This is a genomic window from Actinopolyspora lacussalsi, from assembly GCA_030803735.1.
Taxonomy (GTDB): Bacteria; Actinomycetota; Actinomycetes; order Mycobacteriales; family Pseudonocardiaceae; genus Actinopolyspora; species Actinopolyspora lacussalsi.
The window spans coordinates 2,646,556-2,704,226 of record JAURUC010000001.1 but is presented as its reverse complement, the minus strand read 5'-3'; the positions used below and the strand labels follow the sequence as shown (position 1 = coordinate 2,704,226).

Annotated in this window: 49 protein-coding genes, 1 pseudogene and 1 riboswitch (2 of these 51 only partly in view); of the genes and pseudogenes, 30 read left to right on the top strand and 20 right to left on the bottom strand. The window is 68.1% G+C overall.

The features are described from left to right. A protein-coding gene (locus tag J2S53_RS12000) for a helix-turn-helix domain-containing protein (protein ID WP_456241040.1) crosses the window boundary here: on the top strand, positions 1–698 show its 3' portion. 106 nt of this gene lie to the left of the window's left edge; only the last 698 of its 804 coding nucleotides appear in the window; its start codon lies beyond the left edge, outside the window; its stop codon occupies positions 696–698. Positions 699–756: 58 nt separating this feature from the next. On the opposite strand, the gene J2S53_RS11995 is transcribed toward J2S53_RS12000, so the two are convergent. Continuing rightward, positions 757–2,358, bottom strand: coding sequence for a Na+/H+ antiporter NhaC family protein (locus J2S53_RS11995; protein WP_456241039.1), 1,602 nt, complete (start codon positions 2,356–2,358; stop codon positions 757–759). A gap of 443 nt (positions 2,359–2,801) precedes the next feature. Between J2S53_RS11995 and J2S53_RS11990 the strand changes: the two genes are divergently transcribed. The 5 genes from J2S53_RS11990 to J2S53_RS11970 all read left to right on the top strand — a co-directional run bounded on the left by J2S53_RS11990 (position 2,802) and on the right by J2S53_RS11970 (position 8,103). Further along, a complete protein-coding gene (locus J2S53_RS11990; protein WP_456241038.1) occupies positions 2,802–3,452 on the top strand; it encodes a TetR/AcrR family transcriptional regulator in 651 nt (216 codons plus the stop codon). 155 nt (positions 3,453–3,607) lie between these two features. Further along, positions 3,608–5,455 carry a flavin-containing monooxygenase gene (locus J2S53_RS11985; RefSeq protein WP_456241037.1) on the top strand — a complete coding sequence of 616 codons (1,848 nt, stop codon included), beginning with the start codon at positions 3,608–3,610 and terminating at the stop codon, positions 5,453–5,455. Next, positions 5,436–7,049, top strand: a complete 1,614-nt coding sequence (locus J2S53_RS11980; protein ID WP_456241036.1) for a hypothetical protein — start codon at positions 5,436–5,438, stop codon at positions 7,047–7,049. The genes J2S53_RS11985 and J2S53_RS11980 overlap by 20 nt, the downstream gene beginning before the upstream one ends. A gap of 130 nt (positions 7,050–7,179) precedes the next feature. Continuing rightward, a complete protein-coding gene (locus J2S53_RS11975) occupies positions 7,180–7,716 on the top strand; it encodes a DUF488 domain-containing protein (RefSeq protein ID WP_456241035.1) in 537 nt (178 codons plus the stop codon). 132 nt (positions 7,717–7,848) lie between these two features. After that, positions 7,849–8,103: a hypothetical protein gene (locus tag J2S53_RS11970; protein ID WP_456241034.1), complete on the top strand. Its 255-nt coding sequence runs from the start codon at positions 7,849–7,851 to the stop codon at positions 8,101–8,103. 571 nt (positions 8,104–8,674) lie between these two features. Here J2S53_RS11970 and J2S53_RS11965 read toward each other — a convergent pair. Then, positions 8,675–9,214: a MarR family winged helix-turn-helix transcriptional regulator gene (locus J2S53_RS11965; RefSeq protein WP_456241033.1), complete on the bottom strand. Its 540-nt coding sequence runs from the start codon at positions 9,212–9,214 to the stop codon at positions 8,675–8,677. 122 nt (positions 9,215–9,336) lie between these two features. On the opposite strand from J2S53_RS11965, the gene J2S53_RS11960 reads away from it, so the two are divergent. Further along, positions 9,337–11,481, top strand: coding sequence for an MMPL family transporter (locus J2S53_RS11960; RefSeq protein ID WP_456241032.1), 2,145 nt, complete (start codon positions 9,337–9,339; stop codon positions 11,479–11,481). Positions 11,482–11,653: 172 nt separating this feature from the next. Here the strand turns inward: J2S53_RS11960 and J2S53_RS11955 are convergent, their stop codons facing one another. Then, complete coding sequence (locus J2S53_RS11955) at positions 11,654–13,303, bottom strand: adenosine deaminase family protein (protein ID WP_456241031.1); 1,650 nt, start codon at positions 13,301–13,303, stop codon at positions 11,654–11,656. Positions 13,304–13,536: 233 nt separating this feature from the next. Here J2S53_RS11955 and J2S53_RS11950 point away from each other — a divergent pair, with 233 nt between their 5' ends. Together J2S53_RS11950 and J2S53_RS11945 are read left to right on the top strand one after the other, a co-directional pair. After that, a complete protein-coding gene (locus J2S53_RS11950) occupies positions 13,537–14,343 on the top strand; it encodes an exodeoxyribonuclease III (protein ID WP_456241030.1) in 807 nt (268 codons plus the stop codon). A 462-nt stretch (positions 14,344–14,805) separates the two neighbouring features. Beyond that, positions 14,806–15,585, top strand: coding sequence for a helix-turn-helix domain-containing protein (locus J2S53_RS11945; RefSeq protein WP_456241029.1), 780 nt, complete (start codon positions 14,806–14,808; stop codon positions 15,583–15,585). Between the two features lie 4 nt (positions 15,586–15,589). On the opposite strand, the gene J2S53_RS11940 is transcribed toward J2S53_RS11945, so the two are convergent. Then, the gene (locus tag J2S53_RS11940) at positions 15,590–16,384 is read right to left on the bottom strand and encodes an alpha/beta fold hydrolase (protein ID WP_456241028.1); all 795 of its coding nucleotides are present in this window, start codon (positions 16,382–16,384) and stop codon (positions 15,590–15,592) included. Positions 16,385–16,593: 209 nt separating this feature from the next. Here J2S53_RS11940 and J2S53_RS11935 point away from each other — a divergent pair, with 209 nt between their 5' ends. Next, on the top strand, positions 16,594–17,511 hold the full coding sequence (locus tag J2S53_RS11935; protein WP_456242777.1) for a 1,4-dihydroxy-2-naphthoyl-CoA synthase: 918 nt from the start codon (positions 16,594–16,596) through the stop codon (positions 17,509–17,511). A 593-nt stretch (positions 17,512–18,104) separates the two neighbouring features. Here the strand turns inward: J2S53_RS11935 and J2S53_RS11930 are convergent. Continuing rightward, positions 18,105–19,574: a S8 family peptidase gene (locus tag J2S53_RS11930; protein ID WP_456241027.1), complete on the bottom strand. Its 1,470-nt coding sequence runs from the start codon at positions 19,572–19,574 to the stop codon at positions 18,105–18,107. Positions 19,575–19,775: 201 nt separating this feature from the next. Between J2S53_RS11930 and J2S53_RS11925 the strand changes: the two genes are divergently transcribed. Beyond that, positions 19,776–22,361: a bifunctional FO biosynthesis protein CofGH gene (locus J2S53_RS11925; RefSeq protein WP_456241026.1), complete on the top strand. Its 2,586-nt coding sequence runs from the start codon at positions 19,776–19,778 to the stop codon at positions 22,359–22,361. A gap of 75 nt (positions 22,362–22,436) precedes the next feature. Here the strand turns inward: J2S53_RS11925 and J2S53_RS11920 are convergent, their stop codons facing one another. Next, on the bottom strand, positions 22,437–24,416 hold the full coding sequence (locus J2S53_RS11920) for an ArnT family glycosyltransferase (RefSeq protein WP_456241025.1): 1,980 nt from the start codon (positions 24,414–24,416) through the stop codon (positions 22,437–22,439). Positions 24,417–24,597: 181 nt separating this feature from the next. Here J2S53_RS11920 and J2S53_RS11915 point away from each other — a divergent pair, with 181 nt between their 5' ends. The 5 genes from J2S53_RS11915 (at position 24,598) to yhjD (ending at position 28,979) form a co-directional block, all read left to right on the top strand. Next, complete coding sequence (locus tag J2S53_RS11915) at positions 24,598–25,323, top strand: hypothetical protein (RefSeq protein WP_456241024.1); 726 nt, start codon at positions 24,598–24,600, stop codon at positions 25,321–25,323. Between the two features lie 150 nt (positions 25,324–25,473). Continuing rightward, complete coding sequence (locus J2S53_RS11910) at positions 25,474–25,986, top strand: hypothetical protein (protein ID WP_456241023.1); 513 nt, start codon at positions 25,474–25,476, stop codon at positions 25,984–25,986. Between the two features lie 415 nt (positions 25,987–26,401). Beyond that, positions 26,402–26,641: a hypothetical protein gene (locus J2S53_RS11905; protein ID WP_456241022.1), complete on the top strand. Its 240-nt coding sequence runs from the start codon at positions 26,402–26,404 to the stop codon at positions 26,639–26,641. 214 nt (positions 26,642–26,855) lie between these two features. Then, entirely contained in the window at positions 26,856–27,881 is a 1,026-nt protein-coding gene (trpS, locus tag J2S53_RS11900) for a tryptophan--tRNA ligase (protein ID WP_456242776.1), read from the top strand. A 60-nt stretch (positions 27,882–27,941) separates the two neighbouring features. Further along, the gene (gene yhjD / locus J2S53_RS11895) at positions 27,942–28,979 is read left to right on the top strand and encodes an inner membrane protein YhjD (RefSeq protein WP_456241021.1); all 1,038 of its coding nucleotides are present in this window, start codon (positions 27,942–27,944) and stop codon (positions 28,977–28,979) included. Positions 28,980–29,013: 34 nt separating this feature from the next. Here the strand turns inward: yhjD and J2S53_RS11890 are convergent, their stop codons facing one another. Next, a complete protein-coding gene (locus tag J2S53_RS11890) occupies positions 29,014–30,282 on the bottom strand; it encodes a D-alanyl-D-alanine carboxypeptidase family protein (protein WP_456241020.1) in 1,269 nt (422 codons plus the stop codon). A gap of 127 nt (positions 30,283–30,409) precedes the next feature. Between J2S53_RS11890 and J2S53_RS11885 the strand changes: the two genes are divergently transcribed. After that, positions 30,410–30,640 carry an SCO4848 family membrane protein gene (locus tag J2S53_RS11885; RefSeq protein ID WP_456241019.1) on the top strand — a complete coding sequence of 77 codons (231 nt, stop codon included), beginning with the start codon at positions 30,410–30,412 and terminating at the stop codon, positions 30,638–30,640. Positions 30,641–31,084: 444 nt separating this feature from the next. Here J2S53_RS11885 and J2S53_RS11880 read toward each other — a convergent pair whose 3' ends face one another. Genes J2S53_RS11880 through sdhC form a run of 4 tightly spaced genes read right to left on the bottom strand, consistent with a single transcriptional unit; the run spans position 31,085 to position 34,571 of the window. Beyond that, positions 31,085–31,882 (bottom strand): succinate dehydrogenase iron-sulfur subunit, encoded by a 798-nt coding sequence (locus J2S53_RS11880; protein ID WP_092922773.1) that lies wholly within the window; start codon positions 31,880–31,882, stop codon positions 31,085–31,087. After that, positions 31,882–33,672: a succinate dehydrogenase flavoprotein subunit gene (gene sdhA / locus J2S53_RS11875; RefSeq protein ID WP_456241018.1), complete on the bottom strand. Its 1,791-nt coding sequence runs from the start codon at positions 33,670–33,672 to the stop codon at positions 31,882–31,884. The genes J2S53_RS11880 and sdhA overlap by 1 nt, the downstream gene beginning before the upstream one ends. A gap of 37 nt (positions 33,673–33,709) precedes the next feature. Beyond that, complete coding sequence (locus tag J2S53_RS11870) at positions 33,710–34,129, bottom strand: succinate dehydrogenase hydrophobic membrane anchor subunit (RefSeq protein ID WP_092979531.1); 420 nt, start codon at positions 34,127–34,129, stop codon at positions 33,710–33,712. Between the two features lie 7 nt (positions 34,130–34,136). Further along, complete coding sequence (gene sdhC, locus J2S53_RS11865) at positions 34,137–34,571, bottom strand: succinate dehydrogenase, cytochrome b556 subunit (RefSeq protein ID WP_092979532.1); 435 nt, start codon at positions 34,569–34,571, stop codon at positions 34,137–34,139. 451 nt (positions 34,572–35,022) lie between these two features. Between sdhC and J2S53_RS11860 the strand changes: the two genes are divergently transcribed. Both J2S53_RS11860 and J2S53_RS11855 read left to right on the top strand, forming a co-directional pair. Beyond that, positions 35,023–35,415, top strand: coding sequence for a cytidine deaminase (locus tag J2S53_RS11860; protein WP_092979533.1), 393 nt, complete (start codon positions 35,023–35,025; stop codon positions 35,413–35,415). A 74-nt stretch (positions 35,416–35,489) separates the two neighbouring features. After that, positions 35,490–36,785: a thymidine phosphorylase gene (locus J2S53_RS11855; RefSeq protein ID WP_456241017.1), complete on the top strand. Its 1,296-nt coding sequence runs from the start codon at positions 35,490–35,492 to the stop codon at positions 36,783–36,785. A 154-nt stretch (positions 36,786–36,939) separates the two neighbouring features. Here the strand turns inward: J2S53_RS11855 and J2S53_RS11850 are convergent, their stop codons facing one another. Together J2S53_RS11850 and J2S53_RS11845 are read right to left on the bottom strand one after the other, a co-directional pair. After that, positions 36,940–38,130, bottom strand: coding sequence for a hypothetical protein (locus tag J2S53_RS11850; RefSeq protein ID WP_456241016.1), 1,191 nt, complete (start codon positions 38,128–38,130; stop codon positions 36,940–36,942). A gap of 566 nt (positions 38,131–38,696) precedes the next feature. After that, positions 38,697–39,956 carry a primosomal protein gene (locus J2S53_RS11845; protein ID WP_456241015.1) on the bottom strand — a complete coding sequence of 420 codons (1,260 nt, stop codon included), beginning with the start codon at positions 39,954–39,956 and terminating at the stop codon, positions 38,697–38,699. Between the two features lie 452 nt (positions 39,957–40,408). Between J2S53_RS11845 and J2S53_RS11840 the strand changes: the two genes are divergently transcribed. Next, entirely contained in the window at positions 40,409–40,990 is a 582-nt protein-coding gene (locus J2S53_RS11840; RefSeq protein WP_092979536.1) for an SMI1/KNR4 family protein, read from the top strand. 79 nt (positions 40,991–41,069) lie between these two features. On the opposite strand, the gene J2S53_RS11835 is transcribed toward J2S53_RS11840, so the two are convergent. From J2S53_RS11835 to J2S53_RS11820, 4 genes are read right to left on the bottom strand one after another with little or no spacing between them, the layout of a single operon-like run. After that, positions 41,070–41,813 carry an ABC transporter permease gene (locus J2S53_RS11835; RefSeq protein WP_456241014.1) on the bottom strand — a complete coding sequence of 248 codons (744 nt, stop codon included), beginning with the start codon at positions 41,811–41,813 and terminating at the stop codon, positions 41,070–41,072. Next, positions 41,810–42,715, bottom strand: a complete 906-nt coding sequence (locus tag J2S53_RS11830; protein WP_456241013.1) for an ABC transporter ATP-binding protein — start codon at positions 42,713–42,715, stop codon at positions 41,810–41,812. Before J2S53_RS11830 ends, J2S53_RS11835 begins: the two co-directional genes overlap by 4 nt. Then, positions 42,712–43,032, bottom strand: a complete 321-nt coding sequence (locus tag J2S53_RS11825; protein WP_092922745.1) for a transcriptional regulator — start codon at positions 43,030–43,032, stop codon at positions 42,712–42,714. The genes J2S53_RS11830 and J2S53_RS11825 overlap by 4 nt, the downstream gene beginning before the upstream one ends. Beyond that, complete coding sequence (locus J2S53_RS11820) at positions 43,029–43,706, bottom strand: hypothetical protein (protein WP_456241012.1); 678 nt, start codon at positions 43,704–43,706, stop codon at positions 43,029–43,031. Before J2S53_RS11820 ends, J2S53_RS11825 begins: the two co-directional genes overlap by 4 nt. A 131-nt stretch (positions 43,707–43,837) precedes the next feature. On the opposite strand from J2S53_RS11820, the gene J2S53_RS11815 reads away from it, so the two are divergent. Together J2S53_RS11815 and J2S53_RS11810 are read left to right on the top strand one after the other, a co-directional pair. Beyond that, on the top strand, positions 43,838–44,191 hold the full coding sequence (locus tag J2S53_RS11815) for a PadR family transcriptional regulator (RefSeq protein ID WP_092625368.1): 354 nt from the start codon (positions 43,838–43,840) through the stop codon (positions 44,189–44,191). Further along, complete coding sequence (locus tag J2S53_RS11810; RefSeq protein WP_456241011.1) at positions 44,188–44,829, top strand: hypothetical protein; 642 nt, start codon at positions 44,188–44,190, stop codon at positions 44,827–44,829. The genes J2S53_RS11815 and J2S53_RS11810 overlap by 4 nt, the downstream gene beginning before the upstream one ends. Positions 44,830–44,913: 84 nt before the next feature. Here the strand turns inward: J2S53_RS11810 and J2S53_RS11805 are convergent, their stop codons facing one another. The 3 genes from J2S53_RS11805 to deoC are packed head-to-tail and all read right to left on the bottom strand — an operon-like array spanning position 44,914 to position 48,225. Beyond that, positions 44,914–45,807: an aldehyde dehydrogenase family protein gene (locus J2S53_RS11805; protein ID WP_456241010.1), complete on the bottom strand. Its 894-nt coding sequence runs from the start codon at positions 45,805–45,807 to the stop codon at positions 44,914–44,916. Next, positions 45,800–47,248, bottom strand: coding sequence for an aldehyde dehydrogenase family protein (locus tag J2S53_RS11800; RefSeq protein WP_456241009.1), 1,449 nt, complete (start codon positions 47,246–47,248; stop codon positions 45,800–45,802). Before J2S53_RS11800 ends, J2S53_RS11805 begins: the two co-directional genes overlap by 8 nt. Continuing rightward, the gene (deoC, locus tag J2S53_RS11795; RefSeq protein WP_456241008.1) at positions 47,245–48,225 is read right to left on the bottom strand and encodes a deoxyribose-phosphate aldolase; all 981 of its coding nucleotides are present in this window, start codon (positions 48,223–48,225) and stop codon (positions 47,245–47,247) included. The genes J2S53_RS11800 and deoC overlap by 4 nt, the downstream gene beginning before the upstream one ends. A 260-nt stretch (positions 48,226–48,485) precedes the next feature. On the opposite strand from deoC, the gene metG reads away from it, so the two are divergent. From metG to J2S53_RS11755, 8 genes and pseudogenes are all read left to right on the top strand, one after another. Then, positions 48,486–50,279, top strand: coding sequence for a methionine--tRNA ligase (gene metG, locus J2S53_RS11790; RefSeq protein WP_456241007.1), 1,794 nt, complete (start codon positions 48,486–48,488; stop codon positions 50,277–50,279). Between the two features lie 117 nt (positions 50,280–50,396). After that, positions 50,397–51,242, top strand: coding sequence for a TatD family hydrolase (locus J2S53_RS11785; protein ID WP_456241006.1), 846 nt, complete (start codon positions 50,397–50,399; stop codon positions 51,240–51,242). Positions 51,243–51,602: 360 nt separating this feature from the next. Further along, a pseudogene (locus J2S53_RS11780) lies at positions 51,603–51,854 on the top strand (transglycosylase family protein); the annotation flags it as partial. Positions 51,855–52,422: 568 nt separating this feature from the next. Further along, on the top strand, positions 52,423–53,925 hold the full coding sequence (locus J2S53_RS11775; protein WP_456241005.1) for a ubiquitin-like domain-containing protein: 1,503 nt from the start codon (positions 52,423–52,425) through the stop codon (positions 53,923–53,925). Between the two features lie 375 nt (positions 53,926–54,300). Beyond that, positions 54,301–55,179: a 16S rRNA (adenine(1518)-N(6)/adenine(1519)-N(6))-dimethyltransferase RsmA gene (gene rsmA, locus J2S53_RS11770; RefSeq protein ID WP_456241004.1), complete on the top strand. Its 879-nt coding sequence runs from the start codon at positions 54,301–54,303 to the stop codon at positions 55,177–55,179. Positions 55,180–55,381: 202 nt separating this feature from the next. Continuing rightward, positions 55,382–55,471: riboswitch (SAM riboswitch) on the top strand. 217 nt (positions 55,472–55,688) lie between these two features. Continuing rightward, complete coding sequence (locus J2S53_RS11765) at positions 55,689–56,708, top strand: methionine ABC transporter ATP-binding protein (RefSeq protein WP_456241003.1); 1,020 nt, start codon at positions 55,689–55,691, stop codon at positions 56,706–56,708. Then, entirely contained in the window at positions 56,705–57,391 is a 687-nt protein-coding gene (locus J2S53_RS11760) for a methionine ABC transporter permease (RefSeq protein WP_456241002.1), read from the top strand. The genes J2S53_RS11765 and J2S53_RS11760 overlap by 4 nt, the downstream gene beginning before the upstream one ends. 238 nt (positions 57,392–57,629) lie before the next feature. After that, a protein-coding gene (locus J2S53_RS11755) for a MetQ/NlpA family ABC transporter substrate-binding protein (protein ID WP_456241001.1) crosses the window boundary here: on the top strand, positions 57,630–57,671 show its 5' portion. The gene runs 768 nt beyond the window's last position; only the first 42 of its 810 coding nucleotides appear in the window; the start codon lies at positions 57,630–57,632; the stop codon falls past the right edge of the window.

Here is a 57,671-nt window from a genome sequence, read left to right as displayed (position 1 = left end):
ACTCGTGGACGCTGCTGCTGGTGGACGACGGAACGGTGCGGTACGACCTGCACCGCCACGAGCACGGCGCGCTGCGGAACCTGGTCACGCTGCTGCCGCCGCACGTTCCGCACAACGGCACGCCCGTCACCCCGCGGGGCCTGAAGAAGCGGGTGCTCTATCTGGATCCGGGACAGTTCGGTGAGGATCTCGTGGGGCTCGCGGTGGACGCGCCCACCATCGACGATCCGCTGTTGCGGCGGCGCGTGCACCAGTTACACGAATCGTTGTTGCTGCCCGGCGAGCCGCTGGAAGCCGAGAGCAGGTTGACCCTGCTCACCGAGCGGCTGCGCCGACATCTGACCGAGCGCGCCCGGACGGCCAAACCGATCGACCGCACGAGACCCGCCGTGCGACTGCGCGAGCTGCTGGACGAACACCTCGTCGAAGGAATCACGCTCCGGCGGGCGGCGAATCTGCTGCACACCCACCCAGCACATCTCGTCCGCGCATTCAGCGGGGAGTTCGGCACCCCGCCGCACCAGTACCTGACCGGGCGCAGGGTCGATCTCGCCCGCCGGTTGCTGCTCGACGGGATGGCACCCCGGTTCGCGGCCACGGCGGCGGGATTCTACGACCAGTCCCACCTCGGCAGGCACTTCAAGCGGGTGATCGGCACGAGCCCGGCGCGGTTCGCTCGCCACCGCGGAGATGGGTGATCATCGCGCCGCTCGGCGGCGATACCCAGCGGAATCGACCCCAGCGTAATCGACCGCCTCAGGCGCCCGCTTCCTCGGTTTCCGAGTGCCGCGCATCGTCCGGCACGCGCCTGCCCAGCAGCCGCAGTCCGAGCAGCAGCACCGCGATCGAGACCAGGAAGGAGGCCCACCACGGGAAGCCGAACCCGATCGGCAGCAGTCCGATGACCACCGCGACCGCGCCCGCGTAGAGGGCGTAGGGGATCTGGGTGCGCACGTGGTCGACCACATCGCACTGCGAGGCCAGTGAGGAGATCACCGTGGTGTCCGAGATCGGCGAGCAGTGATCGCCCCACACCGCTCCGGCCAGCACGGTGGCCACGCTGGCGTAGATGATCGGGTGCCCACCCGCGGTCTCGGCCCCTTGTGCCTGCAGCAGCGACCAGGCCAGCGGTACCGCGAGCGGAGTCAGGATCCCCATGGTTCCCCAGCTCGTTCCGGTGGCGAACGCGACGGCTGCCGCGAGCACGAACAGGATCACCGGCAGCAGCGGCGCGGGCAGTGCCTCGCTGAGGGCGCCCGCCAGGAACTCGGCGGTCTTGAGCTTCTCGGTCAGCGAGGACAGTGCCCAGGCGGCCGAGAGGATGATGACCACGTACAACACCGACTTGATCCCGGCGAACCACGCGTCCACGAACTGCCCCAGCGAGAGCAGCCGTTGGCCGAAGCTCAGCACCGCCGCGACGAGCAGTGCCACGAACGAACCCCACACCAGCGCGGCGAACGGATCCCCGGCCCCCATGATCTCGAGGACGGTGCTGCCGCTGCCGGTGGCCAGCAGCCCGACGAAGGTCGTCACCACCAGGGCGAGGATCGGCACCAGCGCGTTCAGGAAGCGGCGTGGGGTCCGTTCCTCGGGCCGCAGCTCGGCTTCGGTGTCCGTGCCGCCCCCCAGGTTGGACCCCGGGCGCAGCACCGTGCCCGACTGCCGGGCGCGCTGTTCCGCCCGCGCCATCGGGCCGAAGTCGCGCCGAGTACCGGCGATCGCGAAGACCAGCACCACGGCCAGCACCGGGTAGAAGGCGTAGCGCAGCGAGCTGACGAACACGGCGAAGCCGCTCTGCTCGAGCCCGATCTTGCCGACCGCGTCGTCGACCAGTCCGACCTGGTAACCGATCCAGGTGGTGAAGAGACCGCACGCGGCCACCGGTGCTGCGGTGGAGTCCACGAGGTAGGCGAGCTTCTCCCGCGAGATCCGCAGTCGGTCGGTGATGGGGCGCATCGTGTTGCCCACCACGAGGCTGTTCGCGTAGTCGTCGAAGAAGATCGCCAGCCCCAGGCCGCCGGTCGCGAGTTGACCCCGCCGGGGTGTGGCGGCCCAGCGAGTCACCAGTTTCACGATGCCGTCGGTGCCGCCGTTGCGCCGGATCACCCCCACCAGTCCGCCGATCATCATGGTGGCCACGACGATCATCACGTGGTCCCGGTCCGCGAGCGCGTCGACGATGTACACCCCCACCGTGTCCAGCAGCGAAGTGCCCAGACCCGTGAACGTGGCCCCCTCCAGCAGCCAGGCCCCGAGCCAGATCCCCGCCAGCAGCGCGGGGATGACCTGCCGGGTCAACAGCGCCAGGGCGATCGCGAGCAGCGGAGGCAGGATCGACAGCCACGTCGCGGTCATCTGGTTCCTTTCGGGAGGTGGCCGGGACTTTCCGTGTTGGAAGGCCGGTAGTGGAGATTGTCGGAGCCGCTGGATACTCCCAACACACGCTGGGTACTCCCAACACACGCTGGGCATCCCCGATACACGGTGCATGAATCCGATCACCGCGAGTGGGTGTGACATACGGTAGCTTTACTCGATCGAGCGACAAATAGTCGTTCGTTGCTTCGTCCCTACGGAGAACCGTACTTCGTTGCGCACAGTGTGCTGATAATTGTGCGCCGGTCATCGGCGGATGTGGGTACGACAAAACCACCCGGTCGGATTGTGTTTTGGAACACACTATCAATCAGTCGTTTGACTGATTTTAATCAACTGATTAAATTGGCTGATTGAAAAGAGCGGTGCCAGGGCTCACGAGGGTTCGGAGGAGCCGGGGCGCGGTGGCTGCGAGGGTGAGCATGACGAGACGGACGGCTCGGGTCGGACACGGCGTGGCGACACGGGAGTCGATCCTGCGCACCGCGGAGTGGCTGTTCGCGGAACACGGGATATACGCGGTGTCCAACCGCCGGATCAGCGAGGTCGCGGAGCTGGGCAACAGTGCCGCGGTCGGGTATCACTTCGGCACGAAGAACGAGCTGGTGCGCGCGATAGCGCACCACCACGGGGAACGCATCGAGTACATCCGGGTCAACATGTTCACCGAGCCCGCGGGTTCCACCGAACTGCGGGACTGGGTGTCCTGTCTGGTGCGGCCGATGACGCTGTACCTGGAGTCGTTGGGTACCCCGTCGTGGTACGCGCGGTTCGCCGCGCAGGTGATGGCCGATCCGGTGCTCCACGAGATCATCGCCGGGGAGTCGCTGCGCTCCGACTCGTTGCGGTTGTCCCTGGAAGGGATGAACCGGTGCCTGCCCGAGCTGCCCGAGAACGTGCGGACCGAACGCTGGAACATGGCGCTGTACCTGACCAGGCAGATGTGCGTCGAACGGGAACGCGCTCTCGCCGAGGGCATGCCCACTACGCACGCGAGCTGGGACGAGTTCGCCACCGGTCTCGTCGACGCGCTCACCGGCCTCTGGTCGGCACCGGTGACGCGTCAGCCGTGATCTCCCCGCGCCCGGTGACTCCGAGCGGTTCCCGCGGCCGCGTGAACACGATATTCCTCGGAATCGATTCCGCACCTCCGACGGCGCGGCCGATTCACCCGAAGCGTCCCTGGTCGGCACAGAAATGAGAATTCCGAGCTGCAAGGACCGAATGCATGACCAACGACGAGCGGTCACTCGAAGCGGAGCTGTTGGATCCGGACAGGCTCGGTTTCGATCCGGCGGAACTGCGCGCCCGGTACCGGACCGAGCGGGACCGACGTCTCCGCCCGGACGGCGCGAGTCAGTACATCGCACCGACCGGTGATTTCGGCTACTACGTGACGGACCCCTACGCCGAGGCCGAGCCGAACCGTGAACCGCTCACCGACCACGTGGAAGTACTGATCATCGGTGCCGGATTCGGCGGGTTGCTGGCCGGGGCACGACTCCGCCAGGCGGGGTTCGACTCGATCCGCTTGCTGGAGAAGGGCGGCGACGTCGGCGGGACCTGGTACTGGAACCGCTACCCGGGCGTGCGCTGCGACATCGAGTCCTACATCTACCTGCCGCTGCTGGAGGAGCTCGGTTACGTCCCCACCGAGAAGTACGCGCGCGGCGAGGAGATCCGGCAGCACACCGTCAACATCGCCAGGAAGTTCGACCTCTACCGTGACGCGTGCTTTCAGACCGAGCTGACCAGCGCGACCTGGGACGAGTCCCTACGTCGCTGGAACGTGACCACCGACCGGGGCGACGAGATGACCGCCCGGTACGTGATCTTCTCCAGCGGCCCGTTCAGCAGGCCGAAGCTGCCGGGCATCCCCGGGATCGACGACTTCGCCGGGCACACCTTCCACACCAGCCGGTGGGACTACTCCTACACCGGGGGCGACCAGACCGGCGGGATGCACGAGCTCGCGGACAAGCGCGTCGCGGTCATCGGTACCGGCGCCACGGGGATCCAGTGCGTGCCCGACCTGGCCCGGGACGCGGGTCACCTCTACGTCTTCCAGCGCACACCATCCGTTGTGGACGAACGCGGTAACCGTCCGACCGACCCGGAATGGGCGGCTGAGCTGCCCGAGGGCTGGCACGACCGCAGGCGCGACGACTTCCTCGCCGTACTCGGCGGTGATCGGACCGCCGACGACATGGTGGGCGATCGGTGGAGCGACCTCGCCCACCACTACAACGCGGTGGCGGACGAGACCGGCAAGGACGAGCTCACCACGGAGGAGCACGAACTCGTGCGGGAGGTCGCCGACTTCCACAAGATGAACCAGGTGCGGGAGCGGGTCATGTCCATCGTCGAGGACGAGGAAACCGCCCGTGCCCTGCAACCCTGGTACCGCTACGAGTGCAAGCGCCCCACATTCAACGACGAGTACTACCCGGCTTTCAACCGCCCCAACGTGACGCTGGTGGACACCGACGGGCGCGGCGTGGAACGCGTCACCGAGCGCGGACTGGTCAGCCAGGGCGTCGAGTACGAGGTCGACTGCATCGTCTTCGCCACCGGCTTCCAGGTCGGCGGCTCGCACCCGGCGGCCAGCGGACTCGCGCTCCACGGCCGCGACGGTGTGACGCTGCCCCAGCACTTCAGCGAAGGTATGCGCACCCTGCACGGCTTCACCAGCCACGGTTTCCCCAACCTGTTCTGCATGGGGCCCTCGCAGAACGGTGTGGCCCCCAACTTCACCCACGTGCTCGACGACCAGTCCGTCCACATCGCCGCGATGATCACCGAGTCCGCCAAGCGCGGCGCGGCCTACGTGGAACCCACCGAGACGGCCGAGCAGGAGTGGGTCGACGAGATGGGGCGCAAGGCCGGTGTCGACCGGGCGCTGGACGAGTGCACACCGGGCTACTACAACAACGAGGGCCACTCCTCGGTCGTGCGGAGCTTCTACCGGCCGGACGAGCTCGAATTCGCCGAAACACTGCGGCAGTGGCGCGAGAACGACCGATTCACCGAGGTGCTCGTCCGGACCGGGGATAACGATGCCGACGAACGGAACTGACCTCGAAGCGACGGAACCGGGAACCGGTCGTTCGCGACCGGTGTGGTTGAACGAGCCGAGCGGATTGCGGGGGGCGAACGGCATCGCCTTCGGTCCCGACGGGCTGCTGTACGTGGCGCAGTTCCTCACCGGGCGGATCAGCGCGGTCGACATCGACTCCGGCGAGGTCGAGCTCGTGGTCCCGCCGGACGGTCCGCTGCGCACACCGGACGACATCGCGTTCGGTGCCGACGGGACGATGTACATCGCCGACGTGGCACCCGGGCGGGTGTGGCAGCGCTCCCCGAACGGGGAGTTCGCCCTCGTCACCGATGCCGTGGTCGCCCCGAACGGGATCACGTGCCTCGGTGACCGCCTCTTCGTCAACGAGATGCGCTCCGGTGGAAGGCTGTTCGAGCTCTTCCCGGACAGTGGCTCACCGGTGCTGCTCACCGAGGGGCTGGCGTACGGCAACGCGATGCGGTTCGGCCCCGACGGTCGGTTGTACTACCCGCACATGATGACCGACGAGGTGCTGCGGATCTCGCCCGAGGGAGGCGAGCCCGAACTCGTCGTGAGCGGGGTGCCCATCCCGGTCGCCGTGCGCTTCGACCGGGCAGGGGAGCTGTTCGTGCTCTCCTGCGACGCGGCGGGAACGATCACGCACGTCGATCCGGAAACGGGTGGGACGTCGAGCACGGTCACCGGGGTTCCCGGCCTGGACAACGCCGCGTTCGACGCGGCCAACCGCATGTTCGTGTCCAGCTTCGTCCGGGGAAGCATCACCGAGCTCGGTGAGCGAGGCCGCACCCGCACGGTCCTGCCGCCGGGACTGAACGGGCCGTTCGGCGTCACGGTCGACCCCGCCGGCAGGATATACGCGGCCGACCACTTCGGACTGTCGAGCGTGTCGGAGTCCGACGGGATCGACCAGGTGGCCGTGGTGGGTGGAACGCTTCCCGGGTTGCCGCGGAACGTGGTCGCCACCGGCGATGTGCTGCAGCTCGTCGACATCAGCGGTGGGCTCCACGTGTACGACCCCGTGCGGGGAGTCTCCCGTGGGCGTGCCGCCGGACTCGGTGAGCTCGCCGGAATCGCTGCCGACTCGAACGGGCGTGTCGTGCTCGCGGCCCCGGAGAGGGGACAGGTGCTGGCCGTCGACGAAACCGATTCGGTCACGGTGCTCCTCGAAGGGCTGCAACATCCGGTCGGCGTGACGCTGGACCACCACGGGCGCTGCTACGTCAGTGACGACCGGCTCGGGCGAGTACTGCGTCTGGACGAGGAGCCGGTCGTCGTGCTGGACGGGCTCGGCACGCCGCAGGGAATCGCCGTCAGCGGCGACGAACTGTTCGTGGTCGAGGTCGAACACCGCTGGCTGCGGCGGTTCGATCCCGCCACCGGCACGAGCACGGTCGCGTTCCGTGAGCTGGCCGTGGAGACGCTTCCCGGCGTGAATGGCACCGGCTCGAACGGTGAGCCGGACGGCAGTGGTCGTCCGAGTTCGTTCGTCGATCTGGCGGTCGCCGGGGACAGCTCGTTGCTGCTTGCCGCCAACGCCGAAGGAAGCGTGCAGTTACTGAAGATCGACGCTGCGGGAACGGGTGAGTGGTGAACGGGGAAGCGCTGGTCGGCAGCGGCGCCGACCGCGTGGGCGGTGGTTCGGCGCTGCCGCGCCGAGAAGTACGGGAGACCATGTCCGACAGAAGTGTTCGGACTCGGCGAAGTACTGGCGGTTTCGGGGAATGACGCGGTTGATCACGGTCGGGCACGGCACGAGCACCCGTGCCGAGTTCGCCCCGTTGCTGCACGGGGCCGGGGTCGAGGCGGTGGTGGACGTGCGCACCGCGCCGGGCAGCAGGCACAACCCCGATTTCAACCACTCCGAGCTTCAGGAGTGGCTGCCCGAGGCAGGAGTGGACTATCGCTGGGACAAGCGGCTCGGCGGGTTCCGAAAGCTGCCCGCCGAATCGCCGGATACGGCCTGCAGGAACGAGGGATTCCGCGCCTACGCCGCGCACATGCGTACCGAGGAGTTCGGCGAGGCGGTCGAGGAGCTGCTCTCGGAAGCCGCTGACCGCCGGACGGCCGTGATGTGTTCCGAGAGCGTGTGGTGGCGCTGCCATCGCCGCATGATCGCCGATTACGCGACGCTGGTTCGCGATGTCGAGGTCGTGCACCTGATGCACGACGGCAGCCCGCGCGAGCATCACACGATGGACGGTGTGCGGCTTCGGGAGGACGGCCTGCTGGTCTACGACGGCGGGCAGCTGCGTTTCTGAGCGTCGTTCCGGGACGAACTTCTCATTCGTCCTCCCGGATCGGTTTCCTCCGGTATTCGCGTTCTCCGGTTTCTGCGGTGCGATGAGTGCTAGAGTGCGCCGAACCGGAAAACGAGTGCTGGGAGAGGGTTCTTGGATTGGTTGATCATACCGACCTCGCGGCGTGACTGGGCGGTACTCACCGGGATCGTCGGTTCGGTGGTCGCCGTCGCGATGATCGTTTTCGGGACGTTTTCCGGGCGGACTCTCCTCGCGGCCGGAGTGTTCCTGCTGGCTGCGGTGTTGGCGGTGCTGGCGGTGTGGCCGAAGCGGGCGATCGGGATTCCACTCTCGGTGCTCGCCGTGTTCTTACTGCCGTCGGGTGCCTATGTGCTGGTCGCAACTTAGTTTCTCCGATCGGTTCGGCAGATCATGGTGTGATGATTGGTTCGTTATGTTTTCCGTGGTCGAGCCGTGTCGCGAGGGGATGAACACCGGTGAGTGAAAAGTTCCGAGTGGAACTGTTGTCTCTCACCGGCTATGCGGGATCGGCTGGAAAGGAACGTGGGCCACTTGGAATCCATTCGTGGCTCCATGGCGGTTCCAGTTTTCGGCACTCCGGAATCACAGGGAGTTATTCCGGTTGTCGCCGAGGGCTACCGGCCACTGGTCGAGCGGCGATTGGGGTTTCCGGGAAAATGGCCGGTGGCCTGAAGGGGACGAGTGGCGCTCTGATGGATTCGGAGCACGTGTACCGTTCGCACGACGACGCTGCCTCGAGTTCGGGGGGCGAGGCAGAAGTGCGAATCCTCGTGGTGTGTGAGTGAGAATTACTCGCCCTTGACCGAGAGTCGGAACGAGGAGAGTGTCGAATACTGTCTTTCCGGGCGAGCAGGGGCGGAGCCCCGTCCGTTGTGGCACCCCCGAGCGCCCGTTCGGACAGGACGTCGTCGCCGGTGATGTCGGTGTGTCCAACCGCTCACCGCGTTGAGAACGTCTCGCGCGCACGCCCCGTGGCATCGATCGTGGCGACGAGGAACTGCCTGATCGTTTCCCGCTGTTCGGCGCTGAACCCGTCCCAGGCTCCACCGAGCTCCCGCAGCAGCGGCCGGTAGAACTCGCCACCGACCTGCCTGGCGGTGTCGTGGATGTCCAGGTCCACCCTGCGCCGGTCGACCTCGCTGCGCTCCCTGGTGATGTGGCCGAGCGACTCCAGCCGCTCCAGCAGTGCCGTGGTGGCCGAAACGCTCATGTCGAGGGCAGCCGCGAGCCTGCTCGGTGTCATCGGTTCCTGCCGGTTGGCCGCGTCGAGGATCGTGACGAGCGCGTTCAGGTCGGTTTGGTGCAGCCCGTGGGCATCACCGAACAGCACGTTGAACCGGTCGAGCTCGACGTTGAGCTGTCGCAGCAGCTTGCCCAGCACCACGTCGCCCTCGTAACCGGTGCCGGTTTCGCCCGTTTCTTTCTCCTCCCCCGTGTCCGTTGGGTCTCCGCTGTCCTGGTCGTTCGCCGAGGTCATGGTTCCTCCTTCGTTTTGTGTCGCCCCTGCTGTCGCAGTATTTCGACAGTCGAATTATTCTATGGCGCTAGTAATGCTCCGCTTCGAGCTTCGCCGAGAACCCTCGACGACTAGGAACCCACATGATCTCCACCGGTCACTCCTCCGACGAGGACCAGCATCCCCCGAAGGTGCGGCGGTTGCGATGGCTGGTCCCCGCGCTGCTGGTGATCGCCTGGCTGGCTCTCGGCGGCATCGGCGGGCCGTTCGCGGGCAAGCTGGCCGAGGTCTCCGAGAACGACAGCTCAACCTTCCTGCCCGCCTCCGCCGAGGCCACCAAGGTCAACGAACTGCAGCGGCAGTTCTCCGGCGGACAGCGCATCCCGGCCTTCGTCGTGGCCGAGAGAACTCGGGGAATCACCGGTTCCGACCGCCAGTACCTGGCCGGGATCTCCGAACGGATCGCCTCGATCGAAGGAGTCGAGCGGGTCTCGCCCCCGATCCCCTCACCCCGGGACGACCAGGCGGTGCAGGTGATCGTCTCGATCGACTCCGGTGCCGACCCCGCGAACGCGGTCTCGGAGATGCGTAACCTCCTGGAACGGTCACCCACCGGGCTGACCACCCTGGTCAGCGGCCCCGCCGCGCAGTCAGCCGATCTGGCCGAGGCGTTCAGCGGAGTCGACGGACTGCTGCTGCTCGTCGCCGGTGGTGTGGTTCTCCTGATCCTGATCCTGGTCTACCGCAGTCCGCTGCTGCCGGTACTGGTGCTGCTCAGCGCGGTTTTCGCACTTGGCGTCGCCAGCCTCGCCGTTTACTTCCTGGCAGCGGCCGACGTCCTCACCCTCAACGGCCAGAGCCAGGGAATCCTTTTCATCCTGGTGGTCGGCGCCGCCACGGACTACGCGCTGCTGTTCGTCGCGCGGTTCAGGGAGGAACTGCGCGCGAGCCCCGACAAGTACCGCGCCGTCCTGCGCTCCTGGCGCGCCACGCTGGAGCCGATCCTCGCCTCCGCGGGCACGGTCATCCTGGGCCTGCTGTGCCTGCTGTTCAGCGACCTGAACTCCAACAAGAGCCTCGGCCCCGTGGCGGCCATCGGCATCGCCGCCGCGCTGCTGGCCTCGACCACCTTCCTGCCCGCCGTGCTCGCGCTGTCCGGCCGCGTCGCCTTCTGGCCCTTCCCGCCCCCACGGGAAACCGCGGGGCAGGACGACGCGGTGGCGGAGCCCGAACCACGTCGTACGGCGTTCTGGGAGCGGGTCAGTTCCCTGGTGGGCAGGACTCCCCGGGCGATCTGGATCGGCACCACGGTGGTCCTGCTCATCGGCACGCTCGGACTGCCGCAGCTGCGGGCCGGTGGCACCGCGCAGTCGGACGTCTTCCTGACACCGGTCGAATCGGTCGCCGGCCAGGAGGTGCTCGCCGAGCACTTCCCCGCCGGATCGGGAGCCCCCACCGTGATCATCGCCGACGCCGACAGCACCGAGCGCGTGGTGCGAGCCGCTGACGTTCCCGGTGTGGCCGACGTCTCGGTCACCAGGACAGCGGCGGGCAATCCCAAGGTGGTCGACGGGCGGGTACTCGTCGAAGCCGTGCTCACCGATCCGGCCGACTCGGAGACGGCCCTCGACACGGTGCGGCGGATCCGCGACTCGGTGCACCCCGTCGAGGGGGCCGACGCGCTGGTCGGCGGAACGAGCGCGATCCAGCTCGACACCCGGCTGACCGCCGAGCGCGACCGCTCCGTGATCATTCCGATCGTGCTGCTCGTCATCCTCGTGGTACTGGCGCTGCTGTTGCGCGCCCTGGTCGCCCCACTGGTGTTGCTCGCCACCGTGGTGCTCTCCTTCGCGGCGACGATGGGCGTGTCCGCGCTCGTGTTCAACCACGTCTTCGACATGCCCGGCGCGGACCCGGTCGTCCCGCTGTACGGCTTCGTGTTCCTGGTCGCCCTGGGGATCGACTACAACATCTTCCTGATGACCCGAGCTCGGGAGGAAGTGCGTCGCTCGGACAACCGGACCGGTGTGCTGCGTGCGCTGTCGGTCACCGGCGGTGTGATCACTTCTGCCGGAGTGGTGCTGGCGGCCACGTTCGCGGCGCTGGCGGTACTGCCGATCCTGTTCCTCGCCCAGCTCGCGTTCATCGTGGCGTTCGGGGTGCTGCTGGACACGCTGGTCGTACGTTCGCTGCTGGTACCCGCGCTGTCCCTGGACATCGGCAGAACCATCTGGTGGCCCGCCCGCTTGGGGCGTCGAGACCGACAGGCAACGGGGACGGACAGGTGAGGGGGGCGACCGCCGCCGTGGTTGGTCCACAGTGGAATCGACATCGACGGCGGTCGCCACCGGAGGCACCTATTCGATGTCGGGCCTCGCCGGAGCGGGAGCCCGCGAGAGGTTCCGCCGAGCGAGCGCGGCGGAGAACCGGGTCGACGAAGTGCTACTCATCGCGGGACTGTCACTTGTACGCGTAGTAGGTCTCGAACGCCCGGAACGCGGCCTCCTGCCGCCACTGCGACTTCGCCTTCGTGCTGTTCGACAGCAGTTCGGCACACGCCGCGTCCGGCTCGCCGAAGCCCGGTGTGTCCGAGGCGCACGCCGGTTTCATCCGCCGGGACTCGGAGGCTGCCCACAGACTCTCCCCTTGCACGAAAGCCTGTTCCAGCGAGGTCCGGGCACTGGCCTTGAGCTGCGAGTAGTCCAGCCCGAAGTCCGTGGCGGCCCGCCGGTACTGGGCGGTGATGTCGCTGCGGGAGACACCGGGGTCGTCGGTGGCCAGTGCGAAGGGAACATCGTGCGCCATGTACTCGGGCAACGGGTGCTCCTCCGGTCCGCAGACCCGCAGTATCTGGCAGTTGCTGGTCAGCGGCACCTCGACCGCGATGTCGCGTGCGGCCATGTGATCGGCCAGCGCCCGCCAGTCGTCCTCGTGCACCAGGTCGATCCCGTGGCCGATCCGGTCGGCTCCGGCGATCCGCACGGCCTGGTCGATGTGGTGGGTCAGCTCCTCGGGCTTGACCAGCCCCGGAACGAGCTCACCGGCGTGCAGTGTGATCGACACGCCGGGATACTGCCCGCTCAGGTAGTCGATCATCCGCATGTGCAGGGTGTAGTCCCGCAGCGAGATCTCGTGGTCCTCGGGCTGGACCATGTTGACGCCCACGAATCGCGGATCGCTCTGCGCCAGCTCGAACCCGAGCAGCAACTGCGTGAACACGCTCGCGGGGGAGTTCGCCCGCGCCACCTGGTAGTCCAGCCGGATCTCCACATCGCATCCGGGGCGGGCACTCGGGGTGCCGCAGTTCAGCAGCTCGCGGTAGCGCGCGAAGTCCCGATCCGTCGCACGCCGCGCGGCGCGTTCGACCTCCGCCATGCCCTCGCGGAGCAACGTGGTGCGCAGCCGCCGGAAATCCCGTTCGGAACGCGGGTCGAAACCGACGCGCTCCACGAGCTTCCCGCGAGCCTCGGACTGCCTGGACAGCAGCGTTTCGAGGTAGAACTGGTTCTGCTCGGCGAGGTCACCCGCCACCTCGGCGAGCATGTCGCCGTCGCGTCCCTCGGTGGCCGCCCAGAACTTGCCGAAGGTGGCGAAGAAGTGGTCGTGCCCCGACTCCTCGCCGCCGGGCTCGAAACCGGCCATCGACCACGTCTCGATCACCCGCTCGCGGAACTTCGGATCACTCATCGCGTCCGAGGCGGGACGTTGTCCCTCGGTGCAGGGGGCGAGTGAGGACTGCATGGTCTCGGCGTCGATGCAGCGTCCGTCCTCGGCGGCGTAGCGGATCAACGACTCGGTGGACACCGAGCCGGAGAGGTGGTTGTGCAGGTCACCTCCCTTCGGCATTCCGCGCAGGAACTCGTCGAGCTTTTCCGGGCGATCGCGTATCCGGTCCAGGTACCGGTTAACCCGGCACTCCCGGTCCCACGGTGCGCACGCCGGGGCCTTCTCGCCCGGGGTGGTCTCCGCCTCGGCGGATCGCGGTTGCGCCATCAGCATCGGAAGCGAGGCGGCGGTGAGCAGTACCGCGAGCGTGATGCCTCCCGTGCCGGTGGCGCGTCGGCGTCTTCCTGCCGTACGGGAGCGTGCGCTCCCACCGAGCGGCTTCATCAAAGATTCTCCCTGGGGAAGTCGTTCTCTGGGCCATGCACGACACACACGACCCGCCGACGATCCCCGATCATGATCTCCGGAACCAGTCCGGAGGACGTATTTTCATCCGGTGGGAGGAAGGTCGAGCCCCCGAGAGTTGGTTCTCCGGCGGCACCGGCTCCGGCCGTGCGGACGAATCGGAACGGCCGCCGGGGATAGCGCGGCAGCGGGCGGTGGTTATGCTCGGCCGCGTGCTGACTGTCTCGACGGTGAATGTCAACGGCCTGCGTGCCGCCGCCAAGAAGGGCTTCGTCGAGTGGCTGGCCGCCACCGACGCCGACGTGGTCTGCATGCAGGAGACGCGGGCGGAATACGACCAGCTTCCGGAGGCCGCGCGTGCGCCCGCCGGTTGGTACACGCTGCTGGCGCCGAGCGCGGACAAGGGGCGCAGCGGGGTCGCCATCTACAGCCGTACCGAACCCGAGGTCACCAGGATCGGATTCGGCTCGGAGGAGTTCGACGACAGCGGCCGTTACGCCGAGGCGGAGCTGGACGGGTTGGTGGTGGGCAGCCTGTACCTGCCGAGCGGGGAGGCGGGCACACCCAAGCAGGACGAGAAGGAACGCTTCATGGCGGAGTTCCTGCCGTACCTGCACCAGTTGCGCGACCGGGCGCGGCAGCGGGGCAAGGAAGTGCTGGTCTGCGGTGACTGGAACATCGCGCACCAGGAGATCGACCTGAAGAACTGGAAGAACAACCGCAAGTCGGCGGGGTTCCTGCCGGAGGAGCGTACCTGGCTGAGCAGGGTGTTCGACGAGGCGGAGTACGCGGACGTGGTGCGCCGCCGGTTCCCGGAGGGGCCCGGGCCGTACTCGTGGTGGTCCTACCGGGGGAAGGCCTTCGACAACGACTCCGGTTGGCGGATCGATTATCACGTCGCCACCGAGCGGCTGGCCGAGCGCGCCTCGGAGGCCAGGGTCGAGCGGGCTCCGAGCTATGACAAGCGCTGGAGCGATCACGCACCGGTGACTGTCTCCTTCGACTGGCCGAAGTCGTAACCGCGCCGAAGAATCCCCCAGGGCCGGGGAGCTGTTACTCCCCGGCCGTCGGTCTCGACAGTGACATGGTGCCGAGACCTTTCCCCCAGGGGGCAGGTTTCCCGTGACACCCGTGACCCCGTGTACCTCGCCGACCGAGGTCGGTTCGAGTACCCCATTGGGCGGTTCTCCCGGTGGTCGGAGCTCCGCCCGGTGTCGTGTTCGCCTGCCACGTGTTGGATTCTGGGCGGTGGCGGTTCCGGCGGACAACTGTGACCAGTGGGGATACCCCCGTCGGGGATATCCCTCCCAGGGACACCGGCCACTGTGGGTGTCCGTCCTGCCTGATGGGTCCGGAGGTGGGCCTTGTGGAGGTCGAGCGGTCCGTTCGGGAGCGGCCTCGCGCCGCACGGTCCTCATTTCGGCCACTGCTGGTAGTCAACCTGTCACCGTGCACGGCGGGTTTCGGCATAGAATCGTGACGTGATCATCGAACCGCCGAGTTTCGGTAGCTATTTACGCCACCTGAGATCAGGTGCTCCACCGGCAGAGTTCGCGCCCGACCCGGCTTACCGGACACCGCGCCCCGCGATGAACCGGGCGGAGTTGGCGACGGCCGCGCGCGCCAGCGTGGGGTACGTCCAGAAGCTGGAACAGGGCCATGCGGACAATCCCTCCGCGGCGGTGGTGGATCGCCTGGCCGATGCGCTGGGGAGCATCTCGGTGGAACGGCAGCACCTCCACGACCTGGCCGGTGTCCAGCGCGGTGACCAGGCGGAACCGACGCGGCTACAGGAAGTGACGTCGGTGCAGCGCGAGGCGGCCGACGGGCTGCATCCGAGTTTGGCCGCCTACGTCGACGAGGGCTGGAACGTGTTGTACTCCAACGCGGAGTACCGCCGGGTGTTTCGGCGTATCACCGAGGTCGGCAATGTGTTGACCTGGTTCTTCTTCATGCCGGAGTCCAAGGCTGTCATGGTCGAGTGGGAGCACGAGGCGCGGCTGACGGTGGCCTGGCTACGTGCCCTCATGGCACGCAGGCCCGGTAATCCGGTGTTCGACGAGGTTCTGGACATGCTCTCGCGGTCGACGGAGTTCGTGCGGATGTGGAAGTTGCAGGAGGTGATCCTGGGGCGCCACAAGCCGCATTTCCTGGTCCAAGACCTCGATCGCGGGCGGCGGGTGGAGTTGTTGGCACAGGTCTACCCGATTCCGGACCCGAGTCAGGAAATGCAGCTCTACCTGGGAATTCCGGCACACTAGGGCGTTACCGACGCCCCAGGGAGTCCAAGAAGGACAGCAGCAGCGAGGTGGTTTCCCCGGGATGCGTCACGGGTGGCGCGTGGGCCGCCCCGTCCACCTCGTGCGGCGAACTCGCCCGCGGGATGGCGGACGCGAGGAACTCCATACGTTCCCGGGGGATGGAGAGGTCCTTCGAACCGCGTATCAGCAGTGTGGGGGACGTGATCTCACCGGCACGAGCGGTGATGTCGTCGCGTTCGAGCAGGCACCGCACGGGGTGGCCGAGGGGGAGCGGGCGGGTCTTCCAGCGCTCCCGCCAGTGGGCCGCTCGCGGGTGGTCCCCGATGATCTGCTGTGACAGCGGAACGAGCAGCTCGTCCACGGGGCCCTGCTCGGCCAGTCCGCCGAACAGGGCGGTGTAGTCGCGGTAATCCGCATCGGACAGTGGGTGCGCCTCGGTGTCCAGCAACAGGAGGCCGGTGACCCGGTGCGGTGCGAGCAGTGCCGTGCGCAGTGCGGTGAACCCACCCTGCGACAGGCCACCGACGACCGCATGTTCGATGCCCAGGTGGTCCATCAGGCCGATCAGGTCGCGAGCGATGTCCCAATAGGTGAACGGCTCGTCCCCGGCCGGGCTGTCGCCGTGACCACGTGCGTCCCAGGTAACCACGCGGTAGCCGCGGGCCGCGAGAGCGTCGGCCTGTGCGGTGAACATGGTGTGGTCCAGGAAGAAGCCGTGCCCCAGCAGTACGGTGGGACGTTCGTCGCCCCCGGTGTCCGCGAAGTACAGGTCGTGTCCGTTGATGCGGGACAGTGGCATTCGTGTTCCTCTCGCGAAGTGCTTCCGCTCCGGCCGGTGCCCGGGATCAGCCCGATTTTGCGATACTACGAAGTTCCGTTGGTGGGCGCGCAAGTCCCGGCTCCCACGAGGGAGCACTCGCGATCGACAAGTGACCGGACGGCCTCGATGCGTGACCGGACGGCCCGTGACGGACGCGGTGGCTTATCGTCGTGGTCGTGACGACACACATGCAGCCTATCTCCGAACTGTTCGATCCGGCCGTGTGGCAGCCTGTGGCGGGTTTCGACTTCACCGACATCACTTACCACCGTTGCGTCGAGGACGGCCCGGGCAAGGGCACCGTCCGCATCGCGTTCGACCGCCCCGAGTCACGGAACGCTTTCCGTCCGCACACCGTCGACGAGTTATACCGCGCGCTCGACCACGCCCGGATGACCAGTGACGTCGGTTGTGTGTTGCTCACGGGGAACGGGCCCTCGCCCAAGGACGGTGGTTGGGCGTTCTGCTCCGGCGGTGACCAGCGAATCCGGGGGCGCTCCGGTTACCGGTACGCCGAGGGCGAGACCGCCGAGACCGTCGACCCCGCCCGAGCGGGAAGGCTTCACATCCTGGAGGTGCAGCGGCTGATCCGGTTCATGCCCAAGGTCGTCGTCGCGGTGGTTCCCGGTTGGGCTGCCGGGGGCGGGCACAGCCTGCACGTGGTTTGCGACCTCACGCTCGCCAGCGCCGAGCACGCGCGGTTCAAGCAGACCGACGCCGACGTCGGCAGCTTCGACGGCGGGTTCGGTTCCGCCTACCTGGCGCGCCAGGTGGGACAGAAGTTCGCACGCGAGATCTTCTTCCTCGGCCGCCCCTACGACGCCGAGCAGGCCCACCGGATGGGGATGGTCAACGAGGTGGTTCCCCACGGTGAGCTGGAGGAGACGGCGTTGCAGTGGTCCCGTGAGATCAACGGCAAGTCCCCGACCGCGCAGCGCATGCTCAAGTACGCCTTCAACGCCATCGACGACGGGCTGGTCGGCCAGCAGGTCTTCGCGGGGGAGACGACCCGGCTCGCGTACATGACCGACGAGGCGGCCGAGGGGCGCGACTCGTTCCTGGAGAAGCGGACCCCGGACTGGTCGGATTTCCCCTGGTACTACTGACCGTTGCTTTGTTCCGCGGCCCTGGGCGCGGCGATTTCGCGAGAAATTGACGCCGGGGTGCGTCCGAATCCTCGTCCGAACCCCCGTTCGTGGAACCACGCCCGGCCGGTGCAACCTTCGCCGTACCGCCCACGTCCCAACGGAGCAGCGATCCGTTCGGTCGACCGGTGGCACCGTTGATCAACGCCGTTCGTGAACCGTGACCGAAGTCCTCGCCAAGCCGGACGCCGAGCGGTACTCGTGGACGCCGAGCGGCTCGGAACTCGAGCAGCGCAGTGAGGAGAGGGTATGCCGCAACACCGAACGCCCCCGAGATGTCCCGTTTGCGGGATGCACTTCTGCATCTGTCCGGACAAGAGCGCCCGAACCGGTGTCCGCTTCCGAACGGCCGCGATGCCGGGACGAACCCGTCGGTGAACTTCGGCTCCCCGGTAAAACCGCGAACGTCGCCACAGACCTCGGTGGAGGGGCGGCGACAGCTCGCCTCGGAAGTCGCCCCGCGGAAGTCGGGGCGGGCCGAGACGCGAACGGGGTCTTCCCGGAATCGGTCCGAGAAGACCCCGCGAACGTGCTTTTCGAACGAACTCCGCTCGTCAGCGCACTGCCTTGAGCGCGTCGACGATGCCCGCGCCGTAGAAACCGGCGCCGGTCCTGCCACCGCGGCACTTGGCGTCGTCCTCGCCGTCACCGTCGGTGTCGTAGCTCTTCGGGCACGGCACGCTGTCGGCCTGCCAGCGCAGGGCGGCGTTGACCATCCGCGCGTCCCACCTCGGGTGCTCCGCCCGGATCAGGGCGGCGACCCCGGCGACGTGCGGCGAGGCCATCGAGGTGCCCTGGTAGAAGCCGTACTCGCCATCCGGCAGCGTGGACAGCACGCTGCCGTTGCCGGAGGGTGTGTCGGCGGTCTGCCTGCTGTCGCCGCCCGGTGCGGCCACGTCCACCGAACCGATGCCGTAGTTGGAGTAGAAGGACTTGCTCGACTCCGGACCCACGGCCGAAACCGTCACCATGCCGGGCAGCTCACCGGGCAGCACCTGGCACCCGTTGCCCGCCCAGCGGTCCTCGGTGGGACCGCCGTTGTTCGGACTGTTGGTGTCGTGGATCCGCTTCGACAGGTTCCAGTTGCTGTTGCCCGCCGCGACGACGTTGAGCACGTCGTTGCCCCTGGCGTGGTTCACCGCCCGGCGAACCGCCTCCGCCACGGCCGCCTGGTCGCGGTCACGCTGGCACCACAGGTACCAGGGATCGATGAAGTAGGAGCTGTTGGTCACGTCGATGCCGTGCTCGGCGGCCCACATGAACCCGCAGATCGCCGAGCCGGGGTAGATGAAGCCCTCGTCGTTGACGACCTTGATCGACACCAGCTTCGCGTTCGGGGCGACCCCGGAGATGCCCACGCCGTTGTTCGCGGCGGCGACCGTGCCGGCGACGTGCGTACCGTGCCCGCTGGTCGTCGGGGCCCATGCCTGCTGCGAACGGTTCGGTGTGCCGTTCTCGGTGCAGCCCACCGACCGGCTGGTGTCCAGATTGGCCGCCAGGTCCGGGTGGTCCGGGTCGATGCCCGAGTCGAGCACGCCCACGGTCGTGCCCTCGCCGCTGTCGGAGTTCTCGTGGGCCTCGTCGGCGTTGATCATCCGCATGTCCCACTGCTCGGCGGCGAGCGGCTCCTCGCCGTCCTCGCTGGAGCGGGTCGCGGTGTCGGCCGCGAGGGTGCCCCGGCGCTTCTCCAGCGTCTCCGAGTCGGATTCGCCGCTGTTCTCGGGGAGCTGTTCGGCGAGGTTGCGGCTCGCCCCCGCCGCTCGCACGCCGGGATCACCACGTACTGCCTCGGCGAACTCCGAATCGCGCGAGGTGGCCAGCAGTACGCCGATCTCGGGCCAGCTCTGCACGACTTCGCCGTCGGCGGCGCGTACCGAATCGGCGGTGCGTTCCAGACCGCCGTGCTGGGGTCCGACCACGATGAAGTGGGCGGGGTCTCCGGTGCCGGCGGAGTCCGACGGCCCGGCCGCGGCTACCGCGGGCACCAGCAGGGTCAGGGCCAGTGCGGAGCCGATAGTCCGCAATGGTTTGAGTCTCAGAGGTTTGGGTGACACCGAGCCTCCCGAACAGGTGAACAGGGTTACTGAATGTGGGAGTCTGCGCCCCGATACGGCTAGTGGATAGACCTTTATGGAGTAATCGAATTACGCCACGCATAGGTGCTGTGACGCATCGCGCCGTTGTTCTCGGTGTGGCGGTGCTCGCCGGACGGTTACGGTGTTGGCGTGTCGGTCGATCTCGAAGTGCCACCGCCCGAACCAGCCCCCAGCCCGTCCGCGATGCGTCGTGCGCTGCGCAGAGCTACCGAAGGGGTGGCGCTGGACAGCACCGAGGCCGCAGTGCTGCTGCACGCCCGTGGCGAGGACCTCGGGACGTTGCTGGAAGCAGCGGGCAGGGTCCGCGACGCGCATCTGCGTGCCGAGGGACGGTTCGGCGTCGTCAGCTACAGCCGCAAGGTCTTCGTTCCGCTTACCCGATTGTGTCGGGATCGGTGCCACTACTGCACCTTCGCCACGGTGCCGCACAAGGTGTCCGCGCCCTTCCTGGAGCGGGAGGAAGTTCTCGACATCGCCAGACGGGGAGCCGAGTCCGGTTGCAAGGAGGCCCTGTTCACCCTCGGCGACCGTCCCGAGGAGCGCTGGCAGGACGCGGCCGACTGGCTGCACGAACGCGGCTACTCGTCCACGGTCGACTACCTGCGCTCCTGCGCGATCGCGGTGCTGGAGGAGACCGGTCTGCTGCCGCACCTCAACCCCGGCGTGCTCGGCTGGTCGGAGCTGACCAGGCTGAAACCGGTGGCCCCCAGCATGGGCATGATGCTGGAGACCACATCGGAGCGACTGTGGAGCCAACCGGGCAACCCGCACTACGCGAGTCCGGACAAGGAACCCTCGGTGCGGCTCCGGGTGCTCGCCGACGCGGGCCGGGTGGCCGTGCCCTTCACCAGCGGAATCCTCATCGGAATCGGTGAGACGCTCGCGGAACGGGCCGACTCGCTGCTGGAACTGCGTGCCAGCGCCAGGCAGTACGGTCATCTGCAGGAAGTCATCGTGCAGAACTTCCGGGCCAAACCGGACACGGCCATGCGCGGCATGCCGGACGCGGATCTGCACGAGCTCGCGGCGACTGTGGCCGTCGCCCGGCTGCTCATGCCCTCCGGGGTGAGCGTGCAGGCTCCACCGAACCTGGTGGGGGACGAGCACGGCCTGCTGCTGCGCGCGGGGATCGACGACTGGGGCGGGGTCTCACCCGTGACGCCGGATCACGTGAATCCGGAGCGCCCCTGGCCCAGGGTGGAGGAACTGGCGGAGCAGACCGCGGCGGGCGGGTTCGAGCTGCGGCAGCGGCTGACCGCGTACCCGAAGTACGTGCGTGCCGGGCTGGCCGGCGACAGCACCGCCTGGCTGGATCCCAGGATCGCCACTCACGTCGCCGAGCTGGCCGATTCGGAGGGCATGGCCGAGCCGGAGGCGCGACCGATCGGTCGGGAGTGGCAGGAGCCGGACGGCGGTCTCGAATCGGTCGGCCGCACCGATCTCAACAGCAGCATCGACACCGAGGGACGCAGCGCCGACCGCCGTAGTGACTTCGACAGTGTCTACGGCGACTGGGAGGAACTGCGGGAGAAACTGCCCGCCGCCAGGGAGCCGGAACGGCTCGACTCGGATGTCGCGGCGGGACTCCGACTGGCCGAGCACGATCCGGCGGCACTGCTGGAACCGGGCAACACCGACGCGGCGATGGCGCTGCTCACCTGCGACGGCGCCGCGCTCGACGAGATGGCACGACTCGCCGACGCGCTGCGTGCCGACGTGGTCGGGCAGGACGTCACCTACGTGGTCAACCGCAACATCAACTTTTCCAACGTCTGCTACGTGGGATGCAGGTTCTGCGCCTTCGCACAGCGGGAACGCGATGCGGACGCGTTCCGGCTCTCGCCCGAGGACGTCGCGGACCGAGCGGAGGAGGCCCGCCGCGCCGGTGCCACCGAGGTCTGCATGCAGGGAGGTATCGACCCCCGGCTGCCGGTCGGGGCGTACGCGGACCTGGTGCGGGCGGTCAAGAACCGGGTGCCCGACATGCACGTGCACGCCTTCAGCCCGATGGAGATAGTCAGCGCCGCGTCCAAGGCGGGCGTGAGCGTCGCGGAGTGGTTGACCGAGCTGCGCGATGCCGGGCTGGACACCATCCCCGGCACCGCGGCCGAGATACTCGACGACGACGTCCGCTGGATACTGACCAAGGGCAAGCTGCCCGCCGCCGAGTGGATCGACGTGGTCAGTACCGCACACCGGCTGGGAATCCGTTCCTCGTCGACCATGATGTACGGCCACGTGGACACCCCCGAGCACTGGCTAGGGCATCTGCGCACGCTGGCCGGTGTGCAGGACACCGCGCGCGAGAACGGCGCGGCCGGGTTCACCGAGTTCGTCGCGCTGCCCTTCGTGCACCGCAACGCGCCCATCTATCTCGCGGGGCTGGCCCGCCCCGGCCCCACCCGCAGGGACAACCGTGCGGTGCACGCTATGGCACGGCTGGCACTGCACGGCAGGGTGGACAACGTGCAGTGCTCCTGGGTCAAGCTGGGTGACGAAGGCACGGTCGAGGTGCTGCGCGGCGGTGCGAACGACCTCGGCGGAACGCTGATGGAGGAGACCATCAGCAGGATGGCCGGTTCCGAGCACGGCTCCCAGCGAACCATCGAGCAGTTGGACGAGGTATCCGCCGCCGCCGGAAGGCGGGCACGGCAACGCGGCACCGATTACGGTCCCGTCCCCGTGATGCCGCTGGGCGTCTCACAGCTCGGGTGACCAGGTGGACCGGTCCCGCCCCGTTCCGGTGGTGGACGGGACCGGTTCCACAGGTCCATATCGGACCGATCACGCTCAATCGCCCAGGTCGTAGACGGTGGTTCCGTTGACGGTCCGCGCCTCGTAGTTCCGCTCCACCCACTGGCTGATCCGGTCCGCCGTCCCGGTTGCGCTGTTGTCGGCCCCCGTGGTCATACCGCCCATGCCGCCGAGGATCGAGGCGTCGATGTAGTAGTGGATCCGACCCGCCTCGACCAGTTCCCGGAACCGCCCGAGAGTGGGGTAGGGATCCGTTCCGTTGAAGCCGCCGATCGCCATCACCGGTTGGCGGGTGGCGAGTTGGTACCCGGCGGCATTGCTGGAGCCGGTGGTCGCGGCCACCCAGCTGTAGGACTCCGCGTCCTCCAGCAGCAGCTCGCGCAGCTGATCGTCCGGCGTGCTGATGCCGAACGCGCCGCCACCGCCGCCACCGCCGCCCCCTGCGAAGCCACCGTTGCCGAACGGTGTGCCACCCCCGCGACCGGGATCGCCCCCGCCGCCACCGCCGCCCCCGTCGCCTCCGAAACCGTCGGAACCACCGAAACCGGCCGCCGGCAGTACTCCGGTGTGCGGTGTGGCCGCGGTGGCCACCGAGCAGACGGTGGGCAGCGTCAGGCACGCCACGAGCGCGGCGGCCACTGCCGACAGCGCCAACGCGCGGGAGGTTCGACTCACCACCAGCAGCAGGCAGGCGGCCGCCGTTCCGAGGAAGACCACGGCGGGGACGAGCCACTGGTGCCGCTCGGTGCTCTCCCGCAGCAGCAGCGCACCGACCGTCACCGTGATCAGCACGGTTCCCGCCAGCGTGAGCCGCGTTCTCGGGTCCTCGCGGTTGTGCCACAGCATGGTGCCGCCGATTCCGACGAGTGCCGCGACCGCGGGCGACAGCGCCACCGCGTAGTACGAGTGGATGATGCCGTTGGCATAGCTGAAGATGACCCCGGTCAGCACCAGCCAGCCACCCCACAGCAGCAGATTCACCCTGGTCGGGTCGGTGCGCGGTGCCCGTCGGGTCATCCAGAGCCCGGCTGCCAGCAGGATCAGCGCAGCGGGAAGCAGCCAGCCGATCTGATCGCCCATCTCGGCTCCCAGCAGCCGGTTCCAGCCCATGTCGGAATTGGTGTTGCCCAGCCCGCCGGCCTCCTCACCGGTCAGCCGCCCGAGTCCGTTGTAACCGACGGTCAGTTCCCACAGGCTGTCGTGCTGCGACCCTCCGATGTAGGGACGGTTCGAGCTCGGCCAGAATTCGACGAGCGCGATGTACCACCCCGCCGAGACCAGCACGCTCAGTCCAGCGACCGCCAGGTGCGAGAGCCGCTTCCACCACGCGATCGGTGCCGCCAGCAGGTACACGGCCGCGAACACGGGCAGCACCACGAACGCCTGCAGCATCTTGGTCAGGAAGCCGAACCCGATGGCGACTCCGGCGAGGGAGAGCCAGAGCGGGCTCGCCCGTTCGGTGGCGCGCACCACGCAGTAGGCCGCGGCCACCAGCAACAGCACCAGCAGCGCGTCGGGGTTGTTGAAGCGGAACATCAACACCGCCACCGGGGTGAGCAGCTGCACCGCACCGGCCAGCAGTCCCGCCGTCGGTCCCGCGCAACGGCGCACCGTGGCGTAGAGCAGCCCCACCGTCAGCACCCCGGCCAACGCCTGTGGCAGCAGGATGCTCCACGAACTCAGCCCGAATATCCGTGCGGAGAGCACCATCGGCCACAACGCGGCGGGCGGTTTGTCCACGGTGATCGCGTTGGCCGCGTCGCTGGAGCCGAACAGCCATGCCTGCCAGCTCTGGGTGCCCGCCTGCACCGCGGCCGAGTAGAACCCGTTGGCCCAGTCCGAGGAGCCCAGTCCCCACGCGTAGAGCAGTGCCGCCACCGCGAGCAGGAGCAGCAGTGCCGGGCGAACCCATGCCGGGTCGGACGAACGGCCGCGCAGTGCTCGCCACGGGTGTGAACGCCGGGTCGGTTCGTTCGGGGACGGGCTCGACTGACGCCCTGCCAGGAGTGTGTCCATCGTGATCGAGCCTGGCAGCGCGACCTTACGAGAGTCCGAGTGTTTCCTTGGTGTTCGCCGAGTATCGCCCTCCCGGATCCGATTCCCGGCGAATTCTTACCTCGCTCCCGGCGGGTGCCCAGTCGCGCACGGCAGGGTGAGACCCACGGTTCCGTGACCAGTCGTGAGTTGGGAGCAGAGCATGGCAGACAGTGCCGCGGCGGACGAGGAGTGGCGCGAAACCGCCGAGCCGGAACCGCCCCGTCGTGCGGAAGGCCCCGCGCGGTGGGGGCCACGGCGTACGCTCGCCGTGGTCGCGATCGCGCTCGCGGTCGGGGTCGCGGGCAGTCTGTCGGTCACCGCGATCACTTCCGGCTCCGCTACGGGGCGGATGGGCGGTCCCGGAGGTGGTGCCGCCTTCAGCGGGAGCAGCGGTGGTGGCTTCGGGGGAATGGGCCAACCGGGCAGTGCGGGGAACGGGGACACCGCGGAGTCCGGGGCCGTCCTGTCGGACGCGATGCACGGTGAGTTCACCGTGCGGACCGAGCAGGGGAGCTACCGCACGAAGCGGGTGCAGCGTGGCACGCTCACCGCCGTCGGCGACGCGGAGATCACGGTGCGAAGCGGTGATGACTACCGGCGTGACTACACCGTGAACTCCGAGACCGTCGTCGACAGCGGTCAGACCTCGCTCGACGAGCTGGAACAGGGGCGGTCCGTCACGGTCGTCGCGACGTTGTCGGAGGACGACGCGACGGCCACCACGATCAGTGGTCAGCGGTCCGGGAACGGTTCGGGGAACAGCACCGGAGACGGCGGTTTTCCCGGTCGGGGTGGGAACAGCGGCCAGGGTGGTGATTCCGGCGGTTCCGGAAACGCGCCCGGCGGTGGTCCGGGAAGCGGTTCCGAGGATTCCGGGGATGACTGAACACTGACCGTCTCGGGGACGCTTCGCACGAAGCGTGATTTCCGCCCATCCCGTTCTTCGGGGTGGGCGGATTTTTTCGTCGATCTTCCGGCGGAGCGGTGCACTCACTCGGTAGGGTGAGCAACCAACTGTCGTCGACGGGAGGTGAGTATGGGGTTGTTCGACTGGTTCACCGGTACCAAGCGGCCCGAGCAGGGGGTTAAACCGCGTTCGTCGCAGGAGGTCTACCAGGCGCTGATGTCGGTCAACCGGCCCGACGCCTCCTACGAAGTGCGTGACGGGCGCCCCGAGGGTGTCGATCTGGTGTGCGAGTGGCGGGTCATGAATCCGTACTGGTACGAGTACTTCAGGATATTCAGTGAGCGCGAGTTCTACAGCATCCTGCTGCGGTTCGATCCGGATCAGCGGGAGATCCGCTCCACGGATCACAAGTGGACGATCGACTGGGTCCGCGGTGTTCCACAGGTCGTGCACGGGGCCGAGTTCGAACGAGGACAGGCCAAGAGCGTCAAAGCCGTGTGGGCGCTGCGGAAAGGTGAGGACGGAAAGCGACGCTGGGAACGTCAGGCGACCTTTTCGACCTCGGAAATGAAGAATCCGCTCCGAAAAGCCGTCACCGATTGTGGTTGGACCTGGCGTGGAGTGAGTTTCGCGAAGTTGTGAAGCATAGTCGTCGAATTCCGAGAAACTCTCGCCGATGGGTCAGCTCGGTGACTGTCGGTTGTCCCGGGCGCGGTTGATGGCCTCACTCTGAACACCGAACGCGTTCATCCGCGTTCGCAACGTATCGGTTCCCGTTTTTTCGGGTTCGTTCGCAACCCTGGATTCCGCCACGCGTCTCACGGGGTGTGGCCGGAAACCGGGATGGACCGGTGTTCAGTCCGATGGCCGGTCGTGGTGTGCGGCCCCGTTGTCGCCGTTCCCGTGTCGACCAATACGCTCTCCGCTGTCACCGCACGATCGTGGGACGTTCTCGGCACCGGATCCGAATCGGTGGGGCGTCCGGGGTGACGGCACGGAACGCGCGGCGTTCTCCGTGGGATACAACGATCGAAGTCCGACCAGAAAGGCACGGCTCGTGCGTAGACTTGTGGTGCGCGCAGGCGCGTGGTCGTCGATGCTCGCGATGACGCTGTTGATCACCGGTGCTCCGGCGCAGGCGGCCACCGAAACAGTGCGAGCGCAGGCCACCCCGCTCGACGCGTTGAGCACTCCGGTGGGCCTCGGCGCCGTCGTGATCGGCGTGATCGGGATGATCGCGGGCACGTTGCGGCGCAAGAAGGTCCCGGTTCAGCCCGAGAACCAGCGCCGGAGCTGATCGGAGTTTCCGGTCGGGTTGCCGGGTCGCTCGCTCGGCGGGGCCTCCCGCCGGCTTCCGCTCCGGGGCCGCGACATCGGTTGGCGACCTACGCGACGTCGGGGAGTCCGCACGAGAGCGCGGATCGCCACCCTCGCCCGACCGCCGCGGACGCGGTTCTGCCAGAATCGGCCACGTGCACACCGAGAGTTCCGTTACCACCGAGTCCGGCTCCGTGACCACCGAATCCGGCGGGTCCACCGCGCGTCCCCGCGTGTTCTCCGGCATCCAGCCCACGGCCGGCTCCTTCCAGCTCGGTAACTACCTCGGAGCGCTGCGCAACTGGATAGCGTTGCAGGAAACCCACGACGCCTTCTACTGCGTGGTGGATCTGCACTCGATCACCATCGCCAAGGACCCCGAGGAACTGCGCGCCAACACCCGCAACGCGGCCGCCCAGCTGCTGGCGCTGGGGATCGATCCCGAACGCAGCACGCTGTTCGTGCAGAGCCACGTCGCGGAGCACACCCAGCTGGGCTGGGTGCTGGAGTGCCTCACCGGCTTCGGCGAGGCCTCCCGCATGACGCAGTTCAAGGACAAGTCCGCGCGGCAGGACGACGAGCACGTCAGCGTCGGGCTGTTCACCTACCCGGCGCTGATGGCCTCCGACATCCTGCTCTACGGCACCGACGTGGTGCCGGTCGGTGAGGACCAGCGCCAGCACCTGGAACTCAGCCGCACGCTCGCGCAGCGGTTCAACTCCCGGTTCGGCTCCACCTTCGTCGTCCCCGACGCCCACATCCCCGAGGACACGGCCCGCATCTTCGACCTGCAGGACCCGACCTCGAAGATGAGCAAGTCGATCCCCTCCGGCGTCGTGGAGTTCATGGAGGACCCCAAGCGCACCGCCAAGAAGGTGCGTTCGGCGGTGACCGACAACGAACGCGACATCCGTTACGACCCGGAGAACAAGCCCGGGGTGAGCAACCTGCTGGTGATCTACTCGGGGATGACCGGCAGGTCCGTCGCCGAGCTGGAGACGGCCTACGAGGGCAGCGGCTACGGCGACCTGAAGAAGGACCTCGGCGCGGTGCTCGTCGACTTCCTCACCCCCTTCCAGCAGCGGGTGGCCGAGTACCTGGACGATCCGGCCGAGCTCGACAAGGTTCTGCGGCGCGGTGCCGAGCGTGCTCGGGCGGTGGCCTCGCGGACCCTGCGGGACGCCTACGATCGCGTGGGTTTCCTACCTCCGGCGGGCTGAACTGATCCTTTCGGGGTAACCTGCTGCCACCGACGAGCGACACCGCGGAGGTAGGAGCAGGTGGTCGACCGTAGTCAACCGGCACGCACCGCCCGGGAGCAGCCGAGCCCCGGCAGGTTCGAGCTGCTGCGGGCGCGTTACCCCCGGTTGGATCGGCTGGTCCGGGCCGCGCAGCGGTATCAGAGCCACTACGGGGACTACTACGCGGCCGCGATCACCTACTTCAGCGTGCTGGCGCTCGTGCCGCTGCTGATGATCGTGTTCGCGGTGGCCGGTTTCGTGCTGACCAGCGATCCCGACCTGCTGCGACGCCTCCAGTCGGCCATCTCCGAAGCCGTGCCCAGCCCACAGCTGAGCCAGTTGATCAACGACATCGTCGACGAGGCGATCAAGCAGGCGGGCGCTGTCGGGATCATCGGTCTGCTGGCCGCGCTGTACTCGGGTCTGGGATGGATGACCAACCTGCGTGAGGCGCTCACCGCCCAGTGGGGGCAGGGGCCGACGGCTCTGTCCTTTCTCAAGCGGACCCTCGCCGATCTGCTCTCACTGATCGGGCTCGGGGTGGCTATGGCGGTCTCGTTCGGGATCAGCGCGCTGGGCGGCGGGGTGGGCAGGATGCTGTTCCGGCTGGCGGGCATCGAGAACAACGCCTGGGTGGGCCTCGTGCTGTGGTTGCTGGCCGTGCTGCTGTCGCTGGCGGCCAGCTGGCTCGTCTTCCTGTGGGTGCTCGCCCGGCTCCCCAGGCAACCCGTGACACTGCGCAGCGCGGTGTGGGGGGCGCTGTTCGCCGCTGTCGGGTTCGAGGTGCTCAAACAGGTCGGTGTGGTGTACCTGAACAGCCTCAGCGGCTCACCGGCGGCAGCCGCGTTCGGCCCCATCCTCGGGTTGCTGGTGTTCGCCTACCTGACTTCCCGGTTCCTGCTGTTCGTCACCGCCTGGACCGCCTCCGCCAGGGAGAACCAGCCCGTGGCGGCCGTGGAGCCGCCGCCACCTGCCGTGATCCGCCCGGTGGTGCCGCCCCGACGCGGCACGGGTGCGGCCGTGGGGGTGTTCGGGCTCGGGACCCTGCTCGGTTGGCTGCTGCGCGGGCGGCGCTGAGGGCGTGGCAAGCTGCGGGCGTGGCAACCGGCCGTCAGCCGCTGTCTTCCGAATCGTCCCGCCGGGTAGCGCTCTCGGCTTGCCTGCGGGCGCGCTGGAGCCGCAGTGCGGCCACGAGCAGCAGCATCGCCACCACCAGCAGTATCAGGAGACCGACCCCCGTGCGTGGGAACCGGTCGCTTTCGGGCTCCGACGTCCGCTGTGCCGCTTCGACCGCGGTGTCGGCGGTGGAGGTGGTGCTCGGTTCGGGTGCCCGTCGTGCTACGAGTTTGCCGACCACTCGGTCCCCGTTTAGGCGAAAGCCGTAGTCGAGCAGCGCGGCAGCCTGCTCGGACAGGTCCACCGGGCGGTGTTCGCCACGCAGCAGCACCGCGACCAGTTCGCGACCGTTCCGCTCCGCCGCGACGACCCTGGTGTGCCGGGCGTCGTTGGTGAAACCGGTCTTGCCGAAAACCGCCCCGGGATAGTCGCGCATCACGTCGCTGTCGCTGGCGATGCGCACCGGCGGTTGGCCGGACGGTGCGGGGAGCCGGGTGCGCCTGGTGCCCGCCGGGCGCGCGAATTCCGGGTCGTTCAGCGCGGCGCGCAGGATCAGTGCCATGTCGTAGGCCGAAGTGCTCATACCCGGACCGTCGAGCCCGGAGGTGGTGGCGGCTCTGGTGTCGCGGGCGCGCAGTCGTTCCGCGAGCTCGTTCATGCGCCGCACGGTTTCCCCGGTGCCGCCGATCTTTCGTGCCAGCGCGTGCGCGGCGTCGTTGCCCGACTGCAGGATCAGTCCCGTCAGCACTTGGCGCACCGTGTAGTCGACACCCGGCTCCAGCCCCACCGCGCTGCCCTCGACCGCCGCGTCGGACTCGGTGGCCGTGATCGTGTCGGAGAGCTCCAGCTCGCGTGCGGCGACGAGCCCTGTCAGAACCTTGATCACCGAGGCGGGACGGTATCTGCCGTGCGGGTTCTTGGCAGCCAGCACTTTCCCGCTGTCCAACTCCGCCACGATCCAGGTGGCCGAGCTCACCCGCTTCGGCGGTGCGGGGGCTTCCGGCGGGATCACGACGCCGCAGTGCCCCATTCCGGGCCCGCCGATCGGTTCCTCCGGGACCGGAAGCGGCTTCGGGGTGGGTTCTCCCGGCGCGGGTACCTCCGAGCTGTCCACAGGTGAGGGAGGCAGCGTGGCGTTCGGACAGCTCGACCGCGTCCGGTTCATCGTTGCCGCGCCCGTGGGCACGAACAGTCCCATCGACAGGATCGCCGCCAGCACTGCCGTGGCGAGTCGGACCGGTAGGCGAGTGGCTGCTGTGGACACGCGGACCACCCTAGGGCACTCGCACGGTGGTGCGAATCCGCCGAGTGTTCGAGGAGCTGGGATGTGTCGGAGGGGGAGGGGTGTGCCCGAGGACGTTGTGGTCGCGGGCACAGTAGATACTGGGAACGTGCGAATTACCCGTGGTATGGCGTTGTTCCTGCTGGCCTTCGGGGTCTGGTCCTGGTTGCTGTGGCCCACCTTCCTCCGGAACATCCTCGGTGACGAGCAGTCTTGGTCGGACGGGGCGCCGACGGCGTTCCTGTGGGTGCACGTGGTGATCGCGGTGGTCTCGCTCGTGCTGGGAACCGTGATCGGTGTGTTCGGTTTGCGCGCCTACCTCGCGAGCAGGAGAGGTTGACTCCTCGGGGCGGGTCCCCCGGGAACCGGGGGCGAACGGGACCGGTGAGGGGTGCGCGCGAGCGCGCTCGGCCGCTCGGCGGCGGTGCGGTTCGTGATGTATGTCCGTCTTCGTGAGCCGGAGGAGACGTCGGCCACGAATCCGGCTATCGTGATCGCGCGGGGTCACGAACGCCACCGGGCCGGTGGCTCCGTGTTTCCGTGCGCCGAGGCAGCGGCGATCGTCCGCTGTCCAGGGGCCCGGGAGTGTGCGCCGTCGTGTTCCCACTCGCCGCGGCACACACGTTCCACGACCCCGTACAACGAGGTACGGGGTCTCCCGGCCGTGAGAGACCGTACGGACCACCACCCCCGTGCGTCACGTTCCGGCGAGCCGTCGATCCCGCGCGGGATCGACCGCCCACCGGAACGCGGCATCACGGAGAGTCCGGTCAGCGCCTCGGAATCAGCGCCTGCGGAACATCAGTGCCCGCTTGACCTCCTGGATCGCCTTGGTCACCTGGATACCACGCGGGCAGGCGTCGGTGCAGTTGAACGTGGTGCGGCAGCGCCACACCCCGTCGATGTCGTTGAGGATGTCCAACCGCTCCTCGGCGGCCTCGTCCCTGCTGTCGAAGATGAACCGGTGCGCGTTGACGATCGCCGCCGGCCCGAAGTAGGAGCCCTCCGACCAGTAGACCGGGCACGAGGTGGTGCAGGCCGCGCAGAGGATGCACTTGGTCGTGTCGTCGAACCGCTCCCGCTCGGCGACCGACTGGATCCGCTCCCGCGTCGGGTCGTTCCCGGTGGCGACGAGGTAAGGCTTGATCGCCTTGTACGCCTCGAAGAAGGGCTCCATGTTGACCAGCAGGTCCTTCTCGACCGGAAGGCCCTTGATCGGCTCCACCGTGATGGTGGTCTCGCCCTTCTTGGCGAACATGTCCTTCATCAGGACCTTGCACGCCAGCCGGTTGACACCGTTGATCCGCATGGCGTCCGAACCGCACACGCCGTGCGCGCAGGAACGCCGGAAGGTCAGCGTGCCGTCGATGTACCACTTGATGTAGTGCAGCAGGTTGAGCACGCGGTCGCTGGGCAGCGCCGGAATGCGGTACGACTCCCAGTGCAGGTCGTCGTCGACCTCCGGGTTGTAGCGCTCGATCTTGACCGTGACCATCGTCGCGCCCTCCGGGATCGGGGGAGCGTCCGAGGGCAGGTCGACGGCGGCCGTGTCGCTGTTCGCGTCGGTGGTGGGGGCGGTCATCAGTACTTACGCTCCATCGGCTGGTACCGGGTTACGGTGACGGGCTTGTAGTCCAAGCGGATGTCCGAGAGGAAACCGGTCAGGCCCAGCGGCGCGTTCGGATCCTGTTCATCGGGCAGCTGCTTGTACTGCATGCTGTGCCGCATGAAGTTGGTGTCGTCGCGGGTCGTGTAGTCCTCGCGTGCGTGTCCGCCACGTGATTCCTTGCGTGCCAACGCGGAGTTGACGAGTGCCTCGGCGAGGTCGAGCAGGAAGCCCAGCTCGACCGCTTCCAGCAGGTCGTGGTTGTAGCGCTTGCCCTTGTCGTGCACGGCCACGCGGCCGTAGCGCTCCTTGAGCAGCTGTACGTCCGACAACGCCTGCTTGAGGGTCTCCTCGGTGCGGTAGACCGAGGCGTTGGCGTCCATCGTCTCCTGCAGCGCGGTGCGGATGTTGGCTACCCGCTCGCCGCCCTCCGCGGTGCGGAGGTGATCGACCATTCCCTCGACCAGCTGAGCCGGATTCTCCGGCAGTTCGGGGAACTCGTGCCGCTGGGCGTACTCCGCGGCCGCGATACCGGCACGACGCCCGAAGACGTTGATGTCCAGCAGCGAGTTGGTGCCGAGCCGGTTGGAGCCGTGCACCGAGACGCAGGCGACCTCGCCCGCCGCGTACAAGCCGGGAACCACGTTGTCGTTGTCGCCGAGCACCTCGGCGTCGATGTTGGTGGGAACGCCGCCCATCGCGTAGTGCGCGGTGGGGTAGACCGGGACCGGCTCGTGCAACGGCTCCACGCCCAGGTAGGTGCGGGAGAACTCCGTGATGTCCGGCAGCTTGCTCTCCAGCACGTCCTCACCGAGGTGTGTGACGTCCAGCAGCACGTGGTCCTTGTTCGGTCCGGCGCCGCGGCCCTCCAGCACCTCCATCGCCATGGACCGTGCCACGATGTCGCGCGGTGCGAGGTCCTTGATGGTGGGGGCGTAGCGCTCCATGAAGCGCTCGCCGTCGACGTTGCGCAGGATTCCGCCTTCGCCGCGCACCGCCTCCGAGATGAGGATGCCCAGTCCGGCCAGACCGGTCGGGTGGAACTGGTAGAACTCCATGTCCTCCAGCGGCAGTCCCTTGCGGTAGACGATGCCCATGCCGTCGCCGGTGAGGGTGTGCGCGTTCGAGGTCGTCTTGAAGATCTTGCCGAAACCGCCGGTCGCGAAGATCACCGACTTGGCCTGGAAGACGTGGATCTCGCCGGTGGCGAGTTCGTACGCCACGGCCCCGGTGCAGCGCTGCTGCCCGTCCTCGTCGGTGGTCATGTTGACGTCGAGCACGTAGAACTCGTTGAAGAACTCCACGCCGTGCTTGATGCACGTCTGGTAGAGCGTCTGCAGGATCATGTGGCCGGTGCGGTCGGCCGCGTAGCAGGAGCGCCGCACGGGCGCCTTGCCGTGATCCCTGGTGTGCCCGCCGAAGCGCCGCTGGTCGATGCGGCCCTCCGGGGTGCGGTTGAACGGCAGCCCCATCTTCTCCAGGTCGAGCACCGCGTCGATGGCCTCCTTGGCCATCACCTCGGCCGCGTCCTGGTCGACCAGGTAGTCACCGCCCTTGATGGTGTCGAAGGTGTGCCACTCCCAGTTGTCCTCCTCGACGTTGGCGAGTGCGGCACACATCCCGCCCTGCGCCGCACCGGTGTGCGAGCGGGTCGGGTAGAGCTTGGTGAGTACGGCGGTGCGGGCGCGCTGGCCGGACTCGATGGCGGCGCGCATTCCCGCGCCGCCCGCGCCGACGACGACCACGTCGTACTTGTGGAATTGCATGGTGGTCTCCTTGGCTCGTCGCCTGCTGGGCCGCGCGTCAGCTGATGTTCGGATCGAAGGTGAACAGCACGTACGTTCCCAGTACCACGGTCAGCACGATCGAGCAGTACAGCAGCATCTTCAGCCAGAAGCGGGTACGGTCGGAACGTGAATAGTCGTTGATGACGGTTCGCAGCCCGTTGCCGCCGTGCAGACCCGCCAGCCACAGCATCGTCAGGTCCCAGAGCTGCCAGAACGGTGATGCCCAGCGGCCCGCCACGAAGGCGAAGTTGATCCGGTGCACCCCGCCGTCCAGGAAGAGCATGATCAGCAAGTGCCCGAGGACGAGGAACAGCAGCACGACTCCGGACAGCCGCATGAATACCCAGCTGTAGAGCTCGAAGTTGCTGCGCCTGGCCGCTGGACGCCCGGGGGAACGCGGCTTGTCGACTGACAGTGGTGCTTCGGTAGTGGTCATGGTCGTACTAACCCCCGAACAGTTCCGTGGCGGCGCGGGTGATCATGCTGATGCCGGCCGGGATGATCAACACCAGCCACAGCACCAGGACTGTCCACAGCATCGGTCGCTGCAGCCCCGGTCCCCTGGACCAGAAGTCGACGAGCATCACGCGGATTCCGTTGAACGCGTGGAACAGCACCGCCGCGAGCAGCCCGAGCTCGAACACGATCATCAGTGGATGCTTGTAAGTCTCGATCACCGTGTCGTACGCGTTGGGTGAGACCCGCACCAACGCGGTGTCCAGGACGTGTACGAACAGGAAGAAGAAGGTGAGCACGCCCGTGATGCGGTGGGCGACCCACGACCACATGCCCAGGTCGCCGCGATAGAGGGTGCCCTTGGCACGAGGTGCTTCCCCGCGAGGGCGTCCCTCCGCCGCGGTGGCGGTTGTGCTGGCCATGACGGAAGGCCTCCAACGTCGCTGGTGGACTCTGGGCCCGTTCCGGATGCTGCGCGGAGAACGGCCCGTAACCGCAGCACCCTGCGCCCGCGCCGATTACCCGAACGGACCCTTGACCCATCGGATGCTAGACCCGCGCCCGCCGGCTGTCCTACTCGCATGTGCCCGCTGTGATCGAGCAGACAACTACCGGGGGTGGGTTGATCGATGTAGATCCCGTTCTGCCCCGAGTAGACGCCTCGCTGTGGCGTGGGTGTCAACCGGCTGGTCCGAGATTAGCGTCACCCTTATCGTATTAACGCACGTGTCGAGCGGTGTGCGCAGGTCCGCCATTGTTCGTCATTGACATATTTCACTTTTTGGGCAGTGGGCGGTGCGATTGGGACACGAACGAAGGGTGATTACGTTGAGTAGTTCCCGAACGAGTGAGTACGGGTGGTGATCGGGGAACTTGGTCGAACCCAACTCCGTCGACTGGCCCGCCCTGCGGGCAGCCGCCACCTTCGCCGCCGAGCACGCCTACTGCCCCTACTCCGGGCTCGCCGTGGGGGCGGCGGCGAACTGTACCGACGGGCGTGTGGTGGTGGGGTGCAACGTCGAGAACGCCTCCTACGGTGTGACGTTGTGCGCCGAGTGCACGTTGGTGGGCGAGCTCCGGATGAGCGGGGGTGGTGGTCTGGTCGCCGTTTCGGTTCGGGACGGGCAGGGCAACCCGCTCATGCCCTGCGGTCGGTGCAGGCAACTGCTCAACGAGATGGGCGGGCCGGAGTGCCTGGTCGACACCCAGGAGGGCATCCTGCCGATACGGCAGCTACTGCCGCATCCCTTCGCGCCGCCGCCCTGAACCGGCCGGTAACCTCCCTGAATCGGCCGGCAGCCTCTTCGCCCATCGCACCAACGCCCGAACCGGAGCGTGTCATGCCGCACAGTGTCGTGGAGATCATCGGCGCCAAACGGGACGGGGGCAGGCTCTCGGCGGCGCAGATCGACTGGGTGATCGACGCCTACACCCGGGGTGAGGTCGCCGAGGAACAGATGTCGGCGCTGGCGATGGCGATCCTGTTGCGGGGGATGGACGACGCCGAGACCGTCCGCTGGACGGCGGCGATGGCCTCCTCCGGTGAGATGCTGGATCTCGGCGCTCTGGACCGTCCCACGGTGGACAAGCACTCCACCGGCGGTGTGGGGGACAAGATCACCCTCGCGCTGACACCACTGGTGGCGGCCTGCGGGGCCGCCGTGCCGCAGCTGTCCGGCCGCGGCCTCGGGCACACCGGAGGGACGCTCGACAAGCTGGAGTCGATCCCCGGTTGGCGCGCTCGGCTCAGCACCGCCGAGCTGTACCGCAACCTCGACGATGTGGGAGCGGTGATCTGCGCCGCCACGGAACGGATCGCCCCCGCCGACAGCAGGATGTACGCCCTCCGGGACGTGACCGGCACGGTCGAGTCGGTGCCGCTGATCGCCGGTTCCATCCTGAGCAAGAAGCTCGCGGAGGGCACCGCCTCGCTGGTGCTGGACGTCAAGTGCGGTTCGGGCGCCCTGCTGACCGAACCGGAGCAGTTGAGACGTCTCGCCAGGACGCTGGTCGCCACCGGCAACGACAACGGGGTGCGCACCAGCGCGCTGTTGACCTCGATGTCGGCGCCGTTGGGCGTGGCGGTGGGAAACGCTCTGGAGGTCACCGAGGCGGTGAGCGTGCTGCGGGGAGAGGGCCCTTCCGACGTCACCGAACTCACGCTCGCGCTGGCCCGCGAGATGCTGGCGAGCAGTGGGTTGTCCGATGTGGATCCGGCCGGGGTGCTGGCATCCGGGGCGGCGTACGAGAAGTGGCGTGCTCTCGTCACCGCGCAGGGCGGTGATCCCGACGCGGACCTCCCCGCCGCCGCGCACGTACACACGTTGCACGCGCCGCGGAGCGGAAACCTCGCCACGCTGGACGCCCGTGCGGTCGGTGCCGCCGCGTGGTTGTTGGGTGCCGGACGGGCACGCAAGGAGGACGAGGTGCGGCACGCCGCGGGCGTACGTTGCCTGGCCAAACCCGGGGACCGGGTGTCCGGGGGCGAGCCGTTGTTCGAACTGCACACCGACGATCCGGGCACGGTCGAGGACGCGTCACGTCGACTGCACGAGGCCTACGAGATCACCCACGGTGAGGTCCGGACCGAGCCGGTGGTGCTGGAGCGCGTGACCGGTTCCGACGTGGCGGTGTGACACCCGCGGGGCCGCTTCGGCCCCGCGGGGCGCCACACCGTGTGGTCCCCGTCGATCCCCGTTCACTGTGCCGACGTCGCCGGAGCGGCGCCCCTAGGGCATGTCACGGACCTGCCCGGTGCGTGCTCCGGTGGAAGTCGGCACTCGCGTGCGATCAGGCGCTGTCGGCCGTGTAGTCGTCGTCCGGCTCGTCCGAACCGCTCGCCTTGTCCGAGTCGCGCTTGGCGCTCTTGGAGCGACTGCGACGCTGCTGTTGCTGCCGGGGCAGTGTCGTCGGTGGCGAGACCGCGTTGTTGTTCGAGGGGGCACCGCCGCCGAGGATCAGTTCGGCGAAGGTGGCCATGGCCTCGTCCAGCTGGCCGGCGTGCTTGCGCTCGCTCTCCTCGTTGGCGTTGCGCACCAGCGAGTCCAGCGATTCCGAGTCCGGACGCTCGGAGAGGGTGCCCCGCAACTGCGAGAGGTCCTCGCCGAGGGTGCTGCCTACGTCGCCGATCCGTTCGGTGACACCGCTCTCGACGGAGTCGAGGCGAGTGTTGACGTTCTCCTCGACCGAGTCGATCCGGCCGGACACCTGGTCCAGTCGGCTCGCCAGCGATTCCAGTCGGTCGGCGAGCTGTTGCAGGCGCTCGGTCGGGTCGACCGCCGGACGCTCCGCGAGCGCGTCGAGCTTGCCGTTGACCTTCTCGGCGTTCTCGGACAGGGTCTCGCCGATCCCGTTGCGGACTTCCTGGGCCGCGTCGCTCACCGAGCGCTGCAGCGATTCCCTGGTGCCGTCGAGGTGTTCGTGGACACCCTCGTCGATCTCGGCGAACCGACCTCGCAGGCTGGTCTCCATCTGGTCGAGACGCTCCCTGAGCGGTTCCTGGACCGAGCCGGGAACCTCCTGCAGGCGGGTGTCCTGCTGGTCCAGGTGCTGCCCCAGCTCTTCGAGTCGATTGTGGACGTGGGAGAGCCTGTCCTCCAGACCGTCCATGCGGCCCGTGACGCCGTCGAAACGTCCCGCCATGCCGTCCAACCTGCCGTCCAGTTGCGCGAACGGCTTGGCCAGCTTGTCGGCGAGACCTTCGACCTGGCTGTTCAGGCCGGAGATCGCGTTCTCCTGGGCTTCCAGTTTGGACAGTGCCTCGTCGAGTCGTTCGGCGAGCACGCTGACTTCGGTGCGATCCGGCAGCTCGGACAGCCGTTTGCGTACGGAGCCGAGGGACTCCAGCGGCGACATCCGGGCGTTGATCTCGTCGAGAGCGTCGAAGATCTGCTGCTGTTCGCTTTCGCGGATCTCCGCTGCCCGCGTCAGCATGTTCCGCATACGGTCGAACGACACCGTGTCTTGGCTGTTCTCGTTCACGGCAAAGGTCGTCCTTCGTCGAGGGGGAGGGAGAGGACTATTGGAGCGTAGCGAGTAGGGGGTCAGTTGGGCATACGCCCCCCGGCATTTTCCACGAATACGGTGGCGATTGTTCCCTCGAACGGAGTAATTGCGCCAGTTCCGCGGCTTTCCGCCAGGGTGAGCGTGAGTCCGATTCGCGCTGTACGATCCCCTGTCCCGACATCTCCGACGAGCTGTGATCGCGCAGCGTGATCAATTCTTGCACGAAAGTGGCCGCGGGCTCAACAGTGGAGCGGACAGGCGGTGCCGACGAGCTGATGGTGAACCGGGTCGCCGCCCCGAAAGTATGGCGCGGAGTCATTCGGGTGGTTGGAGTCGCTCGCCGAGCGAGGCGTGGTCCCGCCACCTTCCGGCGACGGGACGAGCGCATCGATTCTCGTGCCGCCGCGGGTTCGTCCACGGTGCGCTTCAACGAGCGAGGAACGCGGTGGCACGGGTGTCCACTCATCACCGGGTTCTCGGAGCGAGAACCGTTGGGAGACCTCGACAACCGCGCCACGGGCGAACGGATCGGAGGACGCCGATCAGTGCACCCGCAGTCTCGCCTCGAAGCTCTCCACCAGTTCGCGCCACGCGGCCACCTCCTGGTCGAACGGCGGGGTGGGGGGCAGCCGGTTCGGGTCGGGGCGCAGCACGTAGGACAGCATCCAGCCCAGGCGTTCCGAGGAGCCCAGCGCGTTCTCCACGCTCTCGTCCCCGGCCCAGGAAGCAGCGTCGGTCAGCAGCTCCTCGGCCAGGTCGAGCTGGTTCGGGTCTATCTCGGACGGTCCCTCGGCCAGGTCGTCGTCCAGTCCGCTCAACACGTAGGTGTTGTCCGGCTCGACGTCGATCTCCAGCTCGCCCGCGGTGGCCGCGTTCTTGACCGTCTGCCACGTCGCGACCCGCGCCAGATCGGTGTTGTCCACTTTGTCCTCGGCCAGGTAGCGCGCCAGCGCCCTCGGTGAGGTGCAGACGTCGATGCTGCCGTCCGAGCCGAGAAAGACCGGGTCCTCACCCAGGAAGCAGCGTAGTGAGTAGTACTCGCGGCCACCGGTGACGATCTTGATCGGATCGATACCGATCTCGCGCCAGAAGCCCTGTTCCCGCTCGTCGTCCTCGGTGTCCCCGCTGTCCTCGGTCTCCCCGGACTCCTCGTGCTCGGATGCCGCGGCCGAGTCCGATTCGGCGTCCTCGTCCTCCCCCGGTAGTTCCTCGGCCAGCTCGTTCTCGGCCTCGGAAACGGCGGTGGCATCCACTTCGGGACTCGCCACCACACCGTCGATCGCGTCCAGTAGCTCGTCCCACCGCTCGGCCACCACGCGGCAGATCCGGTTCCAGCGCCGTTGGCCCTCCTTGCCGCTGAACGGCAGGGTGCCCTCACCGAGCAGATCGAAGCCCTCGGCGTCCTGCAGCACCTCGGTGACCGTGTCGAGTTCGCAGACCTCGGCCAGCGAACGCGCCATCTCCACGATCTCGGAGAGCTCGTTGATGGTCCAGGTGTCCGGGGGCTCGGCGATGAGTTCCGGAACACCGACCAGGTCGTACTGATGGTCCTCGTCCGGGCTGAGGTCGACAGCCGAGAGGGCGGGTACCACGTGCCAGGCCGGGTGGTCATCCAGGTCGTTGGCCGCGCCGGATCGCACGAAGGCGGCCAGGTGTGCCGGGTCGGCAAACGCGTACAGATTCTCTTCGTGGCCGAGGAAGGCCTCCCACTCCTCGCCTTCCTCGCGCCATCGGGGAGCCCAGAGGGTGACCAGATCGCCCTGCGGCAGCCCGAGCTCGATCGGGACGATGTCCTGCGCCATCTTGCTACCTCCGGTCGCCGAAGCGGACGCTGCCGAAGCCTACTGGACGGGGATTCGATTGCCGATACGGTGTCGTACCGTGTGTAGCCGACTCGCACCGGAGCCCCTGCTCAATGACTCGCCCTCGTGGTGCCCGAACGCTCGGCGCACCGAGCGTCCGAGCCGGGACGCATCGAAGCAAGGAACCCCAAGCTACCTCATCGAGGTTTTCCGGTCGGGTTGTCGGGGTGCTCGCTCGGCGGAACCTCCAGCCGGCTCTCGCTCCGGCCGCGGAGGTCTCGGGTAGTTACCTCCCGCTCTCCTCCGCGCGGTGGAACCGCGGAACCGCTCGGCCCAACACTCCTTCCCGCATCGGGCGGTCGGTTCAACCGTGATCGAACACGCCGAACGGACCTTCCCCACCTCAAGGTCGGCGGTACCGTTCAGCGGTTTCCGCGCCGAGCATGAGGTGAATGGATGTCACGTTGCTGTGGACCAAAATCACACTTTGGCTCGCCGAGTACGCGCCGACGACCGCCTCCGAACTCAAGCAGGCACTACCGCCCCCGGACATGGCCGCGTTCGAATCGGAGTTCGAGCTCACGCTTCCCCAGCAGCTCAAGGAGTGGTGGACCTGCTGCGGTGGAACCGAATCCGGATCGTTGACCGATGTGCTGCCGCCGTTCTACACGCCCTACGGCGCGTCGGGGGCGTGGCGGGTCTGGTGCGAGTTCCGTGAGACCTGGGCGGCCAAGTGGCATCGGCCCGCCTGCGACTACTACGCCGGTTCGGCGGGAAGCAGCTTCCATCCGGCCTGGATCCCGATCGCGGGTGACGGGTTCGCCGACGAACTGGTGGTGGACCTGCGTCCCGGCCCGTTGCGTGGCTGTGTACTGGAGTGGGAGCAGGAGATGAGCCGTGTCGGCCCACCGCTGTGGGCCGATCTGGCCTCGATGCTGGCCGATGTGCACCGCGCGTTGACCGAGGGCGGTTCCGCCGGTTACAGCAGGCCGACGGTGACCGAGGACGGCAGACTGGACTGGCAGATCCGCTGAACCCGCCGAACCACCCACCCGGGGCGCGGCGATTTCTCGCGAAATTTACGCGCCCGGGTGGGGCGGTAGCGGATCCGGTTCAGCGGAACCGCCTTCCCTCGTCGCGGCGGAAGGTGAACACCGCCAGCGCTCCGAGCGCGGCCGTCCAGCCCACGGCGACGGCCAACGCTGTCAGCGGCGGCCCGCCTCCGGTCAGCGCGCCGAGTACGAGCTCACGGGCCGCCCTGGTCGGAAGTACGGTCGAGATCCTGTCCAGCCAGTCCGGGAACACGCTCGGCGGCAGGAACAGGCCGCCCGCGAACGCCAGCGGGAAAAGTATCAGCTGGACAGTGGGGATGGCCGCCTTGAGCGGCATGGAGTACCCAACCGCGAGCCCGAGGAAGGCGAACGGTACGCCCGCGAGGACCAGTGCGAACACCGTCGTGCCCACCTCGATCACCGAAGCCTCGGCCGCCGTGAACAGTACCGCCGTGAGCCCCACCGGTATCAGCGACAGCAGTGCGAAGCACAGCGCGTTGCACAGCCTGCCGCCGAGCTGCGCCATCGGGCCGGTGGGCAGCGTCCGCAGGTAGCTGTGCCATGCCTTGGCGCGGTCCTCGGCGACCCCGGCGCCGAGGTTGAACACGAAAGCACTGATCACCGCGAACATCGACATCTGCCCCGCCGCTTCGGTGGCCGCCGCTGCGTTGGCGGAGACCGAGCGGTTGGAGACGACGAACAGCAACATGAACAGCGTGGGAAACGCGAGGGTACCCAGCGCGGCCATCGGGATCCGCACCGTTTCGCGGAACTGGTAGCGCGTGTAAAGCAGGACGGCGCTCATGCTCTTCCCCCGGCGTGCTCGTCGATCGGGTTCGCCTCGGCGGTCAGCGCGGTGAACGCTTCCTCCAGCGAAGCCCCTGTCACGGTCAGGTCCTCGAAGTCCGCTCCGCTGCGCACCAGATCGCGGACCAGTTGGTCGGAGTCGCGGGTGAACAGTCGATGCGCCCCGTCGTCGAGTTCGGAGCGCACCACCCCCGGCAGCTCCGGCAGGTTCGTTCCCCGCACGGTCACGGTCCGGGTGTGCACCCGCGACTTGATCTCCCGCTGCGGCCCGTCGGCCAGCACCCTGCCGCGGTCCATCACCACGATCCGCTCGGCCAGGGCCTCTATCTCAGCGAGGTAGTGGCTGGTCAGCAGCAGTGTCGTTCCGCGCTGATGGTGATGGCGCAGCGCCTCCCACAGCGAGTTGCGCGCGGCCACGTCCAGCCCGGTGGTCGGCTCGTCGAGCACCACCAGGGCGGGATCGCCCACGAAGGCCAGCGCCACGCTCAACCGCCGTTGCTGCCCGCCGGACAGCGAACCGGCCTGCCTGCGTGCGAGTTCGCTGAGTCCGAACTGCTCCAGCAGTTCACCGACCGGCAGCGGTTCCGGGTAGTGCTTGGCGACGAATTCCACGATCTCGCCCACGCGCAGCGTGTCCGGTAGGCCGGTTTCCTGCGGGGTGGTTCCCAGCCGTTCGCGGTTGCGTGGTTGGCGGGGATCACCACCGAAGAGCTCGACGCGGCCCGCGCCGGGAGAGCGCAGGCCGGTGAGCAGGCTCAGCAGGGTGGTCTTGCCCGCTCCGTTGGGCCCCAGCAGTCCCAGGAGCTCTCCGGGAGAGATGTCGAGGTCGATGTTGTCCAGCGCGTGCAGCGAACCGAATCGGCGTGACACGCCGATGGCACGTGCTTGGTATCGGGTCAAGAGTCCCCCTCGTCGGTGACCGGTTCCAACAGGGCCCGCAGCTGCCGCATGTACTGGTCGAAGGCCGTGCGTCCCGCTTCGGTGAGGTACACGTAGGTGGTGCCGCGACCGGGGCCCGTCTTGGTGCTGTCGGTGTAGCCCGCCTCGTCGAGCTTGCGCAGGTGAGTGATCAGGTTTCCCGGCGTCATGTCCAGCAGTTCCCGCAGCCGGCCGAAAGCGATCCGGTCCTCGGTGGGCAGTGCCGCGAGAGTGGTCATCACCCGCAGCCTGGCCTGGGCGTGGATGACCGGATCGAGTCGGACGTCGGCAGGGTTCATTCCGGTTCTCCGGGCAGGCGTTCGTGACTGGGGGACGGTTTCGCGCGAGCGCGCAGCGTCAGCACCGTTCCCGCCACCAGAAAACCACCGCCGCCGGCCAGCGACATGACCAGGTAGTGGTTCGGGATGCCGGTGAAGGCTCCGGCCGCGTTGATCGCCAGGATCCACAGCCCCACGCCGTACTGCGTCCAGCTCCCGGTCAGCGCGCCGCCGCTGAGGTAGAGCACTCCCACCAGCAGGCCGGATCCGCTGGCCCAGAGCATGGCGTAGACCTCCTCGGAGATGCCCATCCGCGAGGTCGCGGCGATCAGCGCCCCCAGCGCGACGAATCCCAGCGTCCAGGACCAGCCGTGCATCGCCCCGGACTTCTGTGCGGGGCCGCGCAGCCCACGCAGGCTGTTCGCGAGGTGCCAGACGGTGATGAAGCCCGCCACGCCCAGGCAGCCGAAGAAGATGCCCAGTGCCTGCCAGAGGGGAACGAGCAGTACCGGATCGTCGCCGATGGTCAGGTACAGCTCGCCGAATCCCAGTACCCATGCCGCGCCCCACACGCCGAACAGCAGGCCGGGGTTGATGTCGAGGGCTCGCTCGGCGCGTTGCTGCTGCCGCTCGGTGATGGCCAGCATCTCCGCCGGTGACGGAGTCGAGGTGTCGGAGGTGTGTTCCTCGCTCATTTCCTGCCCCCTGTAGTCGAACTTTGTGGCGCAAAGTTTCACTTACTTTGTGGCGCAAAGTCAAGCGCCGATCAGTATACTTCGCGGTTTACTACTTGGCGAGACAAACTAGTCGGTGCTATTTTCTAGTCGTGTCGGAGAAGAGATCGGTGGAACGACAGACGCAGTGGCTGCGCGGGGTGCTCGATCTCGCCGTGCTCGCGCTGCTGGCCGAGAGCGGGGAGGACTACGGCTACACGCTGGTTCGGCGTCTCGACGAGGCCGGACTTCCCGGTATGAAGCCGGGAACGCTGTACCCGCTGCTGAACCGCCTGGACTCGGAAGGATTGGTACGCAGCGAGTGGCGTGCCGGAGCCGGCGGTCCGGGCCGGAAGTTCTTCCTGCTCACCGAGCAGGGCCGTGCGGTGCTGGCCGAGCAGGGGCCGCTGTGGACCGAGTTCGCCAAGAACGCCACCGCTGTACTGGAACGGGGAATGAGCTCATGAGCACGGGATCGTCGGAGAAGTACCGCAACGAGTTGCTGTTCGCGCTGCGGATGCGCGAGGTGCCGGGTGCTCGGATCGGGGACGTGCTGGCCGAGGTGGAGACCCACGTGGCCGAAACCGGGCAGGACCCGGTTGAGGCGTTCGGCACGCCGGGGGAGTACGCGGCGCGTGTGGCCGAGGAGTTCGGCGCGTTCGCCGGTTCCCCTCGGCGGGCCGTGCTGCGCCCGAGTGTGCTGCTGGTCGCCGCGTTGGCGCTGTGCGCGGCGGAGTTGGCGGTTCCCGCCGTCACCACGAGCGAGGTCACACTGACCACCGGCAGCCTCGTCGGGATCCTCGCCCTGCTGGCGCTGTTGGTGGTGCCGCTGTTGTTGGCGATGCGCGCCGCGACCGAGCTCCACAGCGTGGAGCGGCGACTGTGGTTCGGGCTGGGGGCGCTGGCGACGTTGGTGCTCGCACCGTTCGGGGCGGACTGGATCGAGCGAATGGTCAGCGCGGAGCCGGTGCTGGTCACGATGCCGCGCTGGGCCGCCCTCGCCTTCGCGGCGGTGTTCCTGCTCGGCACGGTGGGCCTGCTGGCCCGCACCATCCGCGGCAACCGGATCGTGGATCCCAGGCCCGGTGGTGTCGGGAGTTCCTGAGCGTGCCGGGCGGTCCTCCCGAGCGACCGCCCGCCAGTCGACCGCCCGCTCCGCGATTTCGCGAGAAATCGCGGAGCGCCGGGGTCACTCCCCGATCGGGTGCCACACCGTTTTCAGCTCGGTGAAGGCACGCAACCGCCTCGTGCCGGGCGCGGTGCTCCAGTCCGGTTCCACGAGCGGAGCGTCGAGTACTCGCTTGACGCTTCCGGCGGCCGTCTCCTCCAGCTCGCCACGCAGGGACTCGTCCGCCCCGCTCGGATCCAGCGCGTCCACATCGGAGTGCGATGCCAGCCGTGAGACCAGTTCGGCGGGATCCCCGGTGAGCACGTTGACCACCCCACCTGGTACGTCCGAAGTGGCCAGTGTCTCGCACAGGCTCACGGCGGGCACCGCCAGTTCCGTATCCACGAGCACCACCGCGCTGTTGCCCGCCGCCAGCACCGGGGCCAGCACGCTGACCAGGCCCAGCAGCGAGGAGCGCCGGGGCGCCACCACACCCACCACGCCCACGGGTTCCGGCGTGCTGTGCACGGTGTACGGACCGGCCACCTGGCCGACACCGCCCCGGAGGACGCCGAGCTTGTCGGTCCAGCCCGCGTACCAGAACATTCGGTCCACAGCGGTGTCCACCGCCCGTTCCGCCTCCGTCGCGGACAGCCCCTCGGTCGCCGCCACCTCGGAGGTGAACCGGTCCCGCGTCCCCTCCAGCATCTCGGCGACCCGGAACAGCACCTGCCCACGGTTGTGGGCGCTGGCACCGGACCAGCCGTCGAACGCCTTGCGGGCCGCGGCCACGGCGTCGCGCAGATCCTTGCGCGAGGCCTTCGCCGCGTTCGCCCGGAACGTCCCGTCCGCGTCGGCGACCGCGACGACCCGGCCCGACTCGGATCTGGCGAAGGACCCGCCCACGTAGAGCTTGTAGGTCTTGGGCACCGTCACCCTCTTCCGCGTGCTCAACCGCGCCTCGTCTTCAGACATCGAGATAGGCCTCCAGACCCGCGGCACCGCCGACGTGACCGTTCCCGGACTCGCCGCGCCCACCGAACGGAGCGGTCGGGTCGAACCGATGGAACGTGTTGGCCCACACCACACCGGTACGCAGCCCGCGCGCCGTCCACAGCGCGCGGGAGCCCTTCTCGCTCCACACGCCCGCGGCCAGACCGTACGGCGTGTTGTCGGCCTTGGTTACGGCCTCCCGCGCGGTGCGGAAGGTCAGCACCGAGAGCACCGGGCCGAAAACCTCCGTTCGCGCCACGCTCATGGACTGCTGCACGTCGGTCAGCAGCGTGGGAGCCATGAAGTCGCCGCGCTGTGGCAGCGTCGCCGGGACGGTCCAACGACTCGCCCCCTCCGCGACGCCACGCTCCACGAGCTCGGAGATCCGCTCCACCTCGGCCGTCGAGCCGAGTGACCCCACATCGGTGTTGCGATCCATCGGATCGCCCACCCGCAGCTCCGCCATGCGGTCGCGCAGCCGTGCCACGAACTCCTCGGCCGCGGACTCCTCCACCAGCAGCCGCGATCCCGCGCAGCGGACCCGACCCTGGTTGAAGAAGGCACCCTCGACCACACCCCGCACCGCCTCCTCCGGCGCCGCGTCGGCGAACACGATGTTTACCCCGTTGCCGCCCAGTTCGGACGTGACTCGCTTGCCCCGGCCGGCGAGGTCGCGCCGCACCCGTTCGCCCACCTCGGTGGAACCGGTGAAAACCGCGTGCCGCACCCCGCGATGTGTCAGCAGGCTCGCTCCGGTCCCCGAGTCGCCGGGCAGGATGTTGACCGTGCCGGAGGGTAGACCGGCCTGCTCGCAGATCTCGCCGAACACCAGCGCGCTCAGCGGTGTCCGCTCGGATGGTTTGACGACCACGGTGGATCCGCAGGCCAGGGCCGGAGCGATTCGCTGCGCCAGCAGCAGCAGCGGGAAGTTCGACGGGACCACCTGCCCGGTCACCCCGAGCGGTGCGGGGGAGGGGCCGAATCCGGCGTGGTCCAGCTTGTCCGCCCAGCCCGCGTAGTGCAGGAACCACGCCGCCGCGTTGGGCAGGTCGAACTCCGTCGCCTGCCTGACGGGTTTGCCGGTGTCCAGCGTCTCCAGCACCCCCAGTTCCCGGGAACGTTCCTGCAGCAGCCGGGCGATCCGGAACAGGTACTTGGCCCGGTCGGTACCGCTGATCGAGCCCCAGTGGCTGCGGAAGGCGTCCTCGGCCGCGTTCACCGCTCGGTCCACATCGGATTCAGCACTGCCCGTGATCTCGGCCAGCGTTTCCCCGGTCGCCGGATTCACGCTGGAGAACACCGCACCGCTGCCGTCGGTGAACTCCCCGCCGATGAACGGGCGGTAGCGCTCCCGAAGTGCGGCGACCGTCGCGGATTCGAGGGCGGGCGCGTACTCCAGGGGGTTCGGGTCGGGCTCCGTCAAAGATCCACCGTCACCTGGTCGGGGCCACTGTAGTGGCCGTGAAGTTGCGTTTCGCGCTGCATCAGCAGGTCGTTGAGCAGTCCGGACGCCCCGAACCGGAACAGCTCGGGTGTCAACCAGTCCGGTCCGGCCACCTCCCGAACCGCCACCAAGTAGCGGATCGCGTCCTTGGTGGTGCGGATTCCGCCAGCGGGTTTGACCCCACGCGACTGCCCGGTTCGATCCCGCCACTCGCGTACCGCCCGCAACAGCACGTGGGTCACCGGCAGGGTCGCGGCGGGGGAGACCTTGCCGGTGGAAGTCTTGACGAAATCGGCTCCCGCCAGCAGCGCCAGCCAGCTCGCCCGCCACACGTTGTCGTAGCCGCCCAGCTCGCCGGTTTCCAGGATCACCTTCAGGTGGGCGGGACCGCACGCGGCCCGGACCTGTTCGATCTCGTCGAACACCCGGCCGTACTCACCCGCGAGGAAAGCACCGCGGTCGATGACCATGTCCACCTCGTCGGCACCCGATTCCACCGCCAGCTCCACCTCGGCCAGCTTGGCGCGCGGCGTGGAGCGGCCCGAGGGGAACGCGGTCGCCACCGAGGCGACCCCGACCCCGGAACCGCGCAGCGCCGTCACCGCCTCGGTGACCAGATCCGGGTAGACGCACAGCGCGGCCACCCGGGGAACGTCCGGGAACCGCGAGTCCGGGGTGCGGGCCTTGGACGCAAGCGCACGCACCTTGCTCGCGTTGTCCGCACCCTCCAGCGTGGTCAGGTCCACCATGCCCACCGCGCGGTCGATGGCGCGCAGCTTGGCCTCTCCCTTGACGGCGCGCCCCGCCAACGCGGTGGCCCGCTGTTCGAGTCCCACCGCGTCGATGCCGGGCAGCCCGCGCAGGAAACGCGTCAACGCCGCTTCGTCGCGGGTGGCCTCGGCCAGCTCGCCCGGTGGTCCCGTGCTCGGTGGACTGGATGACGGCGAATCGGCCATGCGGGGGAGTCTACGGTGCCGCTCCGACGTGACCAATGTTCACCGCGTGGTCCGCGTTCGGCCCCGGTCGCTCCGCGTCGTCACCGACACGTTCAACGGCGCGCCCGCTCGACGCTCCCCACGGACTCTCCCGGTGGCGCTTCGAGCGGTTCCGGCGGTGGCGCGTTCCGGCTGCCCTGCCGTGACTCCGGAAAGTGGTGAGGCCGTCACGCGACAAACCCGCTCGAGTTCCCGACGCGGGTTTACGTAGGCTGTGAACCATGAGTACCCCCGTCCTTACCGCAGTGGCCTGGCCCTACACCAACGGGCCGCGACACATCGGTCACGTCTCCGGAATCGGTGTCCCCTCGGACGTCTTCTCGCGGTACCACCGAATGGCCGGGAACAAGGTGCTCATGGTCTCCGGCAGCGACGAGCACGGGACCCCGATCCAGGTCCAGGCGGAGAAGGAAGGCATCACCCCGCGTGAGCTGGTGGACAAGTACCACCGGGTGATCGCCGAGGACATGGGATCGCTCGGGGTCAGCTACGACCTCTACACCCGGACCACCACCGGCAATCACTACCAGGTGGTGCGGCAGATCTTCCTGGCGCTGTACCGCAACGGCTACATCATCCCCAAGACCACCACCGGAGCGGTCAGCCCCTCTACCGGCCGTACCCTGCCCGACCGCTACATCGAGGGCACCTGCCCGATCTGCGATCACGACGGTGCCCGCGGCGACCAGTGCGACAACTGCGGGAACCAGCTCGACGCGGCCGAGCTGCGCAACCCGGTCTCCCGGATCAACGGGGAAGTGCCGCGCTTCGTGGAGACCGAACACCTCTTCCTGGACCTGCCCGCCTTCACCGAGACGCTGGGCAAGTGGCTGTCCACGCGTACCGACTGGCGTTCCAACGTCCTGAACTTCACCCGCAACCTCGTGGAGGACATGCGGCCCAGGCCGATCACCCGCGATCTCGACTGGGGGGTTCCGGTCCCGCTGGAGGGCTGGGACGAGCAGTCGATGAAACGACTCTACGTCTGGTTCGACGCGGTGATCGGCTACTTCTCGGCCAGCGTCGAGTGGGCCAGGCGTTCCGGTGATCCCGAGGCGTGGCGTGCCTGGTGGAACGACCCGGAGGCGCTGCGGGTGTACTTCATGGGCAAGGACAACATCACCTTCCACGCCCAGATCTGGCCCACCCTGCTGATGGGGCACAACGGAGCCGGGGATCGCGGCGGCAACGCCGGTCCCTACGGCGAGTTGAACCTGCCCACCGAGATCGCCTCCAGCGAGTTCCTGACCATGACCGGGTCAAAGTTCTCCACTTCCCGGGGAACGGTGATCTACGTGCGTGACTTCGTGCGCGAGTTCGGGCCGGACGCGCTGCGCTACTTCATCTCGGCGGCCGGCCCCGAGACCCAGGACGTCGACTTCACCTGGGACGAGTTCGTCCGCAGGATCAACTTCGAACTCGCCAACGAGTGGGGGAACCTGGTCAACCGGGCGGTTTCGCTGGCTGCCAAGAATGTCGGCGCCGTTCCCGAACCCCGCGTTCCGGAGGCCGCCGACGAGGAGCTCAAGACGATGGCCCGCGACGCCTTCGACGTGGTCGGCGGTCACCTGCGGCGCTCCAGGTTCCGCGCCGCGACCCATGAGGCGATGCGGGTCGTCTCGGCGGCCAACAAGTACCTGTCCGAGCAGGAACCCTGGAAGCGCAAGGACGATCCGGAACGCCGCGACACCATCCTGCACACCGCGTTGCAGCTGGTCTCGGATGCCAACACCCTGCTCACCCCGTTCCTGCCGCACTCGGCGCAGCGGGTGCACGAGCTGCTGGGCGGTACGGGAACGTGGGCGGCGCAGCCGCAGCTGCGGGAGGTCGACGACCTGGACGTGTCCGACCGTTCCTATCCGATCCTGACCGGTGACTACGCCGCCGAGCAGGCCAGCTGGGAGTCCCGGCCGATCGGGGTCGGCACACCGCTGAGCAAGCCGACGCCGCTGTTCGGCAAGCTCGACCCCGAGCTGGCCGAGACCGGCCCGGAGTGGGCGCCGATCCAGAGCTGATCCGGCGGTGGATTCCCAGCCCGGTCGTTCCCACCGGAGCGGCCGGGTCTTTCGCCCGCGCGCCCTCGGCGCCGGGGGCCGGGGTGTGACGGGCGTCTCACGGGAATAATGGGCGGAGTGAGCAAGGGCGACAAACGAACCCCGCCACCGGAGCCGGAGACGCTGCCCGCTCCGGTGGTGGACGCGCACACCCATCTCGACGCCTGTGGCGCGGTCGAGGCGGCGGATGTTCGCCGCATGTTGGACCGGGCCGAGGCCGCGGGGGTCGGCCGGGTGGTGACGGTGGCCGACGACATCGAGTCGGCGAAGTGGACGGTCTCCGCCGCGGGCTGGGACGAGCGGGTCCACGCCGCGGTCGCGCTGCACCCCACCAGGGCCAAGGACTTCGGCGAGTACGAGCGGGAAACGCTGGCCGAGCTGGTCCGTGATCCCAGGGTGGTCGCGGTCGGGGAGACCGGGCTCGACTACTACTGGGACTACTCACCGCCGGAACCGCAGCAGGAGGCGTTCCGCTGGCACATCGACCTCGCCAAGCGGATCGGCAAGCCACTCATGATCCACGACAGGGACGCGCACGAGGACATCCTGCGCATCCTGGACGAGGAGGGCGCTCCCGAGACGGTGATCTTCCACTGTTTCTCCGGTGACGCCGACTTCGCCCGCCGTTGCGTGGCAGCCGGTTACGTGCTCTCGTTCGCGGGTACGGCCACCTTCCGCAACGCGAACGCGCGCGGTCTCCGGGAAGCGGCGGCCCTCGTGCCGGTGGAGCAGATGCTCGTCGAGACCGACGCGCCGTTCCTGACGCCGCACCCGTTTCGTGGCAGGCCCAACGAACCGTACTGCGTAAACTACACCGTTCGTGACCTTGCCGAACTGCGTGAGACGAGTGTCGCGGAACTCGCGGTCGCGCTGACGGCCACTACGGAACGAGTTTTTCAACTCGATCGTGTAGCAGCTGGCTGAGCTTCGGTAACTCTCCGGCCATCTTCTCGATCAGTCGCGGTGATGTCGGCTTGCGACCACTCCGCGTCCTCCTACCGTCCGAAGTGGAAGCCGGGATGGGGAGTTCGACGGTGCTCGCCGGTTCGGTCGGCGCACCGTGAACCCCGTTCGGGACCTTCGGCGTGAGTTCGGCCGAGCCGCTCGGGCGGGCCGCTGTCACGGGGGTTCCACGGGGACGTTCCGCTGCCCGGAACCACGGCCGAGAAGGTGGTCATGAGAACTCGACACGTTCCACGCGGCGCGATCCTGTTGGCGGCGGCCCTGACCGCGAGCTTGGGGGCCGGTTTCCCCGCCGCCGCAGCCGAGCACCAGCGCACCCCGGGAAAGGTGTGGGACCGGTTGGCACGGTGCGAATCGGGCGGTGAGTGGCACATCAACACCGGAAACGGTTACTACGGTGGATTGCAGTTTCTGCGGAGCACCTGGGCCGCCTACGGCGGTGAGCGCTACGCGCGTTATCCCCACCGAGCCGCGCGCGCCGAACAGATCGAGGTCGCGAGTCGGTTGCGCGAGGACCGCGGCGGTTACGGAGCATGGCCCTCCTGCGCCCGCCGGCTGGGGTTGCCGCACTAGTGGGATGTCGCGGCGGGGCCGCGAGCCGTTCCGCGGCCCCGTGCGGGCAGGGAACCCCCGTGCGAGCCGGAAACCGCTGTATGGGTAATCGATAACCCTCGATAGTGCGAGGAACCCGATACTGACGATCACGCGCGGTGTCGAGATCTGCGCGTTATGGCGTGTCGCGGCCAATGGCCGAACATATTTCGGTTCGATCGTGTGAATTTCACCGACGCCCTGTGCGCTGGGGAAGTCGATTTCGTGTCGGTAACTCAGGTCACAGCGATTTCGTGATCCTTGGCAGCACGCGGATCATCACGCTAGAGTCTCGAACTCGTAAACCGATGACCACGGTCACGGATTACGCCCGCAGTCTTCGCCGGTGTACGTCGGGGTAGCCTGCCCTCGCCGCTCGGAACACGAATTACGGGCGCGACGGTCGGCTGGCGGCGCTGGCTACGGGAGTCGGATACGGACACGAAGCACGAAGGTAACGCGCTCGCGCGTGCCGGTCGGAAGCCGAAGGGGCGGTTTCCCTCCGGGCGTCTCGGGCACGTCTTTCCCGCCTTCGGGAGGTAACGACCCTGTGAACGAACGCGGCTATTTGGGTGAGCAGCCCTCGGGCCACGGGCAGCACGCCCGCCGGGAGAACACACTCGACCGGACGGACTGGTTCACCCCGGCGGTTCCCGGCGAGCGGCACACCGCCGTCGGCGTGCTGGAGCCCCCCGAGGAACGGACCGGGAACATACCGCCCTACCCGGCGCAGGATCACCCGAGTTTTCCCCCGGGCGCACTGAGCATCACCCCGCAGGACCTCTACGAGATCATCGGTCCCGACGTCGAGGACCTGATGGCCGACGCCGACCTCGAGGTCGACGAACTGATCAGGCTGCTCAACGCCGAGACGACGGTGATGCCGCCGTTGCCGTTGTCCGACTCGATCTCCTCCGAGGAGCTGGAAGCGCCCTCGCCGGAACTGTCCGAGGCGATCGGCACCTGGAAACGGCGTTTCCTCAAGAGCGCGGTGGCGGCCGTGATCCTGTCCATCACCGGTGCGGGCGGCGCGGCCGCCGCGATGGACAAGTCGGTCACCGTCGAGGTGGACGGCAAGGAACGCGAGGTCAGCACCTACGAGTCCACAGTGGGCGAGGTGCTCGAGGACGAGGGCATCGAGGTCGACAAGCACGACGCCCTCAGCCCCTCGCTCGGTTCCAAGGTCGAGCACGGCGAGACCATCTCGCTCGACCGCGGCAGGAAGATCGAACTCACCGTCGACGGACAGACCCGGGAGGAATGGGTTCGGTCGGTCACGGTGGGCCAGGCGCTGCGTCAGCTCGGCGTCCCCACCGACGGGGCCTCGGTCTCCGCCAAGCGCACCATGCCCGTGCCCGAGGAGGGCATGAGCCTGGAGGTCAAGACCGCCAAGTCGATCACGATCGTCGACGGCGGCGACAAGCCCAGGCAGCTGACCACCACCGCCGTCACGGTCGAGGAACTGCTCGATAAGCAGGGCCTTAAGGTCGACGAGAACGACGAGGTCACGCCCGGCTCCGGGAAGCGGATCAGCGAAGGTGCCGAGGTGCGGATCGACCGCACCGGCATCTCGACCGTCAACGTCCGGGAGAAGATCGAGCCGCCGGTCAAGGAGATCGTCGACGACTCGATGTTCAAGGGCGAGCGCAAGGTCGAAAAACAGGGCACTGCCGGGGAGAAGATCGTCTTCACCCGGGTGACCACCCGCAACGGCGAAGAGGTCAAGCGGGAGACCGTCGGCGAGAAAGTGGTCAACGAGGCCGAGCCCAAGGTCGTGCGCGTCGGTGGCAAGCAGCCGCCGAACAGCGGTGTCTGGGACAAGCTGGCCGAGTGCGAGTCGGGCGGCAACTGGCACATCAACACCGGGAACGGTTACTACGGTGGTGTCCAGTTCAACAAGTCGACCTGGGACGCCTACGACGGCGACCAGTACGCCGCGTACCCGCACCAGGCCAGCAGGGAACAGCAGATCGCCATCGCCACCAAGGTGCGTGACGCGCGAGGTGGGTACGGGGCCTGGCCCTCCTGCTCCTCCCAGCTCGGCCTTTCCTGATTCGGCACCGTTGCCACCTCGGCTTGCCGGGGTGGTTGCGTGGCGGAACCTCCGGCGGTGCCTCGCTGCGGGTGCCCCGACATCGGGTAGGTACTACACAACGTCGGGGCCGTCCTCGCGAGGCACTCGCCGGAGAACCCGCGGCGGTGCCGACTGCGTGAGTGGTCGGGGTTCGCCCCGCGAGGGTGGCCGGAGTTCGGCCTGCGGAGACGGTCGGGGTTCGGCACTGCGTCGAAGCGGCGCGGCGATTTCGTGGGAATTTGACGCCCACGCCTCCGCCGTGCCGCCCCGGCGTCCCGGCGATTTCGCGAGAAATCGACGCCCACCCGCCGTCCCGGCGCGGTCGTGGGAATTCGGGCTGCTAGTTTCGAAGGTGTGGAGCAACAGCCGTCCGCAGTCCGCCTGCTCGGTCCGGCCGAGGTTCGAGGACTGGCCGAGCGGCTCGAATTTCGTCCCACCAAGAAACTGGGGCAGAATTTCGTACACGATCCCAACACCGTTCGGCGCATCGTCGACATCGCCGGTATCGACTCCGACGACGTGGTTCTCGAAGTGGGTCCCGGCATCGGCTCACTGACCCTGGCCCTGCTCGGAACGGCAGGCGCGGTGACCGCTGTGGAGATCGATTCCGTGCTCGCCGACCGCCTCTCGGCCACCGTCACCGAGCACGCTCCTACGCTGGCCGAGCGACTGCGGGTGATCAACGGTGACGCGTTGCGGCTGAGCGCGGCCGAATTCGGCGGTCCCGAACGCGCGCCGACGGCACTCGTGGCGAACCTGCCGTACAACGTGGCGGTCCCCGTGGTGCTGCGGCTGCTGGCCGAGCTGCCCTCGTTGCGGCACGGTCTGGTGATGGTGCAGGCCGAGGTGGCCGATCGCATGGCCGCCGGGCCGGGCAGTCGCCGTTACGGCGCCCCCAGCGCGAAGTGCGCCTGGTTCGCCGATGTGCGGCGTGCGGGCTCGGTCTCGCGCAACGTGTTCTGGCCGGTGCCGAACGTGGATTCCGGGTTGGTGGCTTTCACCCGTCACGAGCCGCCCGCCGAGATCGACCGCGACCGCGTGTTCGCCGTGGTGGAGGCGGCCTTCGCCCAGCGCCGCAAGACGTTGCGTTCCGCGCTGTCGGGTTGGGCGGGTTCGTCGGAACGCGCGGAGCGGCTGTTGCGTGCGGCCGGAGTCGATCCGGCCGCCAGGGGAGAGCAACTCCACATCACCGAGTTCGCCGCTCTGGCCGGGCTCGCGGAAACCGAAGCCTGATCGACAATTCCGAGTTTCTCGCCGACCGGAGCGCACCGCCGCTCTATTCCGGCCGGGGTTTTCGTATTCGACCGGGCACTGGTTGTGACCATTCTTTTCGTTTCGTTCCGCCACGAGTGCCAGTGACGAATACGACAAACGGCGGAAAGTGACTCATATCAACTTGCGTCCAGCGGAATCGATGATGTTTACTCTTCCGCGGAGTCCATCCCGAGCGGCTGAGAGATCTGGCTCGACGACGCCGCAGCAACCACCCGGATCGGGCAGGTGCTACCGCCAGGAACGATGGAGTTGATTTGTCTCTGAGTTCCACCGCAAGCGCCAAGACGCTGCCCGTGGCTATCCGCCTCGGCCTGACGGAGCGTCGTGTTGTCGATCTCGGGCGGCGTACCACTACCGCCTGTCGGCGCCACGTCTGATCCCGTACTGGCCCCTGGTTCCTTTCCACCCGGTCTTCGCGTGCGACCTCGCACGTCCGCGGCCGAGGCGAGCTGAAGCGGAGTTCGATCGTGATCACAGTCGAAAACCTGACCAAGACCTTCACCCAGAGCAACACCCCCGTGGCGGCGCTCGACGACGTGAGCCTGCAGGTGCCGGACGGTTCCGTCTGCGGAGTCGTGGGGACCAGCGGTGCCGGTAAGTCCACCCTCGCGCGTTGCATCGCCCTGCTGGAGAAGCCCGACAGCGGAGCCATCCGCGTGGACGGGACCGATCTCGTCTCGCTGGAGGGCAGCAAGCTCCGCGCGGCGCGGCGCCAGATCGGTGTGGTTCCCCAGGGCGATTCGCTGCTGCGGCAGCGCACGGCGGCAGGCAACGTCGCCCTGCCGCTGGAGTCGGCGAAGGTACCCGCCGCCCAGCGCCGCGGCAGGGTCGCCGAGCTGCTCGACCTGGTGGGGCTGGCCGACAAGTCCTCGGTCTATCCGGACCACCTCTCCGGCGGGCAGCGGCAGCGGGTCGCGGTCGCGCGTGCGCTGGCGGCGAAGCCCTCGGTGCTGCTCGCCGACGAGCCGACTTCGGCGCTGGACCCCGGTACCACCGACTCGGTGTTGACCGTGCTGGAGCGCGCTCGTTCCGAGCTGGGTGTGACGGTGCTGGTGGTCACGCACGACATGGCAGTGGTTCGACGCATAGCCGACGACGTCGCCGTTCTCGAACAGGGCAGAGTGATCGAGCACGGCAAGGTGCTGGACCTCGTTTCCGAACCGGGCAGCCGGATCGGTTCGACCCTGTTGCCCGAGACCGACCAGGCGAGCACGCTGCAGCTCGACTCCGGCGGGCACGACGTCGTCGCCGAGGTGGTGCTGGTCGGTTTCGCGGCCGTGGGTGCGTTGCTGCCCGAGGCTTCGAGCCGGTTCGGGGTGGAGCTGTCCATTCTCGGCGGTGGACTGACGCGGCTCGGGGACACGCCCGTCGCCAAATTCCGTGTCGGGCTGTCCGGTGAACGTTCCGAGTCCGCGCTGAAGTGGATGATCGAGCGCGATGCGCATGTGCGCCGCGCTCCCGTGAGCGTTGATGGAGTTGCCGCGTGAGTGACGTGACCCCCTGGTCGGAGGTCTTGGAACTGGTACGTCCCGCGACTGTCGAGACCCTCTACATGGTCTTGATGTCGACCCTGGTGGGGGTGGTCGGTGGTCTGCCGTTGGGGGTTTGGCTGCACATGACCTCACCCGTGGGGCTGACCCCCAAACCGCTGTTACACCGGGTGCTCGGCGCGATCGTGGACGTGACGCGTTCGATCCCGTTCGTGGTGCTGCTGGTGGTGGTCGGTTCGCTGACACGGCTGCTGATGGGACAGGCTTTCGGCAGCAGCGCGGCGATCGTGCCGCTCGCCATCGCCGCGGTGCCGTTCTTCGCGCGGTTGACCTCCAACGCGTTGCGCGAAGTGGATTCCGCGATCGTGGAGGCCGCGGTCACCACCGGAGCGGGCAAGTTCCGGATCGTGTGGACAGTGCTGCTCAGCGAGGCGCGAGCGGCGTTGGTCGGTGCGGTCGGGGTGACCATGCTCGCGTTGATCGGCTATGCCGCTATGGCGGGCGCCATCGCGGGCGGCGGACTGGGTGCCACCGCGATCCTGGACGGTTACAACGCCTACGACGACCGTGTGCTCTACGTCTCGGTGGTACTGCTCGGAGTCCTGGCATGGGGGATGCAGCTGATCACCGACTGGGTGACCAAGTTGGTCGACCGCAGGCGTGCCGCCACCAATGTCTGAGCCCGCCGTTCCCCGGGTTTGAGACACGGCTCCTCGGACGTGAGACACGGCGGTTTCGCTCTTCCGGTGAGTTCTCGCGGCCCGACAGGTCGAGCCTCCCACTGGGTGCCTTCCAACGGGAGCCTCCCACCGGATCGAAAACCGCCCGGCAGAAACCGACAGAACCGAAGAAGACGACCGGCCTCTTGTGCCGTTGCGGCGGCGAACGCCGCCGAACCGAGATCCGAAAGGACCTTCGATGCGTACCAAGCTCCTCGCCGCAGTGCTCGCCTCCTGCACA

Bases quoted from the DNA above. Each gene is read 5' to 3' on its own strand.
- J2S53_RS11935 (WP_456242777.1), top strand. From the start codon at position 16,594: ATGCAGCCTATCTCCGAACTGTTCGATCCGGCCGTGTGGCAGCCTGTG.
- J2S53_RS11910 (WP_456241023.1), top strand. From the start codon at position 25,474: ATGGGGTTGTTCGACTGGTTCACCGGTACCAAGCGGCCCGAGCAGGGG.
- sdhA (WP_456241018.1), bottom strand. From the start codon at position 33,672: ATGCAATTCCACAAGTACGACGTGGTCGTCGTCGGCGCGGGCGGCGCG.
- J2S53_RS11955 (WP_456241031.1), bottom strand. From the start codon at position 13,303: ATGAAGCCGCTCGGTGGGAGCGCACGCTCCCGTACGGCAGGAAGACGC.
- J2S53_RS11845 (WP_456241015.1), bottom strand. From the start codon at position 39,956: ATGGCGCAGGACATCGTCCCGATCGAGCTCGGGCTGCCGCAGGGCGAT.
- J2S53_RS11825 (WP_092922745.1), bottom strand. From the start codon at position 43,032: ATGAACCCTGCCGACGTCCGACTCGATCCGGTCATCCACGCCCAGGCC.
- metG (WP_456241007.1), top strand. From the start codon at position 48,486: ATGAGTACCCCCGTCCTTACCGCAGTGGCCTGGCCCTACACCAACGGG.
- J2S53_RS11960 (WP_456241032.1), top strand. From the start codon at position 9,337: ATGATCTCCACCGGTCACTCCTCCGACGAGGACCAGCATCCCCCGAAG.
- J2S53_RS11880 (WP_092922773.1), bottom strand. From the start codon at position 31,882: ATGACCGCCCCCACCACCGACGCGAACAGCGACACGGCCGCCGTCGAC.
- J2S53_RS11870 (WP_092979531.1), bottom strand. From the start codon at position 34,129: ATGACCACTACCGAAGCACCACTGTCAGTCGACAAGCCGCGTTCCCCC.
- J2S53_RS11965 (WP_456241033.1), bottom strand. From the start codon at position 9,214: ATGACCTCGGCGAACGACCAGGACAGCGGAGACCCAACGGACACGGGG.
- J2S53_RS11995 (WP_456241039.1), bottom strand. From the start codon at position 2,358: ATGACCGCGACGTGGCTGTCGATCCTGCCTCCGCTGCTCGCGATCGCC.
- J2S53_RS11990 (WP_456241038.1), top strand. From the start codon at position 2,802: ATGACGAGACGGACGGCTCGGGTCGGACACGGCGTGGCGACACGGGAG.
- J2S53_RS11805 (WP_456241010.1), bottom strand. From the start codon at position 45,807: ATGTCTGAAGACGAGGCGCGGTTGAGCACGCGGAAGAGGGTGACGGTG.
- J2S53_RS11940 (WP_456241028.1), bottom strand. From the start codon at position 16,384: ATGCCACTGTCCCGCATCAACGGACACGACCTGTACTTCGCGGACACC.
- sdhC (WP_092979532.1), bottom strand. From the start codon at position 34,571: ATGGCCAGCACAACCGCCACCGCGGCGGAGGGACGCCCTCGCGGGGAA.
- J2S53_RS11835 (WP_456241014.1), bottom strand. From the start codon at position 41,813: ATGAGCGCCGTCCTGCTTTACACGCGCTACCAGTTCCGCGAAACGGTG.
- J2S53_RS11820 (WP_456241012.1), bottom strand. From the start codon at position 43,706: ATGAGCGAGGAACACACCTCCGACACCTCGACTCCGTCACCGGCGGAG.
- J2S53_RS11840 (WP_092979536.1), top strand. From the start codon at position 40,409: ATGGATGTCACGTTGCTGTGGACCAAAATCACACTTTGGCTCGCCGAG.
- J2S53_RS11915 (WP_456241024.1), top strand. From the start codon at position 24,598: ATGGCAGACAGTGCCGCGGCGGACGAGGAGTGGCGCGAAACCGCCGAG.
- J2S53_RS11810 (WP_456241011.1), top strand. From the start codon at position 44,188: ATGAGCACGGGATCGTCGGAGAAGTACCGCAACGAGTTGCTGTTCGCG.
- J2S53_RS11985 (WP_456241037.1), top strand. From the start codon at position 3,608: ATGACCAACGACGAGCGGTCACTCGAAGCGGAGCTGTTGGATCCGGAC.
- deoC (WP_456241008.1), bottom strand. From the start codon at position 48,225: ATGGCCGATTCGCCGTCATCCAGTCCACCGAGCACGGGACCACCGGGC.
- J2S53_RS11855 (WP_456241017.1), top strand. From the start codon at position 35,490: ATGCCGCACAGTGTCGTGGAGATCATCGGCGCCAAACGGGACGGGGGC.
- J2S53_RS11975 (WP_456241035.1), top strand. From the start codon at position 7,180: ATGACGCGGTTGATCACGGTCGGGCACGGCACGAGCACCCGTGCCGAG.
- J2S53_RS11980 (WP_456241036.1), top strand. From the start codon at position 5,436: ATGCCGACGAACGGAACTGACCTCGAAGCGACGGAACCGGGAACCGGT.
- J2S53_RS11920 (WP_456241025.1), bottom strand. From the start codon at position 24,416: ATGGACACACTCCTGGCAGGGCGTCAGTCGAGCCCGTCCCCGAACGAA.